This is a genomic window from Pseudoalteromonas sp. CuT4-3 (genome assembly GCF_035666335.1).
GTDB classification, from domain to species: domain Bacteria; phylum Pseudomonadota; class Gammaproteobacteria; order Enterobacterales; family Alteromonadaceae; genus Pseudoalteromonas; species Pseudoalteromonas atlantica.
Map to the genome: position 1 here is coordinate 771,884 of NZ_CP142030.1, position 57,671 is coordinate 829,554.

Consider the following 57,671-nt stretch of genomic DNA (forward strand, 5'->3'; position numbering starts at 1 on the left):
AAAACACAAATAATAAGTGATACAGAACAGTTTATTAGCGAATTTATTACGTTAGTTGAGGAGGTTGCAATTGAGCCATAAATTTTCAGTCGTTACTATTGTAAAAGGGCGTCACCAGCAACTTGCTAACCTTATTCATAGTATAGAAAATAGTACGCTGCGCCCAGCCGATATGGTGGTGGTGTGGATGGATGAAAAAAACAGCCACAATGTTACCCCAGCCACGTCTTTTTTAACCAAAAATGTATATATGCAAAGCACAGGTTTACCCCTTGCTAAAGCGCGTAATACTGGAGTTAAAAATGCCCAGCAAAATAACGTTATCTTCATAGACGTAGACTGTATTTGCTCCCCCACACTTTTTGAAAGCTTACTGACTAAATTAACCCATAAATTAGTGGTAAGTGCCAAGGCAAAGTATTTACCGTATGTGCCTTGTAATGGTAACTACGAGCTATTAGTAGAGGAGGCTGTGGATCATCCAAAACGCAAAAACCTGCCTATAAACGAAAATGTAGATTTTTTAACTTTTTGGTCTTTAATTTTTGCGATTAATAAACGTGACTTTAATAAAGTGAATGGCTTTGATGAGCAATTTATTGGTTACGGCGCTGAAGACACCGACTTTGCTATGCAGTGTAAAGTTAACAACATAAAGCTTAATTACATTGATGATTGGGTACTGCACCAATACCACGACAAGTTTACGCCACCTATAAACTACGCTGAAGATATTTGTAATAACGCCAACACCTTTGCAAAAAAATGGCAGTTTTTACCTATGTTTGGTTGGCTAAAAAAAATGGCCGTTATGGATATAGTTAAAATTGACGAAAAGAGCCACAGCGTTAAATTTTTAAAAAAACCGACTCGCGATGAGATAGAAGCATGTCGCTCTACCTCGCCGTATTAAATGAGGTGTGCTAAAAGCTAAACAGCATAAAATGATAAGCAAATATTATTAATTGAAATTTTTTTAACCAAATGACTGTCTATTTATAAGACAGTCATTTGGAGAAAAATATGTGTAGTTCACCGAAAAGCAGCCGAGCAGTTAAAAAGTCAGCCATTAACTTTAATGACGAACTAACCCAAGAGCAGCGTTTGCGTTTTGCTGCAAAAGCTAATTTAGCACAGCTGCGCCGCGAACAACGACAAGCTGCTAATAAGCGCTTTGAGCAAAAGCATCGCCCCGCAAAAAAGCCAGCAACGGGCTTGTTTTCATGGTTACAGCAGCTAGTAAGTTAACTATTGTTAAGCGTGGTGTTTTTGCCGCTAAACCATCCACATGTAGCACATAACACACCTGCACCTGCACATAACCAAAGCGGCGCACTCCAGCTGCCGGTACTTGTATGTAGCGCCCCAGCTACCATAGGGCCAATAGCCGCCAACAAATAGCCAATACTTTGTGACATACCCGAAAGCGAAGCCGCTTGCGTGGAGTTATCGGTACGTAGGCTAATAAACGACAGCCCTAAAATAAAGCACGCCCCCGAGCTAAAGCCAAGTAGTAGCGTCCACACTAATGCAAAGCTTGGCATATAAAGTAGCCCTAGCGCACAGCACGCACTCAGTGATGCAAGTATAAAGCTAAGCGCACTTTGATCTTTTAATTTTCCTAGCAAAGGTATAAGCACAAGCCCAGGTATGGCGGTCGCAATTTGAAAAGCACCATGATACGCGCCTGATTGCGTAGCGCTTTGGCCTGCTTCGGTTAAAATGCCCGGCAGCCACGTAATGATGATGTAGTTTAAAAACGAATTTAAACCTAGCAATAGTGTAATTTGCCAAGCAAGTAGGTAGCGCCATACGCTTTTATTAAGTGTTGAGGCCTGTGCAGTTTGTGCCGGTTTTGTGTGTTTATTTAATTGCGGCATCCATACAATTAAAGTGGTGATTGTAATAAGTGCACTTGCCCCTAATGCAAACTGCCAGCCCAAGCCTTCATATTGGCTAAGCGGGTAAACTAACGCTGAAAACCCACCCGATGTAACGCCCATAGTAAGTACATAAGCTGAGGTCATAACGGCGACTTTTGCGGCAAAGTCACGTTTTATTAAACTCGGTAATAAAACGTTAGCTATAGCAATACCCGCACCAATAATGGCAGTGCCAACAAACAGCATTATTGACGAATTAAACACCCGCCCAGCAATACCCAGTAATATTAAAAATACAGCAAAAAACAATGTCCGCTCAAGCCCTTGGTGTTTAGCCAGGCTTGCAGCCATAGGCGATATAACGGCAAAGGCAATTAGCGGTAATGTGGTAATAAAGCCTGCTTGCGAAGCGGTTAAATTAAAATGCGCAATTATTTGTTCAAGCACAGGGGCAACCCCTGTAAAAGGCGCACGTAAATTGGCAGCAATAAGTAAAATACCTATTACAAGCAATACGCTTGAAAAGCGCGACATACCAGCATTACTGTGAGGTGTGTGAGTCATTATTACAAAATAAATTAGCTAATTATTGGCGCTAGTATAAACAAATCAGCAGTATTATAATTTAGCTATACTGACATTAAATAACTAAAAACTGACAAAATATGTTTGAGCCTAAAGGGTGGGGATACTTACAAAACTACGAGCACATGGTACAGCCTATAATTGCCAAAGTAGATACCGCACAAGGCAGCAAAGAATACCCGTTACATACTCACCCTAAGGGGCAGCTAATTTTAGCGCTTGATGGTTATGTAACCTGCGAAGCGGCTAACAAAATGTGGATGGTGCCAACGCACAGTGCTATTTGGGTACCTGCAAATACCTTACACAGCAATCGCGCATCTGATAACGCCAAATTGTGTTTTGTATTTATTGATGCCAATAAGCACGGCATGCCACAGCATACCTGTACATTAGCAATAACGGGGCTGGTAAAAAGTTTAATGCTAAAACTAGCAAGCGAACACCAAGCCTATAATGAAGACTCTAAAACAGCACGTTTAGCTCAGGTACTGTTTGATTTATTAATTGAAATGCCCGCCCAGCCGCTCGACTTTGTGTTATCTAAGCATGCGGTTATTCAAGCAATGGGGCTGCAGTTACTCGCACAGCCAAATAATCGTAAAACCCTTGCGCAATGGGCACACGATTTTGCTTTAACCGAACGTACGTTGGCACGGCTTATAAAAAAGCAAACCGGTATGACCTTTGGTAAGTGGCGAATGCAATTACATATAATTACAGCGCTGCAGGCACTATCAGATGGACAAAGTGTACAGCAAGTGTCGGCATTATTGGGGTACGAATCGGTGAGTGCGTTTATAACTATGTTTAAAAAGGTAATGGGAAAATCGCCCACTAAATATATGGGCGATTTAAATTAACCTTTATACATGGTTTTACCACGTGTACATAGCTGAAAGCATGGCTTTACGCGGTTTACCAGGGAAGTACCTATCGCCAGTAAAGCTGGTGTAATCAGCACGCTCTGCGTAAGCTTCGTCGGTAAGGTTAATTATACGTGCAAGCACTTCTAAATTATTGGTAACTTGCCACTTTGCACGCAAGCTTAAAATATCATGCCCCTCGTAACTATGTAGGTTTTCTGGGTCGGTATAGTAACTACTTACGCTATGCCATTGCAGTGCAAGCGCTAGGTTATTAAAGGCTTGCCAAGTTAAATCAAGGTTAGCCACATTGCGAGGCGCGGTGTCTACGTTGTTACCGTTTATATTTAGCCCATTAATTAACTGATTATTGGTATACGTGTGCTTTGCATGTGTACCTGCAAATTGTAAGTTAAGCGTTTTGCTTAATGCATAATCTACTTCAAGCTCAATACCTCTGTGACGTGAACTGCCATCGTTAACGTTAAAAAAGTCGCTATCGCGATAAATAGTATTGTGTTTGCTCATAGCATACACAGCTAATGCGTAACTTACATTGCTGTAATATCCTTTTAAGCCAAGCTCGGCATTATTGGCTATTTCGGGGTTTAAATCGGCGGTGGTTTGCTCGCGTTGTAATTGGTAAAGCTCTGCCGCTTGCGGCGCTCGGTAGCCACGCGAAAAGTTAGCGTATAGCGTATTGTTTTTGTTGACCTTGTAGCTCACGCCAAATTTAGGTGAGGTATTGCTAAAACTATTTTTACCACTGGCTGGGCGGCTATAACGACAACCGCCAAAACCACATTCTGTGCCGTCTTCTGTTGTGCGCCCTGTGAGCATATTATTAGTGTAATCGTACTGCATATGCTCATACCTGAGGCCGGCGCTAATAAACCATTTATTTAATTGCCACTCAACTGATGCAAACGGCGCATGCAGGGTTGCGTTTACATCGTAATCGTAGTGTTTGCCTTGCGGTACTGTGGCTACTAAAAATGCAGAGCCTTGAGTTGGCTCGTTTTGGCTTTGAGTAAAATCGCTGCGGGTGTATTCGCCATCAAGCCCTAGGTTTACTTTTACATTACTTTGCAAGTTATGTTGATAAAGCGATTGCACACCTATGCCTGTTTGACTGTTGGTTTCAAGCGGGGTGCCAGGTAAAAAATGCTTAAAAAAGTCCATGCTTTGGTCGCGCACATAAGGCGTAATAGAAAGCACATTGCCGTTTTTTAATTGCCACTGGGCGTTGCTCCACGCTCTAAATGAGCGGGCTTTTCTAAATGCATCGGGGTCAAAGTTTTGCTGTGCTATGTCTTCGTTTTTATAGCTTTCAAAACCCGTAATAAAGCCCGCAGTGTGCTGATCTAAATTTGTGTATGTAAGGCCAGAGGTAAGTAATAGGTTTGAGTGCTCAAAACGATGACGAATATTTATTTTTTGCTGTTTAACGCTTTCATCATCGCGGTAACCGGTATCGTCGGTAACACTGGCGTTTATGCCAATACCACTGTTGCCGTAGTCTTGCCCAGCGCGAAGCTTATAACGGGCATACCCGTATGAGCCATAATCAAGCCCGACTAATCCACCGCCTTGGGTTGTATCAGGTGTTATTACGTTAATTACACCGTGTACGGAGTTTGAGCCATACAGTGCAGAGCCCGGCCCTTTTAATACTTCAATACGCTGCGCCATTTCGCTATGCGCTTCAAAAAGCTCGTTAATATTACAAAAGCCTGCAGCACGCAGTGGAATGCCATCTTCAAGGGTTAGTATGCCGCCACAGGCTGCCGCGCCAGAGAGCACCGGCGAGCGAAGTGCCGGTAGGTATTCTTGCCCATTTCCGCGCTGTACGTTAGCACCTGCAATACGTTGTAACGACTCTTCAACATGAGTAGGTGCAATGCTATTTAACTGCGCTTCAGATAAGGTACTAATAGTGAGCGGATAGAGTGTAGCCAGTGCTTCTGTACGTGATGCGGTGGTTGTTATGGTTTCTATTGCATCATCGTTTTTATTATCAGCAAGTGCAACGTGGCTGAGAGGCAATAACAGCGGCAAAATATAAGGTTTCATACATTCCTTTAAGGTGAGTAACGCTTTATTAACGCCATGGTAAGGTGTTTTAAACGGTTTTTAAACCGCTTGCGTTAAAGTGCGCGTATTCTATATACCCGATAAGTTAGCGATAATATAAAGCAAGCCGCAGCGGGCACGGTTAAAGCAAGTAGGGCTAAGTGCTCATAAAGCATAAACCCGCACACTCCACCTAGTAAAAAGCCGGCAATAATAAGCATAAATATTACGCCTTTGCGGGTATCAAAGGGTTCACCTTTTAGCGCTTTGCCTATCATTAAACCTAGGTCAGTAAAAATACCGGTTAAATGAGTGGTGCGCACTACTGCGCCGCTGTAGTTAGTGGCAAGGGCATTTTGTAAACCACAGGCGGCAGAGGCAAGCGTAATGCCATAAACATGGGCGCGGCTGAGTAAATAGGCGCTTAAAAGCAGTAATAGGCCTTCAATAAATAATAGGGTGTCGTAATGGCGCCCCAGCTTTAACGAGCCGCCGGTAAGTAAAAAGCCAGAAAGGGCTGAGCCAAGCATAAAGCTTAAAATTATACTCATTAGTAGTAACGCAGCAGAGGTACTGCTCATTAGTTTTATGCCAAGTAAAGTAACACTACCGGAAAGGTGAGAAATAGCCTGATGCTCAAACCCTAATAACCCTACAGCATTCACAATGCCAGCAATAAAAGCGAGCGCAAACGCGCCGTACTCAACCCATTTTGGTAATTTAGTTAACATTGCCTACCTTATTAATGCACACCGAATTGCGCTTTATAGCGTTTTATTTGCTCATCAACGAGTGCGGTGTCGACCACGCCGTGCTTAAAAGCAATATAAACAGGTAGGGCGTAGCCTTCAAGCTGCTTAGCATATATGTTTTTATAGCCTTTTGAGTACCATAAACCGGCTTGATAGTTAGTTATAGCGTAGTCAACACGCTGTTTATCAAGCAAATCAAACGTGGCTTTAGTGGAGAGTGAATGCATAAAGTTGCTTTGTTTAATATTGTATTCTTTTGCCAGTACACTGGGTAATTTAACGCCTCTTAGCATAGCAATGCGTGAATTTGATAAGTCATTATTAAGGGTTGCTTTTTCTATGCTAAATAAACCAAATTGGGTGGTGTGTAGCGGCTCAGTGGTAAATTCTAAATATTGCGCACGCTCGGTATTATTAGCCAGCGCAAAGTAACAATCGTAGTAACCTAACGTCATTTCTTTTTTAATGCGTGCCCACGGTAAATGCACCAACTCAATGGTTACCTCCAAATTACGCTCTATAAAAGCTAAATAGTCTATGTCTATGCCCGTAAAGGTATGTGTTTCATCGTCATAAATTGTAAAAGGCGGGTAATGGGTAGTTGCACAGCGCAATGTTTTATTAGGCGCTGCTAATAAAAGCGAAGAAAAACTAAAAGCTAAAAGCAGCAGTAATGTGCGCATAAATGTAAATCCGATTTTTTCTTATGTTAGTGTGTTTATTATACAGCGATATTCGGTTTTGAGGGGATGATCTATGTATTTTTCTTCTCGTATAAGTTTAAATTTTAAGAGATAACCATGTTTAACGCAGAGCAGCAATCGCGAATTATAGAAATGGCGTGGGAAGACAGAACCCCCTTTGAGGCTATAGAGCAGTTATACGGGCTTAATTATTCACAGCTGGTATTGTTTATGCGAGAGCATATTTCAAAGGGGAGTTTTAAAGTGTGGCGTAAACGCCACGCAGGGCGTAAAACCAAGCATTTAAAACTGCGAGACCCAGCCATAATGCGCAGCCATTGCAAAACACAGTACAAGCCGAGATAAATCGCTGCTTGCAGTTTCATATGATGTTCAGTCGTGTTTGATAATCTTTAGCTATTAATATTATTAGAGATTATTTATGAAAGCGTTTTTATATACGTTTTTTTTAGCGGGTGCCTTGGTTAGCGTTAATGCACAGGCAAAGCCCGACAAAGACAATCACGGCCATAAAAATGGTCACCATAAACATCAGCAGCACAACTATAAAAGCAGTAAGAAACTATCTAAAAAGCAGCAAAAAAAGTTAGTGCGTGCTGGGTGGACGCCACCAGGGTTAAGTAAGCGTTACCATAGAGGCGATTACCTAGACCGCAACGTATATAAACAAGGCCGCGTTATTGAACGTTCTAGAGATAATGGTACAGTAAGTATAAAAATAGACAGTACAGTTATACACATGGTGCACGATACCCGAGAAATACTTTCAATTTTAACTCGTTAAGTACAATTTATAAGGATATTTAAATGCTCATTGCACTGGCTATAATCATTGGCTTTTTTTTATTAGTGACCTTGTTACCTATGTCGTACAGTCAGCACTACTTAGTGCGCAGCTGCGACTTTGTTCGACTACAGGTATTTTATATAGCCAGCGCTGTTGCAATTATATCGTTTTATTTACTGTGGCAAAGCGGCAATAGCGGATATTTGTATACTGCTTTAACCGCATTACTAACCATGGCATTACAAGGTAAGTGGATATTTCCTTACACTTGGCTTGCTAAAAAAGAAGTTAAAACGGCCTCAGTGAGCGAAGATCACAGTGTTAGAATCATGTCGGCTAATGTGCTTATGTCAAACCACAATAGTGAGCAACTAATCTCACTGGTTGATAAACACCAGCCCGACTTATTAATTACCCTTGAAAGCGACAGCTGGTGGGAAAATAAATTAGCTGTTCTTAAAAAAAACTACCCCTATTATATTGAATGCCCTAAAGACAACCGCTACGGCATGCATTTATACAGTAAATTTAAAATTCTTGATGCGCAAATATGTGAGCTCATTGAAGATGATATTCCTTCAATTCATATCCTGTTCGAAAACAATGAAGGCCTTGAAATGCAAGGGCACTTTATACACCCCGCGCCTCCAAGTCCCACTGAAGAAGACTCATCGCGCCCACGCGACTCAGAGCTAATAATGGTCGCTAAAGCACTTAAAAAGCCAACACGCCCGACCATTGTAGCCGGTGATTTAAACGATGTGGCATGGTCGCGCAGCACCCGTTTATTTATGCAAATAAGTGGTTTTTTAGACCCACGTAAAGGCCGTGGTTTTTATAACACCTTTCACGCAAGTTACTTTTTTATGCGCTGGCCGCTGGATCATTTATTTCACAGCCCAGGGTTTAAAGTAAAGCGCATTAAGCGCCTTGCAAAATACGGCTCCGACCACTTTGCACTACTCACTGAGCTGGTGTATGAAAACGCCAAGCAGCATTCATTAGAAGATAAATCAGACGAGCTTAAGCAAGAAGAGATACAAGAGCTTGCTATGAGCAAAGCCGATAAACGAAAGGTGCCAAGGTTTGAGAAGGGGTGATAGCTATTAGCTTGTGTAGGTCGGATAAGCGAAGCGCCATCCGACACAGTAAAATACCTTGCCAATTATAATCAATATTTATGTTGTCGAGTGGCAGGAGAGTGCCAATTGCAAACAGTGGTAACGCCGCAAACACCGGAGGCAAAACCAGAGCGACGAAGGAGCGGCGGTTTTACCTTGTTAGGTTTTTTCTTTAAACAAGACATTAATATATGGCCCGAATTTTTCGTCTATTTCTTTAATAAGAGGCTCGTCATTTCTTGCGCCAGGAGGATAGATCCCTGTTTGTTCTTGCCACCGCAACATAAGAGCCACCAAAATTTCATTTATTCTAGCGGCTTGCCGCCAAAGTGTAACGGTAAATACCTTGGCCTTGGCTATACCTTCTTCGGTATCTAAATCCCATCCTTCAATCTTATCCTGATTATGTATGAAGTCATTACGATTTTTAAGAAAGTCGGCCAACAAACTCTCTAATACTGGAGCTAAGTCTACTCTTGATTTTAGCTTACCGATAAAATAGCCAAGCGCCTTTTTTCGTTCCTTGCTCTCGATTGAATTTAGCTTCTCGATGGTTAAATCCTCTTCATCTTGCAATACAAATGTAGTAATGAAACTGATATTCTTCTCAACAGATTGTGTATACGTTAGCGCAAAACCGATGAGAGAATAAATGTCTTCTGGATTGGGCGATACCATGTTTTAAACCTAACGCCCGCTTAAGCGGACAAAAATCATTGGTTATAATGTGGAGCGTAGCGGAACCTAACCAACTGTTTTTGTTCCGTTTAAAGCACTTGTTAGCACTATTTCTCACCAAAGAAGACGAACCTATAACTATCTTTTGGCATTGCGTCCCCCATGCCACAATCTTTACGAAGTGCAAGGACGCATTCAGTATAGGTTTGTTTTATTACTACCTGTGGCTGAGCTCGCCCTGACGCTAGTGCCATTTGCTGTTCGATAAAAACATTAACTTTTATCAACACTGCATCGGGAGCCCACAGCCACAATTGAGCATAACAATCTAAAAATGTCTGCTGTTGTTCAGTTGTCACTTCTCGCCCGTTAATGAAAAGCCCCATGCTTTGGATAAAACGGTTATATACCTCACGTTTCTTCGATAGAGCATCAGAGCGAGAATTAATACTCTCTTTCAGCAACTCAACTTCAGACGCATAAGTATTCTTTACAGCTTCAACCTTATCCGTAATTTCAACAAGATCTTCTTTTTTAGCTAAGTTTTTTGCTTTCTCTTTTAAGTAACTCGGGAGGTAAAGTTTACCAAATGCCACTAAACCGAGAAGGACAGCTAAATTTGCCCACAATAAAACTTCGTTCATATCACTCCTACTGAACTCGCATTTTGCTGATAGTGCTAACACCCACATAAGGGGCAGTAATACGTGGGCTAAAATTTGGAGCGAAGCGACAGAGCCCACGTGTTACTGTCCCAGCGAAGCGCCTTAATGTGTTTGTTAGGTGCCTATTTTCTATCGGTAATTGCGGGGATGGCCTTGATATTAAACCACTTTTTATCAGGCACTAAGTCAGATTTAAAACGATTAGAATTTTTACTAACTCTGACGCATGAGTTCACTAGAGTCTCCATTGCTTCAGCTAACCCTTCATCTTTATAGGCTATAGAAGGTGTTCCATCAGTAGTGCAATTTACTCGCGGGTAATCAATCGAGTGTAAATAAGAGTCAAAAACTCCTCTAGGAAAAGCCTCTCCGTAAATACGCCATGCGTATTTTTTTCCGAGATACAGTTCAGACTTACCAAAATAAACAACTCGTTCTTTTGATTTTCGAGTTTCAACTTCCCGTTGTTGTTCACCGAGTGCACGTGCAACATAATGGCTTACTTTAGGGTTCACTGTTTCTGCTTTTGCAACGGCTGAGATGTCGACCTCATTGTTATTATTAACTACTCTGTAGCCGATATTATATTTCTCACCTTCTACCAAGATTGGCTCCCTGTTAGCAATAAATTGATAAACGGTCGATGTAGACTCAGGGGTAAATTGATGTAAATACTTACCGTCTGGACGGCCTAAAATTTTATAATTACTAACGATTAATGTGGGGGTTGTAAATAATTCTCTTGATTTCATTTAAACTCCGTTGTTGAGCACCTAACAATTTAATAGTGCGCTCATCGCGCATATTTCTGCCGACGCTACGCTCATTTCTCTGCATGATATAGTTTTAGCAAATAACCTAAGGTATTACTATCACTAAGTTTTCTTAAACTTTAAAGAAAAGATAAATAGAACAATATGCGCTCGGCGCTCATTTTCATGAATATATGCGCAAAGAGCAGTTTAACCAATCTATTAACGACGATGTTTAGCTAGTCTCAATGAACGTTCCTCGCTCATTATTGTCTGTCATTTTGAGTCTATCCATCAAATCTTTAGGTTCAGTACCAGCTTCTATATATCAAATCTTAGCGCTATGTTTTGCAAAGCTTATCGAGCTATCTGAAATCACAATTTTAATCAACATGCTTGGGCTTTTACTAAATAAGCTAAATTGTGAAGTGAAGTTTTAGGTGTGTATTTTAAGTGAAAATATAGCCTTTAAACGCATTACACTTAGTAGCTATACCCATAAAAAAGCCTAAAAGTGGTTGCTCACCTTTAGGCTTAATAATATTTTTTAAAACACGTATAAATATTCTTTTAATACGTGTATCTCAGGTGTAGCTATATTAGCTATTGATCATAATACATTTGATATTCACAAATTCGCGCATACCAAAGCCGCCGTGCTCTCGGCCGTAGCCACTTTCTTTAACACCACCAAACGGTAGGTTTGGTTGGGCAAGGCCGTAACCGTTAATATTGATCATACCGGTATCAAAGTGCTTTTTAGCCAGTTCAATGGCTTTTTTCTCATCTTTAGAGAAAATACCACCGCCTAAACCATAGCGAGAGTCGTTGGCGATACGCATTGCATCGTCGTTGTCTTTTGCTTTAATGAGCGAGGCTACAGGGCCAAATAATTCGTCATCGTATGCTGGCATGCCCGGCGATAAATTATCAAGAATAGTCGGTGGGTAGTAGTAACCTGTTTGCGATGGTACTTCACCGCCTGTTACAACATTTGCACCTGCTTCAACAGATTGCATTACCTGGTCGTGAATTTTATCACGTAAATCTTCACGAGCCATTGGGCCTAGATCTGTATCTTCGGCCATTGGGTCGCCCATTTTTAATGCTTCAAATTGCGCTTTAATTTTTTCTTTAAAGTCATCATATAATGACTCTACAACCACAAAGCGTTTTGCCGATACACAGGTTTCGCCGTTATTGATCATGCGCCCTGTCACACAGGTTTCAACAGCAAGGTCTAAATCTGCATCATCAAGTACTAAGTAGGCATCGTTACTGCCAAGCTCAAGCACTGTTTTTTTAACGTATTTACCTGCTTCTTCAGCTACTTTTTTACCGGTAGCGTCACTGCCTGTAAATGTTACGCCACTGATTGCTTTGTGTGAAATTAGCGCGCTGGCAGTTTTGCCATCAATAAGTAAGTTGCTAAAGCAATATTCAGGGAAGCCCGCTTGTTTAAACAGGGTATCGATTTTCTCTGCCATACCAAATACATTACCGGCATGTTTAAGTACGGTGGTGTTACCGGCCATAATGTTAGCAGCACTGTAACGAATTACTTGGTAAAGCGGGAAGTTCCAAGGCTGAATACCTAATAAAACGCCCGTTGGTTGGTAGCTAACAATAGCGCGGCCACCATCCATATCGCGCTCTTCATCGCCAAGTACTTGTGGGCCGTTTTCGGCTGTATAACGACAAATACCTGCGCACAGTTCAATTTCTTGAAAACCTTGCTCGTATACTTTACCCATTTCTTCGGTCATTAGCTTAGCAATGGCTTCTTTTTGCTCTTCGAATAAAGAGGCTAGTTTGTTTAAATACTTAGCACGCTCGGTAAATGAGGTTTGGCGCCATTTTAAATATGTTTCGTGAGATTTTTCGACTACTTGCTCAGCTTCCTCTTGAGAAAGCAGCGTGTAGGTATCAATGGTTTGTTCAGTTGCGGGGTTGATTGTTTTAACTGTGTTACTCATTTTTATCTCCTTACAAATTAGTTATCAGTAAGGGTGCAAACACAAAGCCAGTTTGTTTTATAAAGTAAAATAGGGTTTAAGTTATTGAATAGTGGTCGCTTTAAATTTAATTGTGGGATGTAAATAAAAAGCGAGTGATGAGCAAGCAGTAAAAAATACTGCTTTATGCAAATTTTACAGCCTTAGTTAAACAGTTGCTGTGCTATTTTTTTTAGTAGGTAAGTTTCACGAATGATAGACAGCCCTTGCTTTTCACTAAGGCTCATTGTGCGCTCGTTGTGTGCAATGGCGTCGTATATATTGACCCATTTAGGCGTCATACCATTTTGTTGCTCGTAATGTTCAAGCTGAGCTTTGCCAAGCTCTTTGTCTGTATCGCATAAATAGCAATACGACTGTATATGTATAATATCAAAGTCGTCTTTGTACCAAGGGCGGTACTCTTCGTATAACCCAAAGGGTTTAATAACCTGTATATTTTGTGCGCCAGTTTCTTCGCTAAGCTCTCTTATTAACCCTTGCTCTAGGGTTTCACCTTCATCTACACCGCCGCCGGGTAAACTGTAGTCTTCATAGCGATTGGTATACATTAATAAAATGTGTGCATCTTTAATCACAATGGCGCGGCCTGTGCGGCGGGTAAATTGGCTACCTTGGTTTAAATTTATGCCAGGGTGGACCATTGTTTTTAATAATTGCATTTTGTCTCCTTTTTAAAAGCAAAATTATATCAGCTGGTATACTTAGACAAGTAGTAAAAATAATTCTAATTATTTTTAAAAATTATGATCGGTATGGCTTAAGTTTACGTACATACTTGGTTGTTAAAATTAAACGTTAAAAGACTCAATAGTTTAATCATTTTTAAGAGATTCTAGTAGCCCCTTTTATTTGTAAAATAGGGTGCGTAGAATAAGAAGAAAAGCATAGGGATTTATCATGTTAAACATACTTTTAGTCGATGATGACGTTGAATTTAGTGACGTTGTTTGCCACATTGTCGAATTCCTCGGGCACAACATTTGTACTGCAACCAGCTTAAAAGAAGCACATCAATGGTTTGAAAATAATACCTTTGATCACGTATTACTCGATTTTATGCTGCCAGATGGCAGTGGTCTTCATTTACTCGATCATTTAAAAATGATTGGGCAGTCTCCAAAAGTGACGCTTATCTCTGGCCACCCTTCAGTAAAAGGGATTTTGGCAGACATGTGTGAGCAAGATGTTGGGCATTTATTAAAGCCGTTGCAACGCGAAGACCTAGAGCTGGTATTAAACGGCCCTAAAAAAACAGCTAAAAAAGCTAAAGTTCCGGCTATTACTCGCCATTTTAATAGCTTAATTGGTGAATCAGAGCCAATGCAAAAGCTTTACACCATGATAGAGCGCGTAGCTAAAACCAATGCTAACGTGATGCTAATGGGGGAAAGCGGTGCCGGTAAAGAGGTGGTCGCCCAAGCAATTCATAACGCAAGCCAATGCGAAGGCCCTTTAGTGGCGAGCAACTGTGGTGCTTTGTCTAAAGAATTAATAGGTAGTGAGTTATTTGGCCATGAAAAAGGGGCTTTTACAGGTGCAATTGCCCGTAAAGAAGGGGTATTTGAGCAAGCAGACGGCGGTACGTTATTTTTAGATGAAGTAACCGAAATGCCTATAGATATGCAGCCAAACTTACTGCGTGTGCTTGAAACTAAAAAAGTAACACGTGTAGGCGGCAATCGTGAACTGCCTATAAACTGCCGCGTTATTTCTGCTACTAACCGTTCGCTGACCGACTTAGCGCAAAACAATATTATTCGTGAAGATATTTACTTTAGACTTGCGGTTTTCCCCATTGATATACCTGCGCTGCGAGAGCGAAAAGAAGATATTCCACTGCTTGCGAAAGCCTTTTTAGAGCAACTTAACGATGAAAATGGTACTTCGTTTTATTGGCTCAACGAGCAGCTAAAAGAACTACAGCAATACGAGTGGCCAGGCAATGTGCGTGAACTTCGCCACGCTATCCATCGCGCCTTTATTATGAGCGACCCACAATCGAGCGAAATTACACTTCCGGATAACTTAGAGTCGCCGTTTTCGCGTGTAAATACACAAGTGGCCGACAACCATGTTTCGGCAGGGCAAACCATTGAAGAAGTTGAAAAAGAGTTAATCCACGCCACGCTAGATAAGGTGCAAGGTAATAAAACGCTAGCTGCGCAAATGCTAGGGATCAGTACAAAAACATTGTATAACCGATTAAACGCATACGGCGGAATTGGAGAATATAAATAACCTGAACTCTGAATAATAAACCTATCTCTAGCAGCTATTTTCAACGTTAACTGCGTTAAATTTGCTTGCAATAGGCCAGCTATTGACGCGTAAATTCGCCTTGTTTTCATTGAAAATCTCTGGCTAGAGAAAAGAATTTGATTATCACTATAATTTAATATTTTAGTGGCTCTCTTAATCAGAGTTCAGGTTAAACAAGTATAGGAAGTAATATGAGTGATGAAAAAGAAGTTAATACGCTAAATAAATTGGTACATGATGCGAGAGCTCCACTGAATAGAATTTCTATGAATGCAGAGCTCATTAAACTGGTATTAGAAAACGATATGCCAAAAGATAAAGCGTTAGCAGCACTCGATAAAATAATTTCAAACTGTCAGCAATGTAGCGAAAGCTTGCAAAACATTACTGATTTTAATAATAAGTAGTCATTTAAAATTAGGTATTTACACATAATGAGTAAGCAAAAGCAGCAGGGTAAAACGAATATAACGTGGGCCGCTTTTATCGCAATAGTACTGTGTATTGTTGTTGGCAATGCAGTTTTGGCATTAAGTACTATTCAGGGATTAACGCAAACGCAAAAAAGCTTGGATAACACCAGCTTATTAGCCGATGCCATTGAGCGTCTTCACTTATCAATTGTGCAGGCAGAGTCTGGCCAGCGCGGCTACTTACTCACCGAAGAAGAAGACTACTTAATGCCTTATTACGATGCGATAGGGCAAATAGAATCGCAAATAGAGCATGTAAAGTCTCTACACTCTGAAATTGAGGGCCAAGCTGAGCGAATTGCTGAGCTATTAGTGTTAACAGAAGCTAAAATTAAAGAGCTTAAACAAACGGTTAAGCTGGCTACTAATGACAAAGAGCGCCGTGCGTTATATGTATTAAATACGCACAGAGGGCGAGAGCTGTACAAAGATATTCGCGTTAAAGTTAATGATATTCAAGACCGAGAATTACTGTTTAAGGTGAGCCATTTTTCTAAGCTGGCACAAATAAAAAATGAAGCAAAAATCACCTTTGCTATTACAGCGGTTACCAGTGCGCTTTTAATAATAGGTATGTTTTTATTAACACGCCTAAATTTAAGAAACGCGGCTAAATACCGTGAGGAGCTTGAAAGACAAAACGAAACGCTTGCAACAAAAGTGTCTGAGCGCACGCAAGAGCTGACCTTATATTCAGATGAGCTTAGCCGCTCAAACCGAGAGCTTGAAGAGTTTGCGTTTGTTGCCAGCCATGATTTACAAGAACCACTTCGAAAAATTCAAGCATTTAGTGACCGCCTAGAAACCATGTTTAAAGATGAACTGGGCGAAAAAGGCATAGATTACATAGGCCGTATGAAAAATGCAGCGCAACGTATGTCTAACCTTATTAACGACTTGCTAGAGTTTTCGCGGGTAACAACGCGAGGTAGAGACTTTGATGACACTGACTTAAAAGGCGTAGTTAACGACATTTTAAGTGATTTAGAAGTTGCCATTAAAGAAAGCAATGCACACGTAGAGGTGGGCGAACTACCGGTTATTCAAGCCGATAAAAGCCAAATGCAGCAGTTGTTTTTAAACTTACTGTCTAACGCTGTTAAGTTTAGAAAACCAGGTGTTGAGCCACACATAAGCGTAATGTATGAGCACAAAGACGAGTTTAGTGAAGAGCATAACGAAAAAGTGGGTTGGCAAATTATTACCATAAAAGATAATGGTATTGGTTTCTCACAAGAGTATGCTGATAAAATATTTGTACCATTTCAGCGCCTGCATGGGCGCTCGGAATATAAAGGCACAGGGATTGGGCTTTCAGTTTGTAGGCGTATAGTTGAGCGGCATGGTGGGATAATTACCGCTCATAGTAAAGACGGTGAAGGGGCAACCTTCATAATAAAATTACCTGTGGAAACAACGCTTTTCACACTTCAAGGAGAGGCTTAGATGCCGTATTCAAAAGTGAAACCTATTACAATATTAATGGCAGATGATGACGAGGATGATCGCCTACTCACGCAAGATGCGCTAGCCGAAAGCCGTGTATTAAACGAGCTGCATTTTGTGGAGGATGGGGTTGAATTATTAGAGTACTTAGAGCGCAAGGGTAAGTTTGAAGATAAAAATTCATCGCCACGCCCAGGGTTGATTTTGCTTGATTTAAATATGCCACGTATGGATGGCCGTGAAGCACTTGAGACCATTAAGGCAAACCCAAACCTTAAAGGCATACCGGTTGTTATTTTAACCACCTCTAAGCAAGAAGAAGACATGGTTAAAGGCTATAACTTAGGAGCGGCCTCTTATATTACTAAACCGGTAACGTTTGATGGCTTGGTTGATTTAATGAAAACCCTAGGAAAATACTGGGTAGAATTTGTAGAGCTGCCGACAACGTTTAACGACTAAATAAGTAGCAACATTAAGCCCCTAATTAGGGGCTTATTAAATGCAATTAAAAGGAGGTAGTATGTTAGATAAAGTGACTCGCTTACTTTTAGTAGAAGACGATGAAGATGATTACATTCTCACTTGCGACTACTTAGATCAGTTAGATTCACATACATTTGACATAGAATGGATAAGCTCTCCTGAGCAAGCAATAAGCATTTTAAGTAAAAACGATCACGATATTTGTTTGCTTGATTATCGATTAGGCGCCTCAAATGGGCTAAGTGTATTAAAAAAGGCCATTGCTAATGGGTTTAGCGGGCCAATTATTATGCTTACAGGGCAATCTAATGATGAATTAGACTCTGCAGCACTAGATGCCGGCGCGGTAGATTACCTTATAAAAACAGAAATGAGTTCGAGCCGGTTTGCTCGCGCTATACGTTATGCTTTAGCGCGTAAAGATGTTGAAGGCGAGCGAGTAGAGCGTTTAAAAGCCGAGGCAGAGAACCGCTCAAAAGACAGATTTTTAGCCCACTTAAGCCACGAATTACGTACCCCGCTTTCATCTATATTAGGTTACACAGAGTTACTGCTGCAAAGCGACTTTAGCAAACAGGCCGAAAACGAATTAGGGGTTATTTACCGAAACGGTAAGCACTTGCTGAGCTTGTTAAACGACGTGCTCGATTTATCTAAAATTGCTGCCGACAAATTAGAGCTCACCTTAAGTGAAGTAAACTTAGATAGCATGCTGGCTGATGTTTACACCTTAATGCGTGTATCTGTGCTTGATAAAGGTTTAAAGCTTCGCTTTGAGTCTCTACAGCCTTTACCTCTTATTGTGAGAGTAGATGCCACCCGCGTACGCCAAATACTCATTAACTTAATCAATAATGCGGTTAAATTTACCGAAAAGGGCGAAATAGTGGTTAGTGCCTGGACCGAGTGGGTTGAAGGCCAAGAAATGCTATTTTTTAGTATTAAAGATTCAGGCATGGGGATTGCCCCTGAAAAACAAGCATTAATTTTTAAACCCTTTGAGCAAATAGCTGATGTAGAATCGCGCTCTGTTGGCGGAGCAGGCTTAGGCCTTGCTATTTGTGCCGAGCTATTAGCGCGTATGCACGGCAGTATTGATTTAACCTCTAGAATGGGCGAAGGCTCTACTTTTACTATTTCGGTGTACCCAGGCGATATTAGTGAAGTAGAACGCCAAGTATTAAACTTTAGCAGTGGCTCGCAATTACAGACAAAATCAGCCCCCTGTAAAGTGACAGGCCGCGTATTAGTGGTTGATGATTTGCGCGATTTACGCATGCTAGTAGGTCATATGATCAGTACCTGTGGCGCACGCGTGGACTACGCCGAACATGGCCAGCAAGCGCTTGAAAAAGTAAGAATTGCCGAGGCGTATCGCTCACCTTACGACATTATTTTTATTGATATACATATGCCTGTAATGGGCGGTAAAGAAGCGACAATAGAGCTTAGAAAAATGGGCTACACAGGCCCAATTATTGCGCTTACTGCCGCCACTATGAAAGGTATACACGAAGAGCTTGCCGCCCTTGGCTTTAACGATGTAATACCAAAGCCCGTTGATAGCTCTTCTTTGTATCAATGCTTACAAGATTACTTAGTATCGCCAGAGCATGCGCCTCAAGCTAAAAACATTCACAGCGACAAAGCTGTAATAGAGAAAAAGCAGCGCTTTTTATTGGTTGAGGACGACCAAGATGCAGCGCAAATAACACAGTTGCTGCTAGAAAGTTTAGGGGTAGAAACCGTTATTACCTCAACGTGTGCACAATGTTTACAAACCCTCAATCATGACCAACAATTTAATAAGGTATTGCTCGATATGCACTTACCTGACGGGCGTGGTGTAGATTTAGGTAAGCAAATTAACGAACGTTACCCTAACTTAAGCTTAGTGATTGTTAGTGGTGCAGAGCCCGATCCTAAGCAGATCAAAGATTTAAATATTAATCATGTACTTTTGAAGCCGATTAACCTGAGCTTATTAGAAACCTTGATCAGCTCGTAATTTAGAAGTTATTTTATGCAGTCGATAAAACTAGAAAGTGAGATATTAACACCCTCTAAAGTAGTATGCGTTGGGCGTAATTACACCGCGCATATTGCCGAGCTTAATAATGAGCTACCAGATCAAATGGTATTGTTTAATAAACCGAACAGTGCGCTTTCGTCTACCTTATTTGCTACGCACAATAACGACTCACTGCATTATGAAACCGAGCTGTGTTTTGTTATTAAAAATAATGAGTTGGCAGGCGTAGGTTTAGGGTTGGATTTAACTAAACGTACCGTGCAAAGTAAGCTTAAAAATAAAGGGTTACCGTGGGAGCGCGCCAAGGCGTTTAACGGCTCGGTATTATTAACGCCCTTTGTCGCTATAGCGGATGCTGAGCAGGCGTTTACGTTTGAGCTTAAAATTAACGATAACGTTATTCAGCAAGGCGATACGCAATTTATGATACATAAGCCTAAAAATATTTTAAGTGAAATTAATGAGTTTATGCACTTAGAAAATGGCGATGTAATAATGACAGGAACGCCTGCAGGCGTAGGGGAAGTGCCTGCAAACAGCGTATTTACAGTAAGCTTGTATGCTAATTCGACCTGCTTGTTATCGCAGAGCTGGCAGGCGCAATAGGATTAAGTATTTGCTGTTGGTAATGCTTAGTAAACTGCGGAAAACTTTGCTCTAACCAAAAACGCTGACTATGTATATAAGCAGGCGACTGCAATACCTGCTTATGTAGCGCTTTATTTATTTTATTAAGCGCCTTGGTAGCAAAATCATTCGGTGCTCTTACTGCACACCCTATAGCCCCTAAAACAAACTCTCTGGGGTCTTCTTCAATTGGCAAACTGACTATATTTTTAAATTTACTGTGATTGACAAAATAATCCCCCATAAACGGGTAGTCTATTGTGTAATCTAAAAAGCCGCGACTTAAGCGAGCAATAACAGCTTGGCTTTCATTTTCGCTGCTCCAGCTTAGCGATGCTTTATGATACACCGTGGTGTTTTCGATTATTTTATTAATTTTTGAAGTAAACTTGCGCGCCGCGGCTTGACCATATACATATTGCTCGTCTGACAATAAATGTATAAGTTTAATAGGGCTGCCATGCTTAGCGTGTATTTCTGGAGCAAGTTTTTGAGTGGTTAAAACCGAAAAAGGCGGGTAAACCGTGGTGGGGGTAGAAAACTGTAACACCCCATTGGCCGTTTTTTTATGAATAACACACGGAAAGCATACATTATCGCCTTCATTTAAGTGCTTATTAATTCGCTCTTGCGGCACGATTAGTCGCGTATGTTTTACATCATCAATACTGTTAATTAGTTGCTCGGTGAGGTTGTCACAAATACCGCCTTGCGGCGCATGCGAATCTTTATCCATATGAAACGGGGGCGTGTAACTTTGTAACCATACAATTTCTTCAATTGGGTGAGTATTGTCAGCGTACCCGTAACGCATTAAAGCACCTAGTACACCAAAGAATAAAATTACATTTCTAAGCATAACTCACTAAAAACAATCATTTTAAGGTAACTTTAGTATAGTTTTACTTTGTATATGTTCAAATATAAGAGGGAAATAGGCAGTAAAAAAACTGCCTATTATTTTGGTTTAATATGGCTGCGGGTAATCTTTAAAAATAGTGCCAATTTCAGTTAGAGTGTTGTCGCTTAAAGTTATGCTAAAAGCGTCAATGTCTTCTTTTAATTGGGCCATGCTGGTCGCACCAATAATTGACGAGGTAACGCCATCGACTTGATTACACCAAGCAAGTGCCAATTGGGCTGGGGTTATGCCGCTTGCATGTGCAAGCTCTACATAACGCTGCGTGGCTTTTTGCGCGTTAGGGGTATCTCTAAAAATGCCATTGCGCTGCATAAATGTCCAACGCGAGCCCGCTGGGCGTGCACCGTTTAGGTATTTACCCGTTAGCAGGCCAGCAGCAAGCGGCGACCAAGGTAAATAAGCAATGTCTTCATGGAAACACTGCTCAATTAAGTAGGGCCAATCTTTAGCGTGCGCTAGGCTAAACTCGTTTTGAATAGACACCATACGCGGTAAGTTATGCGCTTTTGCTAAATTTAAAAATTGGCTAATGCCCCATGGGGTATCATCTGAAAGGCCACAATATTTTATTTTTCCGGCTTTAACACACTCATTAAGGCCCTCTAAAATATCAAGCATACCCGCCTGTTGTTGCTCAGTATCTACGTCACTAAAAGTGAGTTTATCTGGCCACTGCCTGCCAAAATGTGGGGTAGAGCGGTTAGGCCAATGCAATTGGTATAAATCTATGTAGTCGGTTTGTAGGCGTTTAAGCGAGTTATCTACGGCCTCAATGACAGCACTGCGTGTTATATCGCCGCCATCTCGTACCCACGACAAGCCATTGCCTGCAATTTTGGTCGCCAATACAATATCACTGCGCTTTTGCGCATTGCGACTTAACCAGTTACCTATAATTTGCTCTGTTTTACCGTAGGTCTCTGGTGAAGGAGGAACGGCATACATTTCGGCAGTATCTATAAAATTAACGCCTTGTGCCAAGGCATAAGCTATTTGCTCATCGGCGTCTTGTTGGGTATTTTGTTTACCCCAAGTCATGCTGCCTAAGCATACTCTAGAAACATCAACACCGCTGCTGCCTAACGGACTGTATTGCATTTAAAATCCTTAAATTATATAAGATCTTGAGAGTGGATAATTAATACCAATTCGCAATAAAACCTAATTAAGCGAATTGATGTAGTGCCGATAGTAATGGCTCTGAAATAGCCGCTTTTTGTCCTGTTTTAAAGTCAAACATAACAACTTGAGAATAGCCTGTGGTAGTAATAGCTTGCTGAGCATGGCTAAATACAGAGTAATTCATCATAAAACGGTCGCTTTTTATATCTGAAATAGTAATACCTACGGTTAAAGTATCTGGGAAGGTCACTGGACGTTTATAGCGAATATTGTTTTCACTAATCACCGGGCCTATTCCACCTGGTTTTATCGTATCAAACTGATTTATTTTATTTAGAAAATCGATACGCGCAATTTCAAAATAACGCAAGTACACCACGTTGTTAACATGTTGTAGGGCGTCCATATCGGCCCATGCTACGGTGATATCGGTATGAATAGGGTGCTGATCTTTGAACCTTTGCATGTATGTGTACTCTTAGTTTTAAATGAATGAGATTATCAATATGGTGTTTGTAGCTCAAGACAATAAATGCCATGTTTTTTTATAAGATGATTGTACCTATTTATTTTTAGGACTACAGTTAAATAACACAGACAACACACACACGAGAACACACATGCAAAATATAATTAATTGGGCTTTAGCCAGTTTAGTTTTTATAGCGTCTTTTGCTTGCTATGCAATGGGTAATGCCTCCGGCGGCATAATGCTTTTAGCTGCGGGGTTTTTATTGGAGTTTGTTTTTTGGCTACATTACTTTAAAAAATCAAAGCGCTTTAAGCAGCCGTTTTAAAAATGCTGTTTAAAGCTTGCACGGTTTAACGCGCTAAACCTAGTAGCGCTTTTAACTTTAGCAAGTTAAACAGGCTTTAATGGACTTGCTTAATGAAAGTGAATCCTTAATAATGGCTGTATAAATAAACAGTTGTTATGTGGTAATGAAAAAGTTTATTCATATCGACATGGACTGCTTTTATGCAGCGGTTGAAATGCGCGATAACCCCAAACTTGCCAGTGTGCCTTTAGCGATTGGTGGCAATAGCCGTCGTGGTGTACTCTCTACAGCAAATTATATAGCGCGCGAATATGGTGTTCGCTCGGCTATGTCTAACTACCACGCTAAGCAATTATGCCCCGATTTAGTTATTGTGCCTGGGCGCATGGCGGTTTATAAAGAAATTTCTAACCAAATACGCGCTGTATTTAAACGCTACACCGATCAAATAGAGCCGCTGTCGCTTGATGAAGCTTACCTAGATGTAACCAACAGCACCGCATGCAAAGGCAGCGCAACGCTTATTGCTCAGCAAATTAGAGCAGATATTTATAACGATACCGGCCTTACTGCCTCTGCCGGAGTTGCCCCCATTAAGTTTATTGCCAAAATAGCCAGTGACGAAAATAAACCCAATGGCCAATTTGTGGTTTTACCGGGTGAAGTTGATGCGTTTTTAAATAATTTACCGCTGGGTAAAATCCCTGGAGTGGGCAAAGTAACCCTCGAAAAGCTTAATTTAAAAGGGTTGTACACAGGTAAAGACGTTCGCGAGAAAGGCGTTAATTGGATGCAGCAGCACGTGGGGAATTTTGGTGTATCGCTTTATCAAAAATGTGCTGGCGAATATATTGGTAAAGTAACCACTGAGCGAGTGCGTAAATCACTTAGTGTTGAACACACCTATGAATACAATAAAAATAGCTTACAAGAATGTTTAGATCAGTTACCTAAATTACTGGAAGAGCTAACGGCGCGCCTTAATAAGCAACAGCTACAAAATCGTATTAATAAGCTAAGTGTAAAAGTGAAGTTTGCAAACTTTGTTGTTACCTCTGCTGATCAAGCTCATCATCAATTAAATACTGCTATTTTTACTGAATTACTCTCTAAGGCGTATCAACGGGGTATGCAGCAACCAGTGCGTTTATTAGGTATTGGAGTGGGTGTTAAAAATGAACCTAATTTAAATTTGCAACTGAGTATTCTTGATTAACTACACGCTTTTTTGCAATTTAGAGGGCTTTAGCAAAGTAATTTAAACGTGGTATAAGCAGGGGCTGCCTTTACAAAAAACTATATAGTGGTTGTTAATTTCTTTTTAAAACACTGAGTCACTTTAGTTTGCTGTAAAACCAAGTTGCCAGATTAAAATGAGCTGATCGCAGTTGGCTGGTTTTGTGTTTTTATATCAACGATAATAGCCCCTTATGTTTTCTAACAGGAGTTTTACTTATGGCATATCCTCAAGCGATAGCTGCACAATCACTTAGTGCAAGCTTTGACTCATTTTCTCACGATGCACTTATTATAATTAGTGATGACTTTTCTCAATTAGCCAATAACTCATTAAGTGATGCTATCGAATCACACGCTAAAGTAGATTCTCGTATTGGTAAACAAGTTACGTTTTTAGTGGTTGATAATGTACGCGTTGTTTTAGCACCTACGGGGCCGCTTAACCGCGATTACGATGATGTAAGGCGCTATTTTGATGCCGCTAAGCTAGCGATTAACGAAGCAAAAGCCGCGGGTAGTGTAAACCCGGCTATTTACTTACCAAAATTACATACAGATGCGCGTTACCAGCATGCATTAGAAGTGGCGTATTTAGGCGCATGCCAAGCATTATGGCAACCTTTAGAGGCGCGCGAATACCACGGGGAAAGCATTGAGCCTATTACGCAAATAGGTTTAATCGATGCAAATGAGCAAACAGTTAAAGCTGTAAATGCAATTGCAGCAGGGCAATATGCGGCACGTGACTTATGCGGTACTGAGCCTGAACGTATGGCGCCACCACGTTTTGCCGATTACTGTGTTGAGCTTTTTAAAGGCTCTAAAGTAGCGGTTGATGTGATTGACGATATTAACACGATAGATAAAAACTACCCTATGCTTAGCACTGTTGCGCGCGCATCTTATGCGGTTGAGCGCCATCATCCACGTGTTGTTAAGCTAGAATACGTGCCAGAAGGTGAAGTAACGCGCACGCTAATGTTTGTTGGTAAAGGCTTAGTTTACGATACCGGCGGCGCCGATTTAAAAGTAGGCGGTTACATGGCGGGTATGAGCCGCGATAAAGGTGGGGCTGCATCCGTTGCGGGCTTTATGAAAGCCGTGGCAGATTACCAACCTAAAGGCGTTAAAGTTATTTCTTACTTAGCAGTGGTCCGTAATTCAATTGGCTCAGATTGTTTTGTACCAGATGAAATTATCACTAGCCGTGAAGGCGTACGTGTACGCATTGGTAACACCGATGCAGAAGGGCGCTTAGCTATGGGTGACCTACTTAGCGAAATGAAAGATGTAGCCAAAGGCGAAGTTAATCCAACATTATTCACCGTAGCAACCCTAACAGGCCATGCGGCACGTGCTATGGGCCCTTATGGAGCATATGTTGAAAACGGACCTGCACGTAGCGCTAATACCTCTCGTCAAATAGCGGATTGTGGTGATTTATGGGCAGATGCAGCAGAGGTTTCTCGCTCTCGCCGTGAAGATTACGACTTTATCAAACCGCGTACTCTTGCTGATGATGTTTTATCAAGCAATAATGCGGCCTCTGCTGTTACAGCCCGTGGGCATCAATTCCCTATGGCGTTTTTAGCCGTTGTTGGTGGGCTTGATAAACACGGTAACGACTCTGAGCAGCCGCTTCCTTATGTACATATGGACATTGCCGGTAGTGGTGTTGAAGGCGGTGATTGGCAGCACGGTAAGCCAACCGCAGCATCAGTAACCAGCTTATTTGCACGCTACTGTATGTAATACCAATCCGCAATAATACTTAATCATTTTTCGGGGCTAAACGTGTCGCTATCTGTGTTAAAAAATTCTCATTTAGAACAACTAAATAGCAAATTTTTTGCCTAGCCATCAACACGTTTTTCCATCCTAAAAATAGATCACTTAATTATGCGAAATGGTATAAGCTAAAAACGCTTATGCAATAAAAAAGCCCTGTTAATTCAGGGCTTTTTTTATTATTTTAATTGTCTTGTCCTGAAATGTGTTTACACATTTAGGACTTATTTTATGAAAACCACTAAAACTAAAGACGTTAAGCGTACTCAGCGAGATTATACATTAGGCTTTAAATTATCTATTGTTGAGCAAGTAGAAAAAGGCGACTTCACCTATAAACAAGCGCAAAGTCATTACGGCATTCAAGGCCGCAGTACCGTTCTGGTATGGCTGCGAAAACATGGTAAATTAGATTGGTCTAAACCAACTTATATAGCCAACATGCCTAAATCGAAAGAAACCCCAGCACAAAAAATTAAACGTTTAGAGCGCGAGATAGAAGAGTTACGCCTAAAGGATTTAATCAAAGATGAAATGATTAATATTATGGATGAAGAATATGGAGCGGGCTTGCGAAAAAAGTACATATCCGAGCTATCACGCGCGCAAAAGAAAACCATCAAATAAAGCTTACTCCGTTATGCCGTGCATATGGCATAACGCGACAAGGTTACTATCAAGCTATGCGCAGAATAGATGCTCGGAATAAAGAATTGGAGCCAGTCAAAGAATTAGTGATGTACTGGCGGCAATTCATGCCTCGTATTGGTGGGAAGAAACTTTATCTGATGATAAAGCCAGACCTGCAAGAGCGTGGCATTAAACTAGGTCGTGATTGTTTTTTTGATTATTTGAGAGAGCATGACTTTCTTGTAAAACCAAAGAAAAATTACACTAAAACGACAAACAGTAACCATTGGATGCGCAAGCATCCCAATTTACTAAAGGAATACATGCCTACTGCGGCCGAGGAAGTCTTCGTTAGTAACATTACATACGTAAAGTCAGCGCAAGGCGTGCATTACCTATCGTTAGTCACTGATGCTTACAGTCGAAAAATAATGGGTTATGAGCTGAGTGATGAAATGAAAGCAACCGATGTAGCCAAAGCATTAGAAATGACAATTAAGCAACGCGTATATAAATGTGATGCCATTCATCATTCAGATAGAGGTTTACAATATTGCTCTGAAGTATATCAAAATGCGCTATTAAAAGAGGGCATTAGACCATCGATGACCGATGGGTATGACTGTTATCAAAACGCATTAGCAGAGCGTATTAACGGGATATTAAAGCAAGAGTTTTTACTGTATAAATGTCGCAATATGGCAGAGTTAAAACAGCTCGTTGAAGAATCGATATTTATATACAATGAAATGCGACCGCACTTAAGTTTGGATATGAAAACACCAAATCAAGTGCATAAAAAAGACCTGGCGCTTTCGCACCAAGTCTTTCATTAAAACCGTCAACCTATTTCAGGACGGGACAAATTTAAAGCGATTAACCACGCTCGAAAGCCCTTGGCTACTTTGTTTAAGGTTATCGCTGGCATCGGTAAGTTGCTTTGTATTATTTAGTGATTGCTCGGTTGATTGAGATAGCTCGTTAATACGTAAATTAACCTCGTCAGCGGCTTGCGTTTGCTGCTCGGTGGCTCGGGCTATTTGGCTGTTCATGTCGGTAATTATAGATACCAGCCTTTCTATTTCATTGAGCGATGTATCGGCAGATGAAACCTGCTCTACCGTCGTCACCGACAGTGCTTGGCTTGATTTTACCGCCTCTACTGCCGCTTTAGCGCCTTCTTGTAATTTAGTGATCATGGCTTGAATTTCATCTGTGCTTTGCCCTGTTCTGCTGGCTAATGTGCGCACTTCATCGGCAACAACTGCAAACCCTCTGCCGTGCTCGCCTGCACGAGCCGCCTCTATAGCAGCGTTGAGTGCAAGTAAGTTTGTTTGCTCCGATATACTTCTGATCACATCAAGCACAGAGCCTATATTGTTACTTTCGTTTGCTAAATCTTCAGTTACTTGGCTCACTGTTTCTATATTACTTGAGAGTGTTTCTATGGCGGTAATGGTATTCGCTACCACGTTTTTACCGGTTGATGCATTGTGCGCTGCATCATTGGCAGCTTGTTCTGCGGCTTCGGCATTACTACTCACATCATGAATTTGGTGCGTCATTTGCTCCATGGCGGCAGCTACCTGTGTGGAACTGTCGTTTTGTAGTTCAATAAAGGAGTGGCTTGTTCTACTTGACTCATCCACCGTGTGAGCGTGTCTGCTTACATCATCTGCACTGTGCGATACATGTACTAACGACTCGCGCATTTTTAAAACAAATAAATTAAAAGAGCGTGACAGCTCTGATATTTCATCATTGCCCGATTCGTTTAGCGTACGTGTTAAGTCACCTTCACCTTGCGATATGTTTTTCATCATGTCTGCGGCAAGGCGAGTAGGCGTGAGTATACTTTTACCAATAAAGTAACTTAATAAAATGACAGCAATAATCATAACTAAGGCGCTAATTATGATGAGATTACGCTGCTCGCTAAACGCTTCATCTATTGAATCTAGGTATACGCCTGAGCCAATAATCCATTGCCACGGGCTAAAGCCTTTTACAAATGCGACTTTATCTACCGGCTGATCTTTTCCTGGTTTTGGCCATTTATAAGGAATAAAGCCTTCTTTTTGTTGTTTTACAATGCTCACCATTTCTACAAAAAGTGCTTTGCCATCGGGGTCTTTATTATTACTTAAGTCTTTACCGTTAAGCGCAGGCTTTATTGGGTGCATTACCATTTGGGGCTGGTAGTTGTTTACCCAAAAGTAATTTGTTTTGTCATAGCGCAGCGCTTTTATCGCGGCCAGTGCTTGTGTTTGAGCCTGCGCTTGTGTGAGTGTATTGTTTTGCTCAAGCTGGTGGTAATGCTCAATAACACTGTATGCCGTTTCTACTACATTTTGGGTTTTTAGATATTGCTCGTTTTTGAGTGAGCTATATTGATGAGTTAGGCTAGATATACTAAGTACTATTAGGCCAAATACAACAATGGCTATTAACAGTAAAAAACGCTGGAAAATACTGAAACTACGTAGGTTAAGCATTAATTTGTCCTCAATTAGTGTACGCCTTAGCGCATAAAATAAGCGTAGCTAAAAACAGCGTTTAATCTAGGCTTACTAACTTATTAAGACAAAAAAAAGGCTGATTTTTCAATCAGCCTTTAGTCTATTTAGTCGTCATATGATTATTTAACATCAAAATGTCGATTAAAGAAGTTTGTAATGGTTTGGTGTAAATGTGTTTGCACCTGTTTACCGCGTAAGCTGTGTTTTGAGCCTGGGTAGGTCATCATTTCAAACTGTTTTTCGTTATCTTGTAGTTGTTTAAATAATTTAGTGGCGTGGGTAAATAACACGTTGTCATCGGCCATGCCATGGTAAATCATTAATGGGCCTTTTAAGCCATCAGCGTATGGGAATACGGCGCTGTCTTCGTAGCCTTTGGCATTGGTTTTTGGGTGACCAAGATAGCGCTCAGTGTAATGGGTGTCGTAAAGTGCCCAGTCGGTAACTGGTGCACCCGATACACCGGCTTGAAAGTAATCGCCCGCTTTAAACATGGTCATTAGGGCCATGTATCCGCCATAACTGTGGCCATAAATACCAATGCGTTGTGGGTCTACGTAATCAAGCGTGCGTAAAAACTCAACCCCTTTAATTTGATCAGCTACTTCTACAACACCTAAGTGTTTGTAAATAGCATCTTCAAACTTTTTACCACGGTTGTATGAGCCTCGGTTATCGAGCTGAAAAATAACATAGCCTTGTTGCGCCATGTATTGAAAGTACAAGTTTTTGCTGCGCCAGCTATTTGTTACGCGTTGTGCATGCGGGCCGCCATATACATTAACAATTACTGGGTGCTTTTTACCGTCGGCAATATTACTTGGTTTAAACAAGCGGTAATGCATTACTTGGCCATCTTCAGCTTTAATTGTGCCGTACTCTGGAGTTGCTAAATCACTTAAATAAGGTGTTAATGGGTGGCTATCATCAAGCTTATTTTGTTCAAGCCATGTGATAAATTCGCCGTTTACTTTACGTAGTGCCGCCGAGTTAGGCTTGTTTACCGATGAGCTATTATCAATAAACGTTTTGCTGTCTTTAGCCATTACCACTTTGTGGTATTGGCCTTGTTCGGTGATGCGCTTAATATTGCCTTTTTTAAACAAGGGTGCGCTGTATAAATGGCTTTCAAGCGGGGTGTCTTTACGTCCTGCAAAGTACACTATGCCTTTTTTCTCATCCACGCCTTTTAAGCTATCAACAACCCAATCGCCAGAGGTGATTTGTCGAATTAGCTGGCCATTAGTGCGGTACAAATAAAGGTGTTTAAAACCATCGCGCTCAGAAGCCCATACAAAATGCTTTTTGTCTTTTAAGAAATGCAGATCAAAGTTTAAATTGATCCACGTATCGCTGTTTTCTGTTAGCGCTACTTTTTGCGTTTTAGTATCGCTATTGTAAAAACGTAGTTCTAACTTATGTTGTGAGCGATTTTGCCATTGATACGAAAGGGTAGTGCTGTCTTTTAGCCATTTAGCACGTGCAATGTAAATGTCTTTATCGTCGCCTAAATCAACCCAGTCAACGTTTTGATTATTTAAAGACACAACGCCAAGTTGAATTTCAACGTTGTCGGTGCCTGTAAATGGGTAACGTTGATTAAATAGCTTTACTTCGTCTGCATAAATTTCGTTACGGATGGCTTCTTTTACTGGGGTTTCATCTACGCGAGTGAATGCAATTTTAGATTCATCGCCAGCCCACCAGTAGCCAGTCATACGGCTCATTTCTTCTTGTGCTACAAATTCGGCCATGCCGTTTTTAATAACGCCGCCGCCATCTTTACTTAGTTGAATTTCTTTACCTGAATCAAGTGCTAAAGCGTAAAGGTTTTGCTCGCGAATAAACGATACATAGTTACCTTTAGGAGAAAAACGGGCATCGGTTTCAAACGCTTCTGTATTGGTAAGTTTTTTACTTTTACCAGATGCAAGCTCGTAATAATACAGGTCACCATTGAGTGGGAATAACAGGGCTTTGCCATCTTTAGACCATTTATACTCTAAAATACCTTTACCAAAAATACGTTGGCGTTCGCGGCGTGCTTTTTCCTCATCAGAGAGGTTTTCTGGGCCTGAAAACAGCTTTGCAGAATCAACCAGTATTCTGTTGGTGTTATCTTTTAAGTTGTATTCCCATAAATCATAACGGTTGTAGTCATCGGTTTTACCTTGCAGGTAAGTTACGCGGCTACCGTCTGGTGAAAATTTAAGTTGTACGGGAGCTTTACCCGACAAGCTCGGATCATCAAAAATACGCTCTAGCGATAATGGTTTTGCTTGTACGCTCAGTGCGCCAACAGCTAGCGGTAGTGCGAGGGTTAAGTGTTTTATTTTTTTTAGCACAAGGTTGCCTTAGCTTATTATAAATATTGTATTAAATGGTAAAGCTAAGCGTGTGCAACTGCAAATAAATGCTATAAAGTGGCCATTATTAAAGACTAACTAGGATGTGACGATGACGAACCACACTTTTGAACTCGCCCCAGAGCTTAAGCGCGATTGTATAGAACTGGCAGATTGGCCTTTATGTAAGGTGCTATTACTTAACGACAGCCAATACCCTTGGTTTGTATTGGTGCCCAGAAAACCTAATTTAAAAGAGATCATCGATTTATCTGATGCCGATCAAATTGTATATTTAAAAGAGTCGGCCAAACTCAGCAAGCTTATTATGCAAGTGTTTAGCCCTGATAAATTAAACGTGGCCGCTTTGGGTAATATGGTGCCGCAATTACATATTCATCATATTGCACGTTTTACAACTGATGCTGCGTGGCCTGCACCGGTGTGGGGTAAGTTTCCTGCAAAACCATACACAGATGAGCAAATAATAGCGCTAAAAAAAGCGCTGCAGTTATAAACTACAGCGCTTTATTAAACTATTACAAAGTATTACGTGTTGGGTTAGTTAAGGCCTAACACGTCTTTGCCTTGTTTAAAGGTTACATCAACCGGAATATTTGCTTGGCTTAGTTTTTCTAGGTCTTTAGCAAGCTCTTCTTTAATATCGCCATGAGTGGCAATTAGTTGATCTACTTTTTCGTAATCGCCGTCACCTTGTAATGTTAAAATTAAGCGCGACAGCTTAGCCATAGCCACGCCCATTTTTTCCATATTTACACGGTATAAACCCTCTTCATTTTTAGAAAAAGCGCCTTCTTGAGCAAAAAAGTTAAAGCGGATCATGTTGGCTTTACCATGTGCGCTTGATGCACCAAAACGTACTGAGCGGAAAATACCCGCCATAAAGGTGGTGTAGTAATCTTCTAATGTGCCTTCGGTAATTTCGCCTTTTTTAAGTAACTGCTCAACCATGTATAAACCTAAAATATCGGCTTTACCTTCTTCAAGTGCACTTGCGTGCTCTTGTAATGATTGGCGCACAGTGCCTTTATTGGTAATGGTGTTTTTAATACCTAGGCCATGAGCCACTTCGTGAAACATGGTATTGGCAAAAAAGGCGTTAAAGGTAATATGCTTACGTTGCTCAGGTACAATTAACTTCTCAGCTATTGGCACTAAAATTTTATCAAATTTTGCACGCATTGCGTTTTTAAGCTGCAGGCGACGAGTGCCTTTTTCAAGCTGTACTTGCTCATCGTTTGGTAAGTTAATGGCAATCGTTTTGCTGCCCGCATTTGAGTGACCTGCATAGTAAACCACATCGTAAGCATTTAAATCGGCGTCTGAGCCTGGCACTTCTTGCTTATATTTAGCATCTACCGGTAAACCTTTTTGAAGCTCTGGTAAAAAGGCTGCAAATTTAGCTAGGCGCTCGCTCCATTTTAAATCCTTAATTAGTACATACGACTCATAAGCAGAGCGGTAGCCAAAGAGTTGATCTTCGTAGGTTTCAATTGGGCCAATAACCACATCAACTGGGTTATTTTTCATGTCCATCCAGGCAAAGTCAGAACCCTGAAAATCATCTTTTTGTAGTGCATCAGCACGTAGGTTTAAGTAATTGGCAAATTCTTTATCATCGGCAAGCTTACTGGCTTCACGTAATAAATCTGCTGCTTTAGCTAACTCCTCAGCGTATTCTTTTGAGTAAGGCACGCTGTAAAGGTTACCTTGCTCATCACGTTTAATTAATGAGTAAAGGCCTTTTTTATCTTCTACGTCGGCATTATTTAGCTCTTCTTTTGTTATGTCGGCTGGGTAGAATTGTGCGCCAAGGGCTTTTTCTTTGTAACCTGATAAAAACGGTTCGTCACCATTTAAACGATCCCAAGGGCCGTAGTTAATATCAGCAAATTTACGTACTTTTTCATCACTTAGTTTTGCTAAAAAAGCGTCTTTATTATCGCCAAAAGCCTGCTTCCAAAATAGCTCGTCCATAATTTTAGAGGCATCGATAAGCTTAGCAACCATGGCTTTTTGATTCTCACTTAAATGAGATAGGTCGGCTTCTAGGCTAAAGTCGGTGTAAATATCTAAACGTTGTTTATCAATATTAATTAAATCTGGGCCAGCTTGTGCGGCACTTTTTTGAGCAAGTTCTACACCTGTGGCTTCGGTCGAAGAGGGGGCTTGCTCTGAGCATGCACTAAGAAAAACGACGCCTGAGAGTAAAATTGCTTGGCTAATTTTGTTTAAGATCATTTGATTGCCTGTTAAAAAGTAAGTTTAATTATTTGTACGCTTAAATATAATTGCTAGCGCGTACAAACGTTTCCTTATAGTGACTGCATTAAAGCAAAACTAAATGGTAAATAGCAAGTGTTTGGCGTTGTACCGCGCCTACAGGCGATAATAACAATTAATTTATATAATTTTCTTAACTTTATCGGTAAGTTAGATAATACTCATTGTATTACTCATTTTATCCGAGGTTAGCAGTTGCATTGCGGCCCAGAAACAAAAGGATGACAGTTTTATGTCTACAGAAAATGCACTATTAACGATTTTGGTTGATAGAATCAATAACGACACTTTGGTTTTACCTACGTTACCTGAAGTTGCAATTAAAGTGCGCCAAGCGGCCGATAACCCTGATGTAAACCTAATGCAAATGTCAGACGTGATTGGGCAAGACCCGGCTCTTTCAGCGCGAATGATTAAAGTGGCTAACAGTGCAATTATGGGCCGAGCGGTTAAAGTGTCTAACTTACAGCAAGCGGTTACGCGCATTGGTTTACGCCAAATTAAAAATATAGCAACCGCAATGGCAATGGAGCAGCTGTTTGTTTCTAATAATGAGCTAATAAAAGGCTACATGAGTAAAGCGTGGCAAAAAACGCTAAATGTGGCTGGGCATTCAATAACGCTTATGGCGTTTTATTTACAAAATAATAAACGTACATCGTTAAATAGTGACGCTATTACGTTGGCGTCGTTGGTATATAACATTGGTGTACTGCCTATTTTAACCGAAGCTGAGCGCCACCCAGAGGTGTTTGCTAACCCAAGCTTTTTAGCACATGCAATTCAAAAGCTCAGTGGTAAAATTGGTGGCTCAATTATGGGAGCGTGGGAGTTTCCACCTGAATTTGTAAATGTTGCTAGGCATTGGGCCGACCCTACGTATCGCCCTGAAGAGATTGGTTATGTTGATTTTATTCGTATTGGCGCTATTTTAGAGGGGACTTTACAGGTTTCTGATAAATCAGCGGCTTTACAAACTTACATAGATAAAGGCGTCATTCCTTCTATGCAGCTATTTTCAAGTGACGAATACAACGACATGCTTGAAAATGTAAAAGACACATTTAGCTAATTAGCAGTTATAAAGGTAAAAGCAAAAAGCACGACTAAGTCGTGCTTTTTTTGGTTTTAATAGCGCTTATAATTTTAGCGTCTTATAAATCTTCTGCATCACCTAAACCGGCCGTCAGCTCTTCAAGCAGTAGCTTGATTTCTTCTGAGGCTAAAATAAAGTCAGCATCTAATTTAACTGCCATATCTTCTTTAGGAATATCGGCGTTTTCTTCTTTTAAAGTTTCTGAGTAGCTTAAACGCTTGATAGAGCCATCGTTTTGCAGCATAAACTTCAGGCGTTCTTGCCAATCAAGTGCAAGTTTGGTCACGCGTTTACCATTTTCTAGGTGCGATTTAACTTCATCACACGATAAATCATGACCTTTTAGTTTAACCTGTGCGCCACTGTCGTCGGCTTCTTCTAGCTCAGCATCAAAACCTATAGCAAAGTTTTCAGGGGTGCTGAAGTTAGTTAACCAATCAGTTAAAAATACATCTAGGTCGTAGTTTGCAAAAGCAGGTACTACCGGTAATGTGCCCAGAGACTTACGCAGCAATGCAAGTAGCTCTTCTGCTTTATTAAAACTGCCGCTGTTAACTACAACCCAGCCGTTTTCTTGGTCAATAAAAGCAAACTGTAGGCTCGATTTTTTAAACGCTTGAGGTAATAAGGTAGTTAAAATGTTTTCTTTTAACTCGTCTTTTTCTTTCTTTTTAACAGGACGGTTTTCTTCCGCTTCTATTTGATCTACTTTTTCGGCAACCATTTCATTAACAACAGATGCAGGCAGTACTTTTTCTTCACGTTTGGCACACACTAAAATGCTTTTTTGTGAAAAATGCGCCAGCGAGTCACCATGCTTACCAAATGCTTTTGTCCAACCAAATGTAGAAAGGTCTTGAGAGCCACAAGGGCGAAATACATCTTGTTCTAACGCTTTTTCAAACTCTTCTTGAGTGTACGAAACATCTTGCTTAAAGCGATAACAAATCAGGTTACTAAACCACATAAGGTAACTTTTCCATCTTTTAAATTTGCTCAATCATAGCAATAAAATGGGGTTCTCGAAATGGCTGATTTTAAGCAAAGCCGTTATTGATTAAATAATGGCTTTGGCATGTTTTTAGGAAATTCAATATGGTAATGAAGCCCTTTGCCAGGCTCACTGCTTGCCTCTATTGAGCCGCTAAGTGTTTGCTTAACTAAGTTAAAGGTTATGTGTGTGCCTAACCCACTGCCGCCTTGGTCGCGTTTTGTCGTAAAAAATGGGTCAAACAATTTGGCTAATTGCTCTTTTGTTACGCCATTGCCGTTATCGGTGTAGTCAATAATAAGGAGTGTGTCATCGGCGCTAATATTTATATCAATATTGCCCTGCGCAATATTATCAAAACCATGAATAATTGAGTTCATAATTAAGTTAGTAAAAATTTGGCTAATTGCCCCTGCAGGCAGGTTAAGAACTAAATCATCTGGACACTGTAAATTTATGGTGTGCTTGGTTTTTTTAAGCTTAGGGTGGAGCGATAAAATTACTTCGTTTAAATAATCTTTAAAGTTAATTGTTCTTACAGCCTCACTGGCTTGGTCTACCGCTATTTGTTTAAAGCTGGCAATAAGCTCAGAGGCTCTATCAAGGTTGGTTGTAAGCAAGCTTGTGCTTTGCTTGGCTTCGTTTATAAACTCTTCTAATGCTTTGGGCGATAATGTTTTTTCTTTGTAGGCATTTTCTAATGTGTTTAAACGCTCTTGTAAAAACGATATAGCAGTTACACCAATCCCAATAGGTGTATTTATGTCGTGTGTAATACCGGCGACTAATCCGCCTAGCGCAGCCATTTTTTCGGTGCCTACTAAGCGCTCTTGTGCAAGGCTTAGCTCGTCTAGGTAGCGTTCAAGCTCTTTTTGTTTAGTTAATAATTCTTCTTCGGTGTGTCTGCGTAAATCAACTTCTTCGGTTAGTACCAGCTTTTGTTTTTCTAGTTCGTACTTTTGCTGTTGTAAATCCATCATAGCTTGGCTTAAGTTTGACGTTTTACGGGCAACATCTTGCTCAAGCTGTATATTGTGCTGGTCGAGCTTTTCGTTACTAACAATCAACTCACGTTGGGTGTGCTCAAGCTCTTTTCTGTATTGAACTACTTTATCTATTAAGTTATTAAAAGACTGCTCCATAACGTTTAGCTCGTTATGCTCTTCGGTCTCAATGTCTATGTGTTGACCCTCTAAGTCATCAAGCTCTAAGTTTTCTATTTGATCGGTTAACTCATTTAAAGGGTCGGTGAGCAGCTTTCTAAATGCCATTAAAAACAGAATAATCAAAAAGGTGGTTTTGATCATGGCGTTACCAATTAAAAAGTAAATAGATACCATTATTCGGCTAAATACCACATCGCGGCTAGAGAACAAGGTCACATCACCTACTTGAGTAGCGCGCCCCGAAAATTCAAAAATTAGGGGAAAGGTATAACCAAAGAGACCCGATTTGGTGTCCTCTATAATGACTTCCTCTTGTACGAGTTGTTGGTTATAAAGTTTGTGTATATCCAAAGAGCGCCCCAGCTGCGAAATAATTTCACCGCTGTCGTCGCGCACTATAATGCCCTCCACCATAGGTATAGCAAGTAAGCCTTCTGCGGTTGTAATTGTTTGCTTTGTATTTAGTTCCCAAATTGCGCGTGTTAAGCTTCGGCTAAAGGTTTTTTGTAGCGTACTTAGCTCATCACGAATGTAGTCTTTAGTATTTACAAATTCTGCAAGCACCTGTCCACATGTCACCACAAAGGTAAGCAAAAAATACACTGATAAAACATTAGTTAACAATTTCTTAGAAAGGCTTTTTTGTAACATATGGGATTTACTCATCCGGTGTAATTATATCTAAGTTGCAATTTCTAACTTAAAAGTTAGTCAATAAAACCTTAAAAATAAATAAAAAATTTATATTTTAAAGAGATAGCCCAGCTATTGAGTCGTTTTGTTTTAATAATAGTGCACTAAACTGATTTAAATTAATTTTAATGCCTACTGAGATTACAAAAACGATGATTTTTAATAGGCAGCTAAGGCAATTATTAATAATGTTTGACGTTTTATTGTAAGGTTACAGTATTACATTATGCGAACAAGCAAAGTGTTAGAGTTTTAGGAACGTGTTAGAATAGCAAAAACCAACGGACGGCTCGTTTTTATAATTTTTAGAAGGTTATTTTAGTAGTTAACATGATGAAATTTTCTATATTAGTGTGTGATGACTCCACTGTTGCACGCAAACAAGTTGTGCGTTGTTTAAATGAGTGCGTGAGTGCCGACATTCAACAAGCCGCAAACGGGGCCGATGCGCTGGCGCTTTTACGCTTGCAGCAATTTGATCTTTTGTGTTTAGACTTAACCATGCCAGAAGTTGACGGCGTACAAGTGCTGGAGCGCATCAAGGCAGAAAAAATAGAGTGTTTTGTACTGGTGATCTCCGCTGATATACAACAACAAATGAAGCAAAAAGTCGCGCAGCTTGGTGCCATCGACTTTATAAATAAACCTATTAATAAATCGGCCTTAAGTGAAGTTTTGCATAAATTTGGCATTCATTAGGTTTTTTCATGTTCAAAAAGGCTGTTTTATCTTTTAATTTGGGGTTGACAGCATAGCCTTTGTTAAGGCAGTCTTAGCTCTATGAAAACAATTAATCGCGCACTGACCATTATTATTACAACCACCATTCTTACTGGATAGTGGCATAGGTCGGTGCAACAAATTTAAAGGCCTGTGTTCACTAAGAACACAGGCCTTTTTTCGTTTTATGGGATGAGGAACATAAATAATGCGCGTTTTAAAATTTGGAGGCTCTTCGCTTGCCGACTTTGCCTGTTTGCAACAAGTAGCTTTGCTGGTAAAAGCACAGTTAAAAGATGAAATGTTACTGGTACTTTCTGCACCCGGAGGTATGACTGATTCATTAGTTGCGCTGGCCAGTGCCGCTGAGCAAGGTCAAGATTTTTCTCAGCAGTGGCAAGCTTTGCTAAGCCGATGCGAGACATTAAAAGCAGAAGTAGAAAAAAGCAGTGGCGAAGTAACAAACTGGCCAGATTTTAATGAGCTTAAAAATAAGCTAGATGGTGTGGCGCTTATTAAGTGCTGCCCAGATCAAATTCGTGCTTTTGTAATTAGTTTTGGTGAGCGTGTTAGCGTATCGCTAATGCAAAGTTTATTAAGCTCGCACAATGCACAATACCTTGAAGCAACGCGTTGTGTTGCCTCTACTGGTGGCTACATTGATGCTGAGGCCGACTTAGTAACGAGTAAAGCACGCTTTCAAGCAGTACTTAAAGAAAACCCAGCCACCATTTACATTATGCCAGGCTTTACAGCAAGCAACGAGCAAGGCGAACTTACTACACTTGGTCGTAATGGCTCTGATTACTCAGCAGCTATTGCAGCGGCATGTTTAGATGCTGAAATTTGCCAAATTTGGACTGACGTTGATGGTGTGTACAGTGCTGATCCGCGCTACATCAAAAAAGCGACTAAAGTTGATTTCTTATCTTATAAAGAAGCGATGGAGCTTTCTTACTTTGGCGCTAAAGTACTTCATCCTAAAACCATTTTACCGTGCGCGAAAGCGGGCGTACCGTGCGAAATTAAAAATACCCATAACCCAGATGCTCAAGGGTCATTAATTGGTAACGACTATTCATCTGATGAGCCAGTAAAAGCGCTTTCTAGTTTGCAAGACTTAGCAATGCTTACCGTGTCAGGCCCTGGCATGAAAGGTAAAGTGGGCATGGCCTCTAAGGTGTTTAATGCCCTTGCGCACGATAACGTATCGATAGTATTAATTACTCAATCATCGTGTGAATTTAGCATTAGCTTTTGTGTGCACGAAAGTGATTTAGCGCTCGCGCTAGAAGCCTTGCAAAGTGCATTTGAACTTGAATTACAAGCAGGTTTAATTGAGCCGGTACAAGTACAACGTAATCTTGCCATTGTTACTTTAGTGGGCGATAACATGCGCGCACACAAAGGTTTAGCAGCACAGTTTTTTGCTTCTCTTGCACAGGCCCAAGTAAACATTGTAGCCATTGCTCAGGATTCTACAGAAAGTGCTATTTCGGCGGTTATTGATGGCGAGCTGTGTAACGATGCAGTGAAAATATGCCATGAAAACTTTTTTACGCACGTCCCTTCAATTGACGTATTTTTACTTGGCTGTGGCTTAGTAGGCCAAGAGCTTATTTCTCAGTTAGAGCGCCAGCAAGCGTGGCTTGAAAAACGTAACATTAAGTTAAACTTATATGGCGTTGCTAATTCTCGTCAATTGCATTTAGACAGCGAAGGTATTGCATTTGATGACTGGCAGCAAAAGCTTGCAGTATCAGAGCAAGCGTTTGATTTAAATTTAGTTGAGCAGTTTGTAAAACAAAATCACTTAGTAAACCCTGTGCTTGTAGATTGTACGTCTTCTGATGCGCTAGCAGCTCAGTATGTGGATTTTTTAAATGCGGGCTTCCATGTGGTTGCCGCTAATAAAAAAGCAACAACCAGCTCGTATGATTATTACCAAGACTTAATTGCAGCAACACAAAAAAATAACCGCAAGTTTTTATACGAAACAAACGTAGGTGCAGGCTTACCGGTAATCGATAACCTACAGTCGTTATTTGGTGCAGGTGATGAGTTACTTGAGTTTAGCGGTATTTTATCAGGCTCACTGTCGTACATGTTTGGTGCACTAGAAGATGGTTTATCACTTTCTGAGGCAACCATTAAAGCAAAAGAAAGCGGTTTTACAGAGCCAGACCCACGCGATGATTTATCGGGTACCGATGTAGCACGTAAATTACTTATTATTGCTCGCGAAGCCGGCATGAAACTAGAGCTTAGTGATATAGAAGTAGAGTCGGTATTGCCACAAGGTTTTGCACAAGGTGACAGCGTAGATGAATTTATGGCTAAACTGCCAAGTTTAGACGCTGAGTTTAACGACCGTATTCAAAGTGCGGCAGCAGAGGGCAAGGTACTGCGTTATGTAGGTACAATTAAAGAAGGCCACTGTAAAGTAGGCATTGAAGCGGTCGATTCATCGCATGCATTAAATGTTATTCGTGATGGTGAAAACGCATTAGCTATTTTAAGCCAGTATTATCAACCACGCCCGTTTGTAATTCGTGGCTACGGTGCAGGCTCTGCGGTAACCGCTGCAGGCGTATTTGCCGACGTATTAAAAACGTTATCGCGCTAGGAGAGCATTATGATAGAAGTATATGCTCCGGCGTCTATAGGTAATTTTGCAGTGGGCTTTGATGCACTTGGCGCAGCGCTTGCGCCTATTGATGGCAGCTTATTAGGTGATGTAGCCGTAGTAAGCGCCGCAGCAAGTGATGAGTTTGTTTGCTCTGGCGAATATGCGCATAAGTTACCAAGCGATGCGAGCGAAAACCTAGCATATCAATGTTTAGTACATTTTAGAGCGCACGTTGCGCCAGATATGCCAAGTGTAAAATTAGAGCTTAAAAAGAATTTACCAATTGGCTCAGGGCTAGGTTCGAGTGCGTGCTCGGTGGTAGCAACCTTTGCTGCGCTTGATAAGTTTGCTCAAACCAATTTAAGCCAAGTTGAGCTGATTGAATTAATGGCTGATTTTGAAGCTATAGTCAGTGGCGGGCGTCATTATGACAACATCACCCCGTGTTATTTAGGGGGCTTACAGCTTACAGGCGATTTAATTCCTGATAAGTCAATTGCTCTACCAGTTGATGAAAACTGGTACTACGTAGCGGCGTTTCCTGGGTTTTCGCTTAATACCGCAAAGGCGCGCTCGGTATTACCTAAAGAGCTAAGCATGCATGCAGGGGTTGAGTTTGCACAGCGTTTATCGGCATTTAGCAGTTTGTTATTAACGCAGCGTTTTGATGATGCACTGAGCATTATGCAAGACGATATAGCAGAGCCGTACCGAGCACCGTTAATAACAGGATTTAGCGAAGCGAAAGCAAATTTGCCAGCGCTTGGTGCAGAAATTGTCAGTATTTCAGGTGCAGGCCCTACGTTATTTACACTGTGTAAAACATTAGAAGCTGCCGAGAAATGTGCGCAGTGGTTAGCGCAAAACTATATAAATGAGCAGGGCTTTTGCCACATTTGTAAATTAGATAACGACGGCACGCGTCAATTAACAGTTTTATAGGATAGGCATTTATGCAATTACATAATTTAAAAGAAAACTCTCAAAAAGTGTCGTTTGTTGAAGCGGTAAAAACAGGGCTTGGGCGTAATCAGGGGGTATTTTTCCCTGAAAGCTTAGCGCCACTCGCCGATGTAGATGCGTTATTAGATATGGACTTTGTTACCCGCAGTAGCAAAATTTTATCACACCTTATTGGTGATGAATTACCCGCTGATACCGTTGCTCAAATGGTTAAAAATGCATTTAACTTCCCCGTAAAATTGGTAGAGGTTGAAGACAATAACTATTGTTTAGAGCTTTTTCATGGCCCTACGCTTGCGTTTAAAGACTTTGGCGGGCGCTTTATGGCTGAGTGTTTAGCACAGTTTAATCAAGGCGAAAAAGTCACGATTTTAACGGCAACCTCTGGCGATACTGGCGCTGCTGTTGCACATGCGTTTTACAACAAGCCAAACATAGATGTGGTTATTCTATACCCTAAAGGCAAAATTTCGCTTGCTCAGCAAAAGCTATTTACTACGCTTGGGAACAACATTCATTGTTACGCGGTTGATGGCAGTTTTGATGATTGCCAAGAGCTGGTTAAAAAGTCGTTTTTAGATGACGAAGTTAAATCTACACTTGGCCTAAATTCAGCTAACTCAATCAACATTAGCCGCCTAGTGGCACAAGTATGTTATTACTTTGAAGCCATTGCTCAGCTACCAAAAGAAAAGCGTGCTACAGCGCATATTTCAGTCCCTAGTGGTAACTTTGGTAATGTATGTGCCGCCATGATTGGTGCTGTAATTGGTTTGCCGGTGGGTAAACTAAGCGCGACTACAAATCAAAACGACACCGTGCCACGTTACATGCTTGATAAAAATTGGGCGCCAAATGCCACACTTGAGTCGCTTTCAAATGCGATGGATGTAAGCAAGCCAAATAACTGGCCACGTGTGCAAACAATGTTAGATAATAACTGGTTTAGCTACGATAATTTTTACTCAACCAGCGTGAGCGAAGAAAATACGCAAGCAGTGATGAAAAATATTCAACAAACTGGTTATGTTGCAGAGCCGCATACCGCCATTGCATACCAAGGTCTTGTAGAGAATAAAGCACCCGGCGCAGCAGGTATCTTTTTAGCAACTGCTCACCCTGCTAAGTTTAAAGATAGCGTAGAAGAGATTCTAAATATTGAACTTGATATGCCAAAACCACTTAGCGACGCACTTGCTAAACCTTGTTTAGCAAGCGACATTAACCCTGATTATGAAGCGTTACGCACTGAAATACTCGCTAAGTTAGGCTAACTAACTTAGCGTTAAAAAAGCGGCTTTGGCCGCTTTTTTTGTATTTTGAACGCGCTAAATAAAGTATTTATCATTAACTAATTAAATGTAAAAAATAAAAATCATTTAAATTATTAATGCATTTATAAAAAAATATCATCTTAAAAACGCTGTGAAATAGATTCAATCCCTGTTTAAATATCCTCAACTTAAGAGCGTAGGCAAAGAGTCGTTTAAAGCGTACAATAAAGCCTCTAAAAAACACCATACACGTTGCCCTAGGAGACCCCAATGTTAGAACGTAGCATGAATATTTCGGATTTTGATCCAGAGTTATTTGACGCGATAAACAAAGAAACTGCTCGCCAAGAAGAGCACATTGAATTAATCGCATCAGAAAACTACTGTAGCCCACGCGTACTAGAAGCACAGGGTTCACAGCTTACAAACAAATACGCAGAAGGTTACCCGGGCAAACGTTACTATGGCGGTTGTGAGCACGTAGACGTTGTTGAACAACTTGCAATTGATCGTGCTAACGAGCTATTTGGTTCTGACTATGCAAACGTTCAGCCACATGCGGGTTCTCAAGCAAATGCAGCTGTTTTCTTAGCATTATTAGAAGCGGGCGACACTGTACTTGGTATGAGCTTAGCTCATGGTGGTCACTTAACGCACGGTTCACACGTAAGCTTCTCAGGTAAGCTATACAATGCAATCCAGTACGGGCTAGACGAAGCAACTGGTGAAATTGACTACGCACAGGTAGAAACGCTAGCACTTGAGCACAAACCAAAAATGATTATTGGTGGTTTTTCTGCGTACTCAGGTATTGTTGATTGGGCTAAATTCCGTGAGATTGCTGATAAAGTAGGTGCTTACTTATTTGTTGATATGGCTCACGTTGCTGGTTTAATTGCAGCGGGTGTTTACCCAAGCCCAGTACCTCACGCGCATGTTGTAACAACAACAACACACAAAACATTAGCAGGCCCTCGTGGTGGTTTAATTATTTCTGCTTGTGGCGACGAAGCAATTTACAAAAAGCTTAACAGCGCTGTGTTCCCAGGTGGCCAGGGTGGTCCTTTATGTCACATTATTGCTGCAAAAGCAGTGGCATTTAAAGAAGCTCTACAACCAGAATTTAAAACATACCAAGCACAAGTAGTTAAAAATGCTCAAGCTATGGTTGCTGTTATGCAAGAGCGCGGTTACAAAATCGTATCTGATAAAACAGAAAACCACTTATTCTTACTTGATTTAATCGATAAAGATATCACAGGTAAAGATGCAGACGCAGCGCTTGGTAATGCAAATATTACTGTGAACAAAAACTCTGTACCAAACGATCCTCGCTCACCGTTTGTTACTTCTGGTTTACGTATTGGTTCACCTGCAATTACGCGTCGTGGCTTTAAAGAAGCTGAATCGAAAGAACTTGCTGGCTGGATTTGTGACGTATTAGACAACATCAACGATGAGTCAGTACAAGCGCAAGTTAAAGAAAAAGTTAAAGCAATTTGTGCAAAACTACCTGTATACGCTTAATTGCATAAGCAGCAGTAATTTAGATCACAACAAGGGGCCTGTTTACCTTTCGAGGTTTAATTTGCAGTAGTATGTTTGGTTTTTAGGCAAGGCAGAGTCTATGTAGTGTGGTTACTCCACACAAATAGGCGATAACGCAGCATAAATGCCAAACATGCACTGCCCTCGGGTTCGTCCTAGGGGCGATTTACTCTTTGTTGCTCGGTTTTTACTTAGCCCACTAGGTTACAAACCTCGCGCCGCGATCAAATCACCCCTAGATAGAACAAATTTAATCCTGAAAGGCCAACAGGCCCTATTTTTTTGCTAAGATAAAAGGCCGCTAAATAGCGGCCTTTTTTGTTTTAAAACGGAAGTACCGAGTTATGCATTGCCCATTTTGTACCGCAAAAGATACTAAAGTTATTGATTCTCGCCTAGTCGGCGGAGGCCACCAAGTTCGCCGTCGTCGTGAATGTAACGAGTGTCACGAGCGATTTACTACCTTTGAAGGCGCCGAGTTAGTTATGCCACGTGTAATTAAACAAGATGGCAGCCGAGAACCCTTTAATGAAGATAAACTACTCAATGGCCTTAATCGCGCCCTAGAAAAACGCCCTGTTAGTACAGAGCAAGTGGATGAAGTGGTTAATATTATTAAATCGCAGTTGCGTGCTACCGGCGAGAGAGAAATATCAAGTCACCTTGTGGGTGAGTGCATAATGGAGGCGCTTAAAAAACTGGATAAAGTAGCCTATGTGCGGTTTGCCTCTGTGTATCGCTCGTTTGAAGATATACGCGAATTTGGTGAAGAAATTGCCCGTTTAGGGGAGTAATAATGCAAAACCAAATAACCTTTACTGCGCAAGATGAAATGTACATGGCACGTGCCATCGAGCTTGCAAAAAAAGGGCGATTTACAACCACCCCCAATCCTAATGTAGGGTGTGTTTTAGTTAAAGATAACCACATAATTGGTGAAGGGTTTCATCAATTAGCTGGGCAGGGGCATGCTGAGGTTAATGCCCTTGCTGTAGCAGGTGAAAACGCAAAAGGTGCGACTGCGTATGTTACGCTTGAACCGTGTAGCCATTACGGACGCACTCCGCCGTGTGCAGAGGGTTTAAAAGCCGCAGGTGTAGTAAAAGTTATTGCAGCTATGGTCGACACCAACCCACAAGTAGCAGGTAAAGGGCTTAAAATACTCAGCGATGCCGGTATTGAGGTTGCATTTGGGCTTTTAGAGCAGCAAGCGCGCGCACTTAATTTAGGTTTTTTTAAGCGTATGGAGCAGGGACTTCCGTATGTTACGTGTAAAATGGCGGCCAGCATTGATGGTAAAACCGCGCTAAAAAATGGCCAAAGTAAGTGGATCACCGGAAGCGCTGCGCGACAAGATGTACAATTACACCGAGCACAAAGCTGCGCTATTTTAACGGGCGCCGATACGGTTATTACCGATGATGCTAAGCTCAATGTGAGGTTAAGCGAGTTGCCACAGGCTTTGCCTACTGAATTACCCCTACGCCAACCGGTGCGTGTTATAATTGACTCACAAAATAGGCTTACACCAGAGCTGGCAGTATTTAATATTGAAAGTGAAATAATAATTTTTACTACCAAGGTTGATAAATCAACGCAGTGGCCGCATTTTGTAAGGCATATAGAAGTGCCACAGCAAAATAACAAAGTTAATTTAACGTCTGTTTTAGCGCACCTTGCTAAGCTGCAATTTAATCATGTTTATTTAGAAGCGGGTGCTACACTTGCCGGTAAAATGACAGAGCTTAATTTAATAGACGAATATATATTTTATCTAGCGCCTAAACTAATGGGGTGCGATGCAAAAAGTTTAGTTAATTTTGCTCCGCTAACAGATATGCAAAACACCGTTAATTTGACGTTTAAAGAGTGTGTGAAAATAGGCGATGATTTACGTATAACCGCCACAAAACACATTCCAATCACTTAATTAAAAGAGTAGGGCTATGTTTACTGGAATAATTGAAGCCACAGGCAAAATTGCGCTATTACAAAAAAAACAAGGCGATTTAGCCATTCGTATTCAAAGCGCTAATCTTGATATGAGCGATGTAAAGCTTGGCGATAGCATTGCCACTAATGGCGTATGTTTAACGGTAGTTGATAAGCACATTGATGGCTTTAGTGCCGACTTATCAAACGAAACTATCAGCTTAACTGGGTTTGCAAATTATAATATTGGCCAAACAGTTAACCTTGAAAAAGCCATGCAGCCGGTTTCACGTTTAGGCGGGCATTTAGTGTCAGGTCATGTTGATGGCATTGCAACCATTACAGCTATTACTAGTAATGCGCGCGCCACAGAATATTGGCTAAGCACCGATGAAAATTTAATGAAGTACATTCCTTACAAAGGGTCTGTATGTATAGATGGTATAAGCCTGACAGTAAACGCTGTACAAGGTAATAAATTTAAATTAACCATAGTGCCGCACACAAGCGAGCAAACCACCATTGCTGATTTTAAAGTGGGCACACGCGTTAATTTAGAAGTCGACCAAATTGCACGTTATTTAGAGCGCCTTATTAAAGGGGCTGAGCAGCCGACAGGCTCAGATATTTCAATGAGCTTACTAGCTAAAGCTGGTTTTGTTAAATAACGACACTGATAACTTACACGAGCAAATTTATGAATTTACACAGCGCACAAGAAATCATCGACGACATTAAAGCCGGTAAAATGGTTATTTTAATGGATGACGAAGACAGAGAAAACGAAGGTGATTTAATCATTGCAGCAGAGCACATTAGCGCCGAAGCAATTAACTTTATGGCTACTCATGGCCGTGGCTTAATTTGTTTAACTATGACGCAAGAGCGTTGTGAGCAGCTTGATTTACCGTTAATGGTTAAAAACAATGGCGCAGCGTTTTCTACTAACTTTACTATGTCGATTGAAGCATCTAAAGGTGTAACAACGGGTATATCAGCAGCCGATAGAGCGCGTACAGTTCAAGCGGCAATTGCAAAAGGCGCCGTACCAAGCGATATCGTACAGCCTGGGCATATTTTTCCTATTATGGCACAACCAGGTGGCGTGTTAACGCGCGCAGGCCACACCGAAGCTGGGTGTGATTTGGCACGTTTAGCCGGCCTTGAAGCCTCATCAGTTATTGTAGAAATTCTCAATGCTGATGGCACTATGGCGCGCCGCCCAGATTTAGAAATATTTGCTAAAGAGCACGGTATTAAAATTGGCACAATTGCAGATTTAATTGAGTACCGAAACCTTAACGAAACCACCATAGAGCAAGTGGCTAAGTGTAAATTACCCACTGAGCACGGTGAGTTTGATTTAGTAACCTACAAAGATACGATTGACGGCCAACTGCACTACGTATTGCTAAAAGGCGAAATTAAAGAGCAAGAACCAACGCTTGTGCGCGTGCACTTACAAAGTACCTTTAACGACATTTTGCTTTCAGACAGAAGTGCGGACCGTAGTTGGGGGCTTTCTGATGCGATGGCTTACATTGCAAAAAATAACGGTGCACTGGTTATTTTAGGTAAACAAGAAAGCACCGAAGAGCTAGAGGCCACAGTAAAAGCATTTGCTGCTGCCGATGCTGGCGAAAATGTTACGCCGCGTAAGTTTAAAGGTACATCGCGTACCGTTGGTGTGGGCTCGCAAATACTGGCTGATTTAGGTATTAAGCAAATGCGCTTAATGAGTCGCCCTAAAAAGTACCATGCACTTTCGGGCTTTCATTTAGAAGTGGTTGATTACGTTGAGCCACAATAAGGGCTCAGCTTTTAACTAGTCTATTTTTTTATTTTTATGGTATGATGCGCAGCAATTTTTGCGCAATCGCAACCGCTTGAACATATTTTTAGGGTTATCAAATGAAAATTATTGAAGGTAATAAGTACGCTCCAGGCAAAAAATTCGCTATTGTTATTTCTCGTTTTAACGATTTTATTGGTAGCAGCCTACTTGAAGGTGCTGTTGATGAGCTAAAGCGTACTGGTGGCGTAGCCGATGATGACATTACCGTTGTGTATGTACCCGGTGCAGTAGAGTTACCTTTAGCGGCAAAACGCATTGCGGCAAAAAAAGAGTATGATGCAATCATCGCATTAGGCGTAGTGATCAGAGGTGGTACACCACACTTTGACCTCGTTGCTGGCGAATCTAACAAAGGCCTTGCAAATGTATCGCTTGAGTATGATATCCCGGTTGCATTTGGCGTATTAACCACAGAAAGCATTGAACAAGCAATTGAACGCGCTGGTACCAAAATGGGTAACAAAGGCGGCGAAGCGGCATTAGGCGCGCTTGAAATGGTTAATGTGTTAGATAAAATTTAAGTTTAAGGAATTTTTGTGAAACCAGCAGCAAGACGTAAAGCACGTATCTTAGCACTTCAAGCCGTTTATTCTTGGCAATTAAGTGGCAATTTAATTGCCGATATCGAACAACAAATGTTGATCGAAAACGACGTGACTAAAATTGATGTTGAATACTTTAAAGATTTAGCGCGTGGCGTTGCCGTTAACTATAAGCAACTAGATGAAGCTGTATCTCCGCATTTAACACGTCCATTTGATGATTTAGATATGGTAGAGCGTGCAATTTTACGTTTAAGCGCGTATGAGCTTAAATTCCGTGAAGATGTGCCATACAAAGTAGCAATCAATGAAGGCATTGAGCTTGCTAAAATATTTGGCGCTGAAGACAGCCATAAATTTGTAAACGGTGTACTTGATAAAGCTGTTAAGCATTTACGCAAGTAATACTAACCTTGCTAAAGCACTCTGCTAAAGAGCTTAGCTTTAACAGTTAGTACACGTTAAAAAGGAGAGCCGGCATAGGTCGGCTTTTTTGTGTATGAAGGAATTTGAATTAATAAACCGCTACTTTAAAGGTCGTGGTATAACTCGTCGTGATGTAAGCCTAGGAATAGGGGACGACTGTGCATTAGTTACCGTTCCGCAAAACTGCCAACTTGCAGTAACAACTGATACGCTTGTATCGGGTGTTCATTTTTTTGATGACATTTCTCCCCGAGCATTAGGACACCGAGCACTGGCCGTAAATCTTAGTGATTTAGCAGCCATGGGGGCTGAGCCTACTTGGGTGTCGGTGGCATTAACCCTACCAAATATTAACCAGCAGTGGATTGAAGAATTTACTGAGGGAATGCACGAAATTGCTGAGTACTTTAATGTACAAATAATTGGTGGCGATACTACGCAGGGCCCTTTAACAGTTACTATATGCGCTAAAGGCACTGTGCCAGAAGGCAAAGCTTTACGCCGTGCAGGTGCTAAAGTGGGCGACTGGGTATGTGTAACCGGCACGCTAGGTGATGCCGGCTTGGCTATTGAATCTCGAAAGCGTGGCCTAAGTATTGAGCCTGAGCACTTAAAGTACATAAATAGCCGCTTTGATTACCCCACTCCACGGGTGGCTGCAGGGCAAGTATTACGTGGCCTTGCTTCATCAGCTATTGATGTGTCTGATGGCCTTATGGCAGATTTAACCCACATACTTGATATGTCACAAGTCAGCGCCAGTATCAATATTGAAAACATCCCAACCTCAGACGCTATGCGTTCAAGCCTGAACTTTGAGGCGCAATTGCCGTATATTTTAGGCTATGGCGATGACTACGAATTACTTTTTACTGTCTCTGAAGATAATAAAAGCATGTTGGAGCTTAAATTACGTCAATACGGCGTAGAAGCAACGTGCATAGGACAAATAAAAAGTGGCGAAGGGCACATTGAGCTTTTACACCACGGTGAAAAATTTAATTTTGAGCAACAGGGCTTTGAGCACTTTGCCAAGGAGCAGGTTTGACTAGCAAAAAACAGTTTAATTTAAAGCGCCCGCACCAGTTATTTGGCCTAGGGTTTGGTACTGGCCTTGCGCCTGTTGCGCCAGGCACCTTTGGTACATTTGCTGCTTTACCATTTATTTTTATGACCATGTATTTTCCGCTTTGGCTACAAATCGTGTTTGCCGTGGTTATTAGTATTTTTGGTATTTGGGCGTGTGGCAAAACCGCCGATGATTTAGGTGTGCACGACCATCCAGCCATAGTGTGGGATGAAGTTGCGGGTTATTACATTACGATGATTGGCGCAGCGCTTAGTTGGCAAACCTTACTTGTAGGCTTTTTATTATTTAGATTTTTTGATATTGCCAAACCTGGCCCGATCAAAACGCTCGATAAGCGAATGGACGGCGGCGTGGGTATAATGGCTGATGATGTACTTGCCGGTATTTTTTCGCTTATTTGTTTGCATGCGTTAATAAAAGCAGGTTTACTACCCTTTTAATTTTTGTGTTTTATTTGTTTAACTAGGTGGCAGCGAAATGATGCGATTTTTATTGGTATGTGTACTTATGTTGTGTGCCATGCCAAGTTGGGCTTCTATTACTGATTACGTTGTTAAGCAATGGAATATCAAAGATGGCTTGCCCTCGCAATCGCTAAAAAGTGTTGTGCAAGATCAGCAAGGCTATATGTGGGTCGGAACGCAATTTGGCCTTAGTCGCTTTGACGGCACAACTTTCACTAATTACAACACACAAAATAGTCCTTTTTTGCCAAGCAATGGTATTAATAAACTGCTCATAGATAGTAATGGCTATCTGTGGGTGGGCACTAAAAGTGGCTTGGTGGTCATAAACCCGCAAACGCTTGCCGCACAAGAATTTAATATTAAAGGCCCAGTTAGAGACATATTAGAAGATGCCAAGGGCAGCATTTGGATTGCAGCTAATGGGCTTTATTATGTAGACCGCAACCAAGTTGATTTACGTGATAAAGCGAACGAACTCGTTCCTATTGTAAATGCTACTGTGATCACCCAAATAGTGGGGTCGGTTAGTCAAATGGCGCTTTCTCCAGAGGGGATTTGGCTTGTCAACGACCGTCATTTACTACGCTTAACTAAAAGCGCCTCTGATTTTTCAAAACTCAGGTTGGAGTTAACAGCTAAGGTGTCGTTGCCTGAGCGGTTAGCACAAACCATTGTTCATGATCTGTCTTTTTTAAATGGTAATTTATATTTAGCCTCTGAACTGGGTGCCTACTTTTTAGATTTAGACGATGAGCTAAGACCTTTCCCGCTTCCGAATGCGAATAACTCAGCTGTGTATAAATTTATGAGCGACACCAATGGTGGATTATGGGTTTCTACGTATGGACGACTGCTTTTTAGAGCTAAGTCGGGTGAGTGGCAATGGGTTGAGCCAAGTCAGCTAGATCAAAGTATTTGGTTTGCCGATATTTACCGCGATAGCCAAAATAATATTTGGCTTGCAAGTTTTAGCGAAGGCTTATGGCTTGCACACGAAGGGCGTATAGAACGCCACTCTGCTTTATCGCAAATGACTGAGGCCGTTATGGCAATCAGCCAAGCGCCCGATGGTAATTTATGGGTAGCAAATAAAAGTGGTATTGGGTATTTCGATTTAAATAAAAACTTTGTCAATAAAATACCCAGTGCGCAATTTGGCCGCGCAACAGTACACGACTTACAGTTTGATGGCTCGCGTTTATATATAGCGACCGGACGAGGGCTGTTTTTTTTCGAGCAAGATAAACTATACAGTTTTCCTGGCAGAGCCCTGCGCGACAACCCTGTATTTGCTATTAGCCCATCAAGCAAAGGTGGTTTTTGGATAGGTACAGGGCGTGGCTTGTATAGGCTAAGTTATGGCGGGTTAACACCCTTTGCATACAATGCCTTTTTAGGCAGTAAATTTATAACGTATGTGCTCGATAAAGCAAACTTTGGTGTAATAGGGACCAGTAAAGGGGCGTATTACTTTACTGACCGTGGCATTGAAAAAATAGGTGACCAAACTTCGCTCGAAAGTGCATACATAACCAGCGTATTATACATAGATGGTGTAGGTATTTTAATTGGCTCGCTTAATGACGGCTTATTTTACAGAAGTTTGCAAGGGCATTGGCGACAGTTAGATGCAGCCAACGGCTTACCCTATGGCTCTATTTTTAGCCTAGAGTATGACGAAACTTATAAGCGTGTATGGGTAAGTACCATGAAAGGTGTTTACCGTATGCCAGTAGCGCAATTTAAATCAGAGGTGTCGAGCTTAAAAGTGGAAGAGGTTATTTCTTCTTTTGATAGGCAGCTCGATGGTAAAGCAAGCCAGTGTTGTAACGGTTTAGGACACGATGCCGTTGCCATGACCGATTATTCAATTTGGTACCCAAGCTTACAAGGCATTGTAGAAATACCTAAAAATACCGAGCTATTTGGCCTAAATGTATTAAAGCCTAAAGTAGAAACACTGACCACACCACTGCGCGCGTTAACTACCGCAGCATTGGGCGAAAAGCCTTTACTAGATACTGATGAGCGCGACATAACATTAAAGTACACCGCCATCGATTATTATGCGCCAAATAGTATTGAGTTTAGATATAAGTTAAGTGGGTTAGATAGTGATTGGCGCTATGCTAATGCACGCCGAGAAGCCATTTATACAAATTTACCGGCGGGGTCATTTTTATTTGAGCTTGAGGCAAAACGCCAAGGCGAAGATTGGGACAGAGCGCAAACTGTCGAGTATGCATTTGTAGTACCGCAGCGCTTTGACGAAACTATTTACTTTAGATTGCTAATTGTTAGTGGGTTTATTTTACTGTTTTACTTTATTTTTTGGGTATTTAGAGCGCAAGAGCGCCGTAAGCAAGAAGTACTCGAAGCGCTGGTTACAGAGCGTACATTAGAGCTGCGCCAAGCTAACGATAAATTAGGCCAAGTAAACTCACAGCTTAAACTAGTTAGTCACTCAGATGAGCTTACAGGGCTACGTAGCCGTCGCTTTTTGTTTGATCAGCTCCCTAAAGATATTGAGCACTTCCAACGTAATGCACAGTCTTTACAAGCGCAAGGTAAGTCACTTGTACTGCTTATTATCAACTTTGATAACTTTAGCCGTATAAACGATGCGTATGGCCCAATAGCAGGAGATAGCTGCTTACAACAAATGGCAGCGTTACTTAATTCGCGTACCCAAGGCTCTGACTATGTAGCACGCTGGAGTGGGGATGAGTTTTTATTATTGCTGCGCGATTTTAAGTGCAACATGATTGACAGCTATGCCTCTGATTTATGCCAAGCAATCGCATTAAATTCGTTTCAATTACCAAACGGTAAAACAACCAATATTACGGCTTCATTGGGGTGGTCTTTTTACCCACTGCCACTTTTAGGTGGGCAAGTAATAAGCTGGGAAACGTCGATAAACTTAGCCGATATAGCGCTTCATCAGGTTAAAAAACGCGGTGGTGACGGTGTGGCAAATATTACGTTTGATAAACAGTTGGATGCGTTTGAGTTTGAGCAAAATTCGAATGTAGATCAGCAGCTGGGTATTTTACAAAGTAATGGCTTAGCAGATATTAAAGTGTGGATGCGATAATGCCCAACCTACAAAAGTAGGCTAGGCATGGTGAGGGTAACGCTATTTAATTACTGGTTTAGCCACGCTGGTAAAATAGCCACTGACTCAGGAGCACTAAATGCCATACTTGCATCGGCACTTATATCTCCCCCTGCGGTACTTAAAATATTATTAAAGCGCATAACTACGTTGTTAGACTTTTCGGCAACATATAAATCGGTTCCGCTATACATAATATCAACAGGGTTTCCTAATAATGTATTGGGCCCGCTAATCGTCGCGCTTATATTGACTAGCCCCGAGGCATTTGCGGTATTATTTAATACATAAATTTTGCCATCGTCAGCAACGGCTGCGCTGCCTACATCAGAAAGTATTAACGCACCACTTAATGAGTCGTAATCTATTCCATGAATATTGGTAGGCCCTGCCAGTGCTTGTGAATTATTGGCAGGTGTAATTAATCTATCTTCTGTACTTATTGTGGTCTCGCCACTTAGTAGCTTATTTTTAACTTGATCAAATACCGCTACAGTGCCATTAGTTAGCGCAACAAAAGCGCGGTCAGTGTTACTGTCGTAATCAACATCCCACGGGCGTGCATTATTGGCAAAAGTTAAGGTCATAAGAGGTAATACATCGCCGGTGGCACAGCTTGAAAATATAGCAATGCTCGGCGTGGTTTCATTATTTTCAGCCACAAAAATCATTCCACTATCGGAGGCAATATCTAATCCTTTAGGTGAAATAAGGCCTGTATTGCTTCCTGAAATCAGTCTATCTTGGCTGGCGTTAAATGTTTCGCCATCACGGTTATAAGCCACTTTAGTAGAGATGACGATTCCGCCCATTCCTGTACTGGCATTATCGAATGTTGCGTAGCTATTACCTGCTTTATCAAAGCTAACGCTTTCTATCGTTTGGCTTGCATTATAGCTTGCAAGTTCGCTACTTAATGCTGTATTTAAACGGCTAATTTGGCCTGTATCACCCGCAGTGCTTGGATTACTGGATACGGCTACGCCTAATAGCGCCATATTAGGCTCAGTACTATCTGATATATCAGCCATTGAGCTTTGAGTTAGCGTGTTAGTAATTGACTCTGGCTTAGTAGACGCAGTACTTAAATCGGGCGCTATATCGCCACTTTCACCGGCAAATATATTACTAAACACTAAAATTGCATCGTTTGATTTTTCGGCCACACGTAAATCGCTACCCTCAAGGGTAATATCTACAGGGTTGCCTAGCATAGTCGCAGGGCCTGAAATACTGCGTGCAACAGATGTATTACCTTGCGCAGTAGAAGCATTATTAATAACAAAAAGCGCGCCATCGGTAGCATCTGATGCGCTACCAACATCCGATAAAATAAGTTTATTGGTGGTTTCATCATAAACAATGCCGTGAATATTTACCGATATTTGCACACCATCGGCATCGCTTGGTGTAATAGTACGACTTGGCATAGCGGTAAATTCACCGCTTACAAAATTATCATAAACCGCGACATCACCGTTGGTAAGTGCTACATAAAGTCGGTCGTTTACGTGGTCATAATCAACATCCCACGGGGCGGCTTCGGTAACAGTGGTAGCAAGCGGCGCGGCATCTCCCGCTGCAGCACTGCCAAATGTGGTAATTTGCATGGCACCAAAATCAGCTATAAATATCAGCCCGCTATTTTTTGCAATCGCTATGCCCTTAGGATTAACCAGTGTAGTGGCAGGGCCTGTAATTTCACGGTCTTGATTAGTGCTAAAGCTTGCACCATCATCACGATTGGCAAGTTGGCATATAGTTTTAACGCTACCATTTTCGCTGTCGCTTGCTTGTATTAAATTACCGAGGCTATCAAAGGCTACGCCTTCATTTGCAGTGGTATTAAAGGTTTTTAATTTGGCAGCGTTCTGGTTTATTAAATCAACAGTGCCTGCGTTTTGCTCGCCGTTATTAGCTAAAATAAACGTGGCTGCACTAAAGCCGGGGTTACCGTTTGTGCCATCGTTTCCATCTTGACCATCTGCTCCCGACGTACCGGCTAAACCGTTTTCTCCATCACCGCTGCACCCTGAAATACCAAGTACTATCCCAAGCGCTAATGCTGAAAAACAAAGGGGGCGTTTAAGTGAACTGCTTTGTGTATGAAGGTGAGTTAAATTAGCTTTTTTCATCATTTTTACCTTTTAATATTCCATCAAATGAAAGTAAATAACGTGCCTGCTTATACTCCTCAGTACGTACTATTTACTGTGTTAACCTCATAGGGATAACGCGTAGAAATACACATTGGATGCAAATATTTAAAAATAAAAAACAAAAAAGGAGCCATCAGGCTCCCTTTAAAAACTAGCTAGCAAAAATAATTAAGCGATAAACGATTTTATTGAATTTAAAATGCCTTGTTCGCCTAAGCCCATTTCATCGTGCATTTGCGCTTGTGTGCCGTGCTTAATAAATTCATCAGGAATACCTAAGTTAAGCACTTTTAGGTTGGCTTTTTGCGCTGCTAAATATTCATTAACCGCTGAGCCTGCGCCACCACAAATAGCGTTGTCTTCAAGCGTTACTATTACATCATGAGTTTGGCTAAGCTCATCTAATAAACTTGTATCAAGTGGCTTAATAAAGCGCATATTAACTAGCGTTGCACCTAGCTCACTTGCAGCAAGTTGCGCGTTTTCAAGCAAAGTACCAAAGGATAAAATAGCAATTTTAGCGCCTGGTTTAATGGTATTGGCTTTGCCTATTTCTAGTAGCGTCATTTCGCTTTGAATATCGGCAGTACCGGCACTACCACGAGGGTAGCGAACTGCTACAGGGCAATTAGCCTTATAACCGGTATAAAGCATATGTCGGCACTCGTTAGTATCACTTGGGGCCATAATAACCATGTTTGGAATACAGCGCATAAAGCTTAAGTCGTACGCACCTTGGTGTGTTTCGCCGTCGGCGCCTACAATACCAGCGCGGTCTATAGCAAAAAGCACAGGTAAGTTTTGCAGTGCAACATCATGGATAAGTTGATCATACGCACGTTGTAAAAAGCTCGAGTAAATAGCTACAACGGGTTTTAACCCTTCACAGGCAAAACCGGCGGCCAATGTGACAGCGTGCTGCTCTGCTATGGCTACATCGAAATACTGCTCTGGGTGCTCTTTTGAAAAACGCACCATACCTGAGCCTTCACGCATTGCCGGCGTAATAGCCATTAATTTTTTATCTTGCTCGGCCATATCACACAACCAATCACCAAACACCTTAGAGAAAGTGGCGGCGCCAGGTTTAGATTTAGGTAAGCTTGATGTATTAGGGTCAAACTTTGGCACACCGTGATAGCCAATA

At 41.2% G+C, this 57,671-nt stretch carries 52 protein-coding genes (2 of these 52 running past the window's edge); 33 read left to right on the plus strand and 19 right to left on the minus strand.

What is annotated here, in order from left to right:
• From VOI46_RS03450 to VOI46_RS03460, 3 genes are all read left to right on the plus strand, one after another.
• Window positions 1-81, plus strand: partial view of a glycosyltransferase gene (locus VOI46_RS03450; protein WP_004588488.1) — the 3' end only. Its footprint begins 990 nt before the window's first position; 81 of the gene's 1,071 nt are visible here — the last part of the coding sequence; the start codon falls outside the window, past its left edge; it ends in the stop codon at window positions 79-81.
• On the plus strand, window positions 71-913 hold the full coding sequence (locus VOI46_RS03455; protein WP_324738173.1) for a glycosyltransferase family 2 protein: 843 nt from the start codon (window positions 71-73) through the stop codon (window positions 911-913). The genes VOI46_RS03450 and VOI46_RS03455 overlap by 11 nt, the downstream gene beginning before the upstream one ends.
• 110 nt (window positions 914-1,023) lie before the next feature.
• Complete coding sequence (locus VOI46_RS03460) at window positions 1,024-1,248, plus strand: hypothetical protein (RefSeq protein WP_004588490.1); 225 nt, start codon at window positions 1,024-1,026, stop codon at window positions 1,246-1,248.
• Here the strand turns inward: VOI46_RS03460 and VOI46_RS03465 are convergent.
• Window positions 1,245-2,447 (minus strand): MFS transporter, encoded by a 1,203-nt coding sequence (locus VOI46_RS03465; RefSeq protein WP_051063436.1) that lies wholly within the window; start codon window positions 2,445-2,447, stop codon window positions 1,245-1,247. The two genes, VOI46_RS03460 and VOI46_RS03465, sit on opposite strands and share 4 nt — an antisense overlap.
• 101 nt (window positions 2,448-2,548) lie before the next feature.
• Between VOI46_RS03465 and VOI46_RS03470 the strand changes: the two genes are divergently transcribed.
• Window positions 2,549-3,331: a helix-turn-helix transcriptional regulator gene (locus VOI46_RS03470; RefSeq protein ID WP_004588492.1), complete on the plus strand. Its 783-nt coding sequence runs from the start codon at window positions 2,549-2,551 to the stop codon at window positions 3,329-3,331.
• A 15-nt stretch (window positions 3,332-3,346) separates the two neighbouring features.
• On the opposite strand, the gene VOI46_RS03475 is transcribed toward VOI46_RS03470, so the two are convergent.
• The 3 genes from VOI46_RS03475 to VOI46_RS03485 all read right to left on the minus strand — a co-directional run bounded on the left by VOI46_RS03475 (window position 3,347) and on the right by VOI46_RS03485 (window position 6,842).
• Window positions 3,347-5,407: a TonB-dependent receptor gene (locus tag VOI46_RS03475; protein WP_004588493.1), complete on the minus strand. Its 2,061-nt coding sequence runs from the start codon at window positions 5,405-5,407 to the stop codon at window positions 3,347-3,349.
• 74 nt (window positions 5,408-5,481) lie between these two features.
• Window positions 5,482-6,138: a YoaK family protein gene (locus VOI46_RS03480; protein ID WP_004588494.1), complete on the minus strand. Its 657-nt coding sequence runs from the start codon at window positions 6,136-6,138 to the stop codon at window positions 5,482-5,484.
• A gap of 11 nt (window positions 6,139-6,149) precedes the next feature.
• Entirely contained in the window at window positions 6,150-6,842 is a 693-nt protein-coding gene (locus VOI46_RS03485; RefSeq protein ID WP_004588495.1) for a transporter substrate-binding domain-containing protein, read from the minus strand.
• A gap of 117 nt (window positions 6,843-6,959) precedes the next feature.
• On the opposite strand from VOI46_RS03485, the gene VOI46_RS03490 reads away from it, so the two are divergent.
• The 3 genes from VOI46_RS03490 to VOI46_RS03500 all read left to right on the plus strand — a co-directional run bounded on the left by VOI46_RS03490 (window position 6,960) and on the right by VOI46_RS03500 (window position 8,750).
• A complete protein-coding gene (locus VOI46_RS03490) occupies window positions 6,960-7,208 on the plus strand; it encodes a TIGR03643 family protein (protein WP_004588496.1) in 249 nt (82 codons plus the stop codon).
• A 76-nt stretch (window positions 7,209-7,284) separates the two neighbouring features.
• Window positions 7,285-7,647: a hypothetical protein gene (locus VOI46_RS03495; protein ID WP_004588497.1), complete on the plus strand. Its 363-nt coding sequence runs from the start codon at window positions 7,285-7,287 to the stop codon at window positions 7,645-7,647.
• 23 nt (window positions 7,648-7,670) lie between these two features.
• Window positions 7,671-8,750 carry an endonuclease/exonuclease/phosphatase family protein gene (locus VOI46_RS03500; protein WP_004588498.1) on the plus strand — a complete coding sequence of 360 codons (1,080 nt, stop codon included), beginning with the start codon at window positions 7,671-7,673 and terminating at the stop codon, window positions 8,748-8,750.
• Window positions 8,751-8,930: 180 nt separating this feature from the next.
• Here the strand turns inward: VOI46_RS03500 and VOI46_RS03505 are convergent, their stop codons facing one another.
• The 5 genes from VOI46_RS03505 to VOI46_RS03525 form a co-directional block, all read right to left on the minus strand.
• Window positions 8,931-9,449 carry a hypothetical protein gene (locus VOI46_RS03505; RefSeq protein ID WP_004588499.1) on the minus strand — a complete coding sequence of 173 codons (519 nt, stop codon included), beginning with the start codon at window positions 9,447-9,449 and terminating at the stop codon, window positions 8,931-8,933.
• 107 nt (window positions 9,450-9,556) lie between these two features.
• Window positions 9,557-10,093: a hypothetical protein gene (locus VOI46_RS03510; RefSeq protein ID WP_004588500.1), complete on the minus strand. Its 537-nt coding sequence runs from the start codon at window positions 10,091-10,093 to the stop codon at window positions 9,557-9,559.
• Window positions 10,094-10,236: 143 nt separating this feature from the next.
• Window positions 10,237-10,866 (minus strand): hypothetical protein, encoded by a 630-nt coding sequence (locus tag VOI46_RS03515; RefSeq protein ID WP_004588501.1) that lies wholly within the window; start codon window positions 10,864-10,866, stop codon window positions 10,237-10,239.
• 599 nt (window positions 10,867-11,465) lie between these two features.
• Window positions 11,466-12,842 carry an NAD-dependent succinate-semialdehyde dehydrogenase gene (locus tag VOI46_RS03520; RefSeq protein ID WP_004588502.1) on the minus strand — a complete coding sequence of 459 codons (1,377 nt, stop codon included), beginning with the start codon at window positions 12,840-12,842 and terminating at the stop codon, window positions 11,466-11,468.
• 182 nt (window positions 12,843-13,024) lie between these two features.
• Window positions 13,025-13,543 carry an NUDIX hydrolase gene (locus VOI46_RS03525; RefSeq protein ID WP_004588503.1) on the minus strand — a complete coding sequence of 173 codons (519 nt, stop codon included), beginning with the start codon at window positions 13,541-13,543 and terminating at the stop codon, window positions 13,025-13,027.
• Between the two features lie 238 nt (window positions 13,544-13,781).
• On the opposite strand from VOI46_RS03525, the gene VOI46_RS03530 reads away from it, so the two are divergent.
• The 6 genes from VOI46_RS03530 (at window position 13,782) to VOI46_RS03555 (ending at window position 20,186) form a co-directional block, all read left to right on the plus strand.
• A complete protein-coding gene (locus VOI46_RS03530) occupies window positions 13,782-15,122 on the plus strand; it encodes a sigma-54 dependent transcriptional regulator (RefSeq protein ID WP_004588504.1) in 1,341 nt (446 codons plus the stop codon).
• A 212-nt stretch (window positions 15,123-15,334) separates the two neighbouring features.
• Complete coding sequence (locus VOI46_RS03535) at window positions 15,335-15,550, plus strand: hypothetical protein (RefSeq protein ID WP_004588505.1); 216 nt, start codon at window positions 15,335-15,337, stop codon at window positions 15,548-15,550.
• A gap of 27 nt (window positions 15,551-15,577) precedes the next feature.
• A complete protein-coding gene (locus tag VOI46_RS03540) occupies window positions 15,578-17,062 on the plus strand; it encodes a sensor histidine kinase (RefSeq protein WP_004588506.1) in 1,485 nt (494 codons plus the stop codon).
• The gene (locus VOI46_RS03545) at window positions 17,063-17,524 is read left to right on the plus strand and encodes a response regulator (RefSeq protein ID WP_004588507.1); all 462 of its coding nucleotides are present in this window, start codon (window positions 17,063-17,065) and stop codon (window positions 17,522-17,524) included.
• Between the two features lie 61 nt (window positions 17,525-17,585).
• Window positions 17,586-19,556: a response regulator gene (locus VOI46_RS03550; protein WP_039972323.1), complete on the plus strand. Its 1,971-nt coding sequence runs from the start codon at window positions 17,586-17,588 to the stop codon at window positions 19,554-19,556.
• Between the two features lie 15 nt (window positions 19,557-19,571).
• On the plus strand, window positions 19,572-20,186 hold the full coding sequence (locus tag VOI46_RS03555; RefSeq protein ID WP_004588509.1) for a fumarylacetoacetate hydrolase family protein: 615 nt from the start codon (window positions 19,572-19,574) through the stop codon (window positions 20,184-20,186).
• Here VOI46_RS03555 and VOI46_RS03560 read toward each other — a convergent pair.
• The 3 genes from VOI46_RS03560 to VOI46_RS03570 all read right to left on the minus strand — a co-directional run bounded on the left by VOI46_RS03560 (window position 20,143) and on the right by VOI46_RS03570 (window position 22,717).
• A complete protein-coding gene (locus VOI46_RS03560; RefSeq protein ID WP_004588510.1) occupies window positions 20,143-21,021 on the minus strand; it encodes a hypothetical protein in 879 nt (292 codons plus the stop codon). The two genes, VOI46_RS03555 and VOI46_RS03560, sit on opposite strands and share 44 nt — an antisense overlap.
• Before the next feature lie 153 nt (window positions 21,022-21,174).
• On the minus strand, window positions 21,175-22,227 hold the full coding sequence (locus VOI46_RS03565) for an aldo/keto reductase (RefSeq protein WP_004588511.1): 1,053 nt from the start codon (window positions 22,225-22,227) through the stop codon (window positions 21,175-21,177).
• A gap of 67 nt (window positions 22,228-22,294) precedes the next feature.
• Window positions 22,295-22,717 carry a thioesterase family protein gene (locus VOI46_RS03570; RefSeq protein ID WP_004588512.1) on the minus strand — a complete coding sequence of 141 codons (423 nt, stop codon included), beginning with the start codon at window positions 22,715-22,717 and terminating at the stop codon, window positions 22,295-22,297.
• Window positions 22,718-22,871: 154 nt separating this feature from the next.
• On the opposite strand from VOI46_RS03570, the gene VOI46_RS03575 reads away from it, so the two are divergent.
• The 4 genes from VOI46_RS03575 (at window position 22,872) to VOI46_RS03590 (ending at window position 27,523) form a co-directional block, all read left to right on the plus strand.
• Window positions 22,872-23,048: a hypothetical protein gene (locus tag VOI46_RS03575; protein WP_004588513.1), complete on the plus strand. Its 177-nt coding sequence runs from the start codon at window positions 22,872-22,874 to the stop codon at window positions 23,046-23,048.
• A 145-nt stretch (window positions 23,049-23,193) separates the two neighbouring features.
• Window positions 23,194-24,246 (plus strand): DNA polymerase IV, encoded by a 1,053-nt coding sequence (gene dinB, locus VOI46_RS03580; RefSeq protein ID WP_004588514.1) that lies wholly within the window; start codon window positions 23,194-23,196, stop codon window positions 24,244-24,246.
• A gap of 239 nt (window positions 24,247-24,485) precedes the next feature.
• Window positions 24,486-26,021: a leucyl aminopeptidase family protein gene (locus tag VOI46_RS03585; RefSeq protein ID WP_004588515.1), complete on the plus strand. Its 1,536-nt coding sequence runs from the start codon at window positions 24,486-24,488 to the stop codon at window positions 26,019-26,021.
• A gap of 267 nt (window positions 26,022-26,288) precedes the next feature.
• A protein-coding gene (locus tag VOI46_RS03590) for an IS3 family transposase (protein WP_324738134.1) occupies window positions 26,289-27,523 on the plus strand; the annotation gives its coding sequence in 2 pieces (ribosomal slippage) (window positions 26,289-26,640 and window positions 26,640-27,523; 1,236 coding nt in all).
• A 15-nt stretch (window positions 27,524-27,538) separates the two neighbouring features.
• Here the strand turns inward: VOI46_RS03590 and VOI46_RS03595 are convergent.
• Together VOI46_RS03595 and VOI46_RS03600 are read right to left on the minus strand one after the other, a co-directional pair.
• A complete protein-coding gene (locus tag VOI46_RS03595; protein WP_004586849.1) occupies window positions 27,539-29,182 on the minus strand; it encodes a methyl-accepting chemotaxis protein in 1,644 nt (547 codons plus the stop codon).
• A 143-nt stretch (window positions 29,183-29,325) separates the two neighbouring features.
• On the minus strand, window positions 29,326-31,551 hold the full coding sequence (locus VOI46_RS03600) for a S9 family peptidase (RefSeq protein ID WP_004586850.1): 2,226 nt from the start codon (window positions 31,549-31,551) through the stop codon (window positions 29,326-29,328).
• A 112-nt stretch (window positions 31,552-31,663) separates the two neighbouring features.
• On the opposite strand from VOI46_RS03600, the gene VOI46_RS03605 reads away from it, so the two are divergent.
• Window positions 31,664-32,068 (plus strand): HIT family protein, encoded by a 405-nt coding sequence (locus tag VOI46_RS03605; protein WP_004586851.1) that lies wholly within the window; start codon window positions 31,664-31,666, stop codon window positions 32,066-32,068.
• A 44-nt stretch (window positions 32,069-32,112) separates the two neighbouring features.
• On the opposite strand, the gene VOI46_RS03610 is transcribed toward VOI46_RS03605, so the two are convergent.
• Window positions 32,113-33,813: a hypothetical protein gene (locus tag VOI46_RS03610; protein WP_004586852.1), complete on the minus strand. Its 1,701-nt coding sequence runs from the start codon at window positions 33,811-33,813 to the stop codon at window positions 32,113-32,115.
• 274 nt (window positions 33,814-34,087) lie between these two features.
• Here VOI46_RS03610 and VOI46_RS03615 point away from each other — a divergent pair, with 274 nt between their 5' ends.
• On the plus strand, window positions 34,088-34,927 hold the full coding sequence (locus tag VOI46_RS03615) for an HDOD domain-containing protein (RefSeq protein WP_004586853.1): 840 nt from the start codon (window positions 34,088-34,090) through the stop codon (window positions 34,925-34,927).
• Window positions 34,928-35,009: 82 nt separating this feature from the next.
• Here VOI46_RS03615 and rdgC read toward each other — a convergent pair whose 3' ends face one another.
• Together rdgC and VOI46_RS03625 are read right to left on the minus strand one after the other, a co-directional pair.
• Window positions 35,010-35,918 (minus strand): recombination-associated protein RdgC, encoded by a 909-nt coding sequence (gene rdgC / locus VOI46_RS03620; RefSeq protein ID WP_004586854.1) that lies wholly within the window; start codon window positions 35,916-35,918, stop codon window positions 35,010-35,012.
• A gap of 83 nt (window positions 35,919-36,001) precedes the next feature.
• Window positions 36,002-37,759: a HAMP domain-containing sensor histidine kinase gene (locus VOI46_RS03625; RefSeq protein WP_004586855.1), complete on the minus strand. Its 1,758-nt coding sequence runs from the start codon at window positions 37,757-37,759 to the stop codon at window positions 36,002-36,004.
• Window positions 37,760-38,131: 372 nt separating this feature from the next.
• Here VOI46_RS03625 and VOI46_RS03630 point away from each other — a divergent pair, with 372 nt between their 5' ends.
• The 14 genes from VOI46_RS03630 to VOI46_RS03695 all read left to right on the plus strand — a co-directional run bounded on the left by VOI46_RS03630 (window position 38,132) and on the right by VOI46_RS03695 (window position 54,344).
• A complete protein-coding gene (locus VOI46_RS03630; RefSeq protein ID WP_024031682.1) occupies window positions 38,132-38,500 on the plus strand; it encodes a response regulator in 369 nt (122 codons plus the stop codon).
• A 229-nt stretch (window positions 38,501-38,729) separates the two neighbouring features.
• Complete coding sequence (thrA, locus tag VOI46_RS03635; RefSeq protein WP_004586857.1) at window positions 38,730-41,147, plus strand: bifunctional aspartate kinase/homoserine dehydrogenase I; 2,418 nt, start codon at window positions 38,730-38,732, stop codon at window positions 41,145-41,147.
• 9 nt (window positions 41,148-41,156) lie between these two features.
• Window positions 41,157-42,092, plus strand: coding sequence for a homoserine kinase (gene thrB / locus VOI46_RS03640; RefSeq protein ID WP_004586858.1), 936 nt, complete (start codon window positions 41,157-41,159; stop codon window positions 42,090-42,092).
• An 11-nt stretch (window positions 42,093-42,103) separates the two neighbouring features.
• Window positions 42,104-43,387 carry a threonine synthase gene (gene thrC / locus VOI46_RS03645; RefSeq protein WP_004586859.1) on the plus strand — a complete coding sequence of 428 codons (1,284 nt, stop codon included), beginning with the start codon at window positions 42,104-42,106 and terminating at the stop codon, window positions 43,385-43,387.
• Between the two features lie 270 nt (window positions 43,388-43,657).
• The gene (gene glyA / locus VOI46_RS03650; protein ID WP_004586860.1) at window positions 43,658-44,914 is read left to right on the plus strand and encodes a serine hydroxymethyltransferase; all 1,257 of its coding nucleotides are present in this window, start codon (window positions 43,658-43,660) and stop codon (window positions 44,912-44,914) included.
• A gap of 365 nt (window positions 44,915-45,279) precedes the next feature.
• Window positions 45,280-45,729: a transcriptional regulator NrdR gene (nrdR, locus tag VOI46_RS03655; protein WP_004586861.1), complete on the plus strand. Its 450-nt coding sequence runs from the start codon at window positions 45,280-45,282 to the stop codon at window positions 45,727-45,729.
• A 2-nt stretch (window positions 45,730-45,731) separates the two neighbouring features.
• The gene (ribD, locus tag VOI46_RS03660; RefSeq protein WP_004586862.1) at window positions 45,732-46,865 is read left to right on the plus strand and encodes a bifunctional diaminohydroxyphosphoribosylaminopyrimidine deaminase/5-amino-6-(5-phosphoribosylamino)uracil reductase RibD; all 1,134 of its coding nucleotides are present in this window, start codon (window positions 45,732-45,734) and stop codon (window positions 46,863-46,865) included.
• Between the two features lie 16 nt (window positions 46,866-46,881).
• Window positions 46,882-47,535 carry a riboflavin synthase gene (locus VOI46_RS03665; RefSeq protein ID WP_004586863.1) on the plus strand — a complete coding sequence of 218 codons (654 nt, stop codon included), beginning with the start codon at window positions 46,882-46,884 and terminating at the stop codon, window positions 47,533-47,535.
• 29 nt (window positions 47,536-47,564) lie between these two features.
• Window positions 47,565-48,677 (plus strand): bifunctional 3,4-dihydroxy-2-butanone-4-phosphate synthase/GTP cyclohydrolase II, encoded by a 1,113-nt coding sequence (gene ribBA, locus VOI46_RS03670; RefSeq protein ID WP_004586864.1) that lies wholly within the window; start codon window positions 47,565-47,567, stop codon window positions 48,675-48,677.
• Window positions 48,678-48,778: 101 nt separating this feature from the next.
• Window positions 48,779-49,243 (plus strand): 6,7-dimethyl-8-ribityllumazine synthase, encoded by a 465-nt coding sequence (ribE, locus tag VOI46_RS03675; protein WP_004586865.1) that lies wholly within the window; start codon window positions 48,779-48,781, stop codon window positions 49,241-49,243.
• 15 nt (window positions 49,244-49,258) lie between these two features.
• Window positions 49,259-49,669: a transcription antitermination factor NusB gene (gene nusB / locus VOI46_RS03680; RefSeq protein ID WP_004586866.1), complete on the plus strand. Its 411-nt coding sequence runs from the start codon at window positions 49,259-49,261 to the stop codon at window positions 49,667-49,669.
• A gap of 94 nt (window positions 49,670-49,763) precedes the next feature.
• Complete coding sequence (thiL, locus tag VOI46_RS03685) at window positions 49,764-50,738, plus strand: thiamine-phosphate kinase (protein ID WP_004586867.1); 975 nt, start codon at window positions 49,764-49,766, stop codon at window positions 50,736-50,738.
• Window positions 50,735-51,220 carry a phosphatidylglycerophosphatase A gene (locus VOI46_RS03690; protein WP_004586868.1) on the plus strand — a complete coding sequence of 162 codons (486 nt, stop codon included), beginning with the start codon at window positions 50,735-50,737 and terminating at the stop codon, window positions 51,218-51,220. Before thiL ends, VOI46_RS03690 begins: the two co-directional genes overlap by 4 nt.
• Before the next feature lie 37 nt (window positions 51,221-51,257).
• Window positions 51,258-54,344 carry a ligand-binding sensor domain-containing diguanylate cyclase gene (locus VOI46_RS03695; protein ID WP_004586869.1) on the plus strand — a complete coding sequence of 1,029 codons (3,087 nt, stop codon included), beginning with the start codon at window positions 51,258-51,260 and terminating at the stop codon, window positions 54,342-54,344.
• Window positions 54,345-54,394: 50 nt separating this feature from the next.
• Here the strand turns inward: VOI46_RS03695 and VOI46_RS03700 are convergent, their stop codons facing one another.
• Entirely contained in the window at window positions 54,395-56,500 is a 2,106-nt protein-coding gene (locus VOI46_RS03700; RefSeq protein WP_004586870.1) for a hypothetical protein, read from the minus strand.
• Between the two features lie 192 nt (window positions 56,501-56,692).
• Window positions 56,693-57,671: the 3' portion of a 1-deoxy-D-xylulose-5-phosphate synthase gene (gene dxs / locus VOI46_RS03705; RefSeq protein WP_004586871.1), read on the minus strand. The gene runs 884 nt beyond the window's last position; 979 of the gene's 1,863 nt are visible here — the last part of the coding sequence; the start codon falls outside the window, past its right edge — the gene reads right to left on this strand; the stop codon is at window positions 56,693-56,695.

Excerpts from the sequence above, each read along its gene's own strand:
- VOI46_RS03460 (WP_004588490.1), top strand. The coding sequence starts at position 1,024 with ATGTGTAGTTCACCGAAAAGCAGCCGAGCAGTTAAAAAGTCAGCCATT.
- VOI46_RS03465 (WP_051063436.1), bottom strand. The coding sequence starts at position 2,447 with ATGACTCACACACCTCACAGTAATGCTGGTATGTCGCGCTTTTCAAGC.
- VOI46_RS03470 (WP_004588492.1), top strand. The coding sequence starts at position 2,549 with ATGTTTGAGCCTAAAGGGTGGGGATACTTACAAAACTACGAGCACATG.
- VOI46_RS03475 (WP_004588493.1), bottom strand. The coding sequence starts at position 5,407 with ATGAAACCTTATATTTTGCCGCTGTTATTGCCTCTCAGCCACGTTGCA.
- VOI46_RS03480 (WP_004588494.1), bottom strand. The coding sequence starts at position 6,138 with ATGTTAACTAAATTACCAAAATGGGTTGAGTACGGCGCGTTTGCGCTC.
- VOI46_RS03485 (WP_004588495.1), bottom strand. The coding sequence starts at position 6,842 with ATGCGCACATTACTGCTGCTTTTAGCTTTTAGTTTTTCTTCGCTTTTA.
- VOI46_RS03490 (WP_004588496.1), top strand. The coding sequence starts at position 6,960 with ATGTTTAACGCAGAGCAGCAATCGCGAATTATAGAAATGGCGTGGGAA.
- VOI46_RS03495 (WP_004588497.1), top strand. The coding sequence starts at position 7,285 with ATGAAAGCGTTTTTATATACGTTTTTTTTAGCGGGTGCCTTGGTTAGC.
- VOI46_RS03500 (WP_004588498.1), top strand. The coding sequence starts at position 7,671 with ATGCTCATTGCACTGGCTATAATCATTGGCTTTTTTTTATTAGTGACC.
- VOI46_RS03505 (WP_004588499.1), bottom strand. The coding sequence starts at position 9,449 with ATGGTATCGCCCAATCCAGAAGACATTTATTCTCTCATCGGTTTTGCG.
- VOI46_RS03510 (WP_004588500.1), bottom strand. The coding sequence starts at position 10,093 with ATGAACGAAGTTTTATTGTGGGCAAATTTAGCTGTCCTTCTCGGTTTA.
- VOI46_RS03515 (WP_004588501.1), bottom strand. The coding sequence starts at position 10,866 with ATGAAATCAAGAGAATTATTTACAACCCCCACATTAATCGTTAGTAAT.
- VOI46_RS03520 (WP_004588502.1), bottom strand. The coding sequence starts at position 12,842 with ATGAGTAACACAGTTAAAACAATCAACCCCGCAACTGAACAAACCATT.
- VOI46_RS03525 (WP_004588503.1), bottom strand. The coding sequence starts at position 13,543 with ATGCAATTATTAAAAACAATGGTCCACCCTGGCATAAATTTAAACCAA.
- VOI46_RS03530 (WP_004588504.1), top strand. The coding sequence starts at position 13,782 with ATGTTAAACATACTTTTAGTCGATGATGACGTTGAATTTAGTGACGTT.
- VOI46_RS03535 (WP_004588505.1), top strand. The coding sequence starts at position 15,335 with ATGAGTGATGAAAAAGAAGTTAATACGCTAAATAAATTGGTACATGAT.
- VOI46_RS03540 (WP_004588506.1), top strand. The coding sequence starts at position 15,578 with ATGAGTAAGCAAAAGCAGCAGGGTAAAACGAATATAACGTGGGCCGCT.
- VOI46_RS03545 (WP_004588507.1), top strand. The coding sequence starts at position 17,063 with ATGCCGTATTCAAAAGTGAAACCTATTACAATATTAATGGCAGATGAT.
- VOI46_RS03550 (WP_039972323.1), top strand. The coding sequence starts at position 17,586 with ATGTTAGATAAAGTGACTCGCTTACTTTTAGTAGAAGACGATGAAGAT.
- VOI46_RS03555 (WP_004588509.1), top strand. The coding sequence starts at position 19,572 with ATGCAGTCGATAAAACTAGAAAGTGAGATATTAACACCCTCTAAAGTA.
- VOI46_RS03560 (WP_004588510.1), bottom strand. The coding sequence starts at position 21,021 with ATGCGTTACGGGTACGCTGACAATACTCACCCAATTGAAGAAATTGTA.
- VOI46_RS03565 (WP_004588511.1), bottom strand. The coding sequence starts at position 22,227 with ATGCAATACAGTCCGTTAGGCAGCAGCGGTGTTGATGTTTCTAGAGTA.
- VOI46_RS03570 (WP_004588512.1), bottom strand. The coding sequence starts at position 22,717 with ATGCAAAGGTTCAAAGATCAGCACCCTATTCATACCGATATCACCGTA.
- VOI46_RS03575 (WP_004588513.1), top strand. The coding sequence starts at position 22,872 with ATGCAAAATATAATTAATTGGGCTTTAGCCAGTTTAGTTTTTATAGCG.
- dinB (WP_004588514.1), top strand. The coding sequence starts at position 23,194 with ATGAAAAAGTTTATTCATATCGACATGGACTGCTTTTATGCAGCGGTT.
- VOI46_RS03585 (WP_004588515.1), top strand. The coding sequence starts at position 24,486 with ATGGCATATCCTCAAGCGATAGCTGCACAATCACTTAGTGCAAGCTTT.
- VOI46_RS03595 (WP_004586849.1), bottom strand. The coding sequence starts at position 29,182 with ATGCTTAACCTACGTAGTTTCAGTATTTTCCAGCGTTTTTTACTGTTA.
- VOI46_RS03605 (WP_004586851.1), top strand. The coding sequence starts at position 31,664 with ATGACGAACCACACTTTTGAACTCGCCCCAGAGCTTAAGCGCGATTGT.
- VOI46_RS03610 (WP_004586852.1), bottom strand. The coding sequence starts at position 33,813 with ATGATCTTAAACAAAATTAGCCAAGCAATTTTACTCTCAGGCGTCGTT.
- VOI46_RS03615 (WP_004586853.1), top strand. The coding sequence starts at position 34,088 with ATGTCTACAGAAAATGCACTATTAACGATTTTGGTTGATAGAATCAAT.
- rdgC (WP_004586854.1), bottom strand. The coding sequence starts at position 35,918 with ATGTGGTTTAGTAACCTGATTTGTTATCGCTTTAAGCAAGATGTTTCG.
- VOI46_RS03625 (WP_004586855.1), bottom strand. The coding sequence starts at position 37,759 with ATGTTACAAAAAAGCCTTTCTAAGAAATTGTTAACTAATGTTTTATCA.
- VOI46_RS03630 (WP_024031682.1), top strand. The coding sequence starts at position 38,132 with ATGATGAAATTTTCTATATTAGTGTGTGATGACTCCACTGTTGCACGC.
- thrA (WP_004586857.1), top strand. The coding sequence starts at position 38,730 with ATGCGCGTTTTAAAATTTGGAGGCTCTTCGCTTGCCGACTTTGCCTGT.
- thrB (WP_004586858.1), top strand. The coding sequence starts at position 41,157 with ATGATAGAAGTATATGCTCCGGCGTCTATAGGTAATTTTGCAGTGGGC.
- thrC (WP_004586859.1), top strand. The coding sequence starts at position 42,104 with ATGCAATTACATAATTTAAAAGAAAACTCTCAAAAAGTGTCGTTTGTT.
- glyA (WP_004586860.1), top strand. The coding sequence starts at position 43,658 with ATGTTAGAACGTAGCATGAATATTTCGGATTTTGATCCAGAGTTATTT.
- nrdR (WP_004586861.1), top strand. The coding sequence starts at position 45,280 with ATGCATTGCCCATTTTGTACCGCAAAAGATACTAAAGTTATTGATTCT.
- ribD (WP_004586862.1), top strand. The coding sequence starts at position 45,732 with ATGCAAAACCAAATAACCTTTACTGCGCAAGATGAAATGTACATGGCA.
- VOI46_RS03665 (WP_004586863.1), top strand. The coding sequence starts at position 46,882 with ATGTTTACTGGAATAATTGAAGCCACAGGCAAAATTGCGCTATTACAA.
- ribBA (WP_004586864.1), top strand. The coding sequence starts at position 47,565 with ATGAATTTACACAGCGCACAAGAAATCATCGACGACATTAAAGCCGGT.
- ribE (WP_004586865.1), top strand. The coding sequence starts at position 48,779 with ATGAAAATTATTGAAGGTAATAAGTACGCTCCAGGCAAAAAATTCGCT.
- thiL (WP_004586867.1), top strand. The coding sequence starts at position 49,764 with ATGAAGGAATTTGAATTAATAAACCGCTACTTTAAAGGTCGTGGTATA.
- VOI46_RS03695 (WP_004586869.1), top strand. The coding sequence starts at position 51,258 with ATGATGCGATTTTTATTGGTATGTGTACTTATGTTGTGTGCCATGCCA.
- VOI46_RS03700 (WP_004586870.1), bottom strand. The coding sequence starts at position 56,500 with ATGAAAAAAGCTAATTTAACTCACCTTCATACACAAAGCAGTTCACTT.